This window comes from Variovorax flavidus, assembly GCF_030317145.1.
GTDB lineage: Bacteria > Pseudomonadota > Gammaproteobacteria > Burkholderiales > Burkholderiaceae_C > Variovorax > Variovorax flavidus.
The window spans coordinates 55,786-111,311 of sequence record NZ_JASZYE010000007.1; the positions used below are offsets into that span (position 1 = coordinate 55,786).

The 55,526-nt window shown below is 65.9% G+C and carries 57 protein-coding genes (1 of these 57 running past the window's edge); 35 read left to right on the forward strand and 22 right to left on the reverse strand.

Annotated features, from left to right (window positions below):
- Positions 1 to 98: 98 nt before the first annotated feature.
- Genes trmD through rpsP form a run of 3 tightly spaced genes read right to left on the reverse strand, consistent with a single transcriptional unit; the run spans position 99 to position 1,701 of the window.
- Positions 99 to 845, reverse strand: coding sequence for a tRNA (guanosine(37)-N1)-methyltransferase TrmD (gene trmD / locus QTH90_RS25235; protein WP_286667307.1), 747 nt, complete (start codon positions 843 to 845; stop codon positions 99 to 101).
- Between the two features lie 22 nt (positions 846 to 867).
- On the reverse strand, positions 868 to 1,422 hold the full coding sequence (gene rimM / locus QTH90_RS25240) for a ribosome maturation factor RimM (protein ID WP_286667308.1): 555 nt from the start codon (positions 1,420 to 1,422) through the stop codon (positions 868 to 870).
- Between the two features lie 15 nt (positions 1,423 to 1,437).
- Complete coding sequence (gene rpsP, locus QTH90_RS25245; protein ID WP_028248676.1) at positions 1,438 to 1,701, reverse strand: 30S ribosomal protein S16; 264 nt, start codon at positions 1,699 to 1,701, stop codon at positions 1,438 to 1,440.
- A gap of 165 nt (positions 1,702 to 1,866) precedes the next feature.
- Here rpsP and QTH90_RS25250 point away from each other — a divergent pair, with 165 nt between their 5' ends.
- Both QTH90_RS25250 and QTH90_RS25255 read left to right on the forward strand, forming a co-directional pair.
- Positions 1,867 to 2,388, forward strand: a complete 522-nt coding sequence (locus QTH90_RS25250; protein ID WP_286667309.1) for a GNAT family N-acetyltransferase — start codon at positions 1,867 to 1,869, stop codon at positions 2,386 to 2,388.
- A complete protein-coding gene (locus QTH90_RS25255; RefSeq protein WP_286667310.1) occupies positions 2,385 to 2,837 on the forward strand; it encodes a TM2 domain-containing protein in 453 nt (150 codons plus the stop codon). Before QTH90_RS25250 ends, QTH90_RS25255 begins: the two co-directional genes overlap by 4 nt.
- 4 nt (positions 2,838 to 2,841) lie before the next feature.
- On the opposite strand, the gene QTH90_RS25260 is transcribed toward QTH90_RS25255, so the two are convergent.
- The 5 genes from QTH90_RS25260 to hda form a co-directional block, all read right to left on the reverse strand.
- Positions 2,842 to 3,852, reverse strand: a complete 1,011-nt coding sequence (locus QTH90_RS25260; RefSeq protein ID WP_286667311.1) for an inorganic phosphate transporter — start codon at positions 3,850 to 3,852, stop codon at positions 2,842 to 2,844.
- Positions 3,853 to 3,867: 15 nt separating this feature from the next.
- A complete protein-coding gene (locus QTH90_RS25265) occupies positions 3,868 to 4,512 on the reverse strand; it encodes a DUF47 domain-containing protein (protein ID WP_028248672.1) in 645 nt (214 codons plus the stop codon).
- 93 nt (positions 4,513 to 4,605) lie between these two features.
- The gene (gene folK / locus QTH90_RS25270) at positions 4,606 to 5,064 is read right to left on the reverse strand and encodes a 2-amino-4-hydroxy-6-hydroxymethyldihydropteridine diphosphokinase (RefSeq protein WP_286667312.1); all 459 of its coding nucleotides are present in this window, start codon (positions 5,062 to 5,064) and stop codon (positions 4,606 to 4,608) included.
- Positions 5,061 to 6,644 carry a polynucleotide adenylyltransferase PcnB gene (gene pcnB / locus QTH90_RS25275; RefSeq protein WP_286667313.1) on the reverse strand — a complete coding sequence of 528 codons (1,584 nt, stop codon included), beginning with the start codon at positions 6,642 to 6,644 and terminating at the stop codon, positions 5,061 to 5,063. Before pcnB ends, folK begins: the two co-directional genes overlap by 4 nt.
- Before the next feature lie 30 nt (positions 6,645 to 6,674).
- Positions 6,675 to 7,361, reverse strand: a complete 687-nt coding sequence (gene hda, locus QTH90_RS25280; protein WP_286667314.1) for a DnaA regulatory inactivator Hda — start codon at positions 7,359 to 7,361, stop codon at positions 6,675 to 6,677.
- 198 nt (positions 7,362 to 7,559) lie between these two features.
- On the opposite strand from hda, the gene purM reads away from it, so the two are divergent.
- The 5 genes from purM (at position 7,560) to QTH90_RS25305 (ending at position 11,980) form a co-directional block, all read left to right on the forward strand.
- Complete coding sequence (gene purM / locus QTH90_RS25285) at positions 7,560 to 8,600, forward strand: phosphoribosylformylglycinamidine cyclo-ligase (RefSeq protein WP_286667315.1); 1,041 nt, start codon at positions 7,560 to 7,562, stop codon at positions 8,598 to 8,600.
- A gap of 14 nt (positions 8,601 to 8,614) precedes the next feature.
- Positions 8,615 to 9,673 carry an AI-2E family transporter gene (locus tag QTH90_RS25290; RefSeq protein ID WP_286667316.1) on the forward strand — a complete coding sequence of 353 codons (1,059 nt, stop codon included), beginning with the start codon at positions 8,615 to 8,617 and terminating at the stop codon, positions 9,671 to 9,673.
- Between the two features lie 113 nt (positions 9,674 to 9,786).
- Positions 9,787 to 10,365, forward strand: coding sequence for an isochorismatase family protein (locus tag QTH90_RS25295; protein WP_286667317.1), 579 nt, complete (start codon positions 9,787 to 9,789; stop codon positions 10,363 to 10,365).
- The gene (locus QTH90_RS25300) at positions 10,356 to 10,976 is read left to right on the forward strand and encodes a DJ-1/PfpI family protein (protein WP_286667452.1); all 621 of its coding nucleotides are present in this window, start codon (positions 10,356 to 10,358) and stop codon (positions 10,974 to 10,976) included. The genes QTH90_RS25295 and QTH90_RS25300 overlap by 10 nt, the downstream gene beginning before the upstream one ends.
- On the forward strand, positions 10,958 to 11,980 hold the full coding sequence (locus tag QTH90_RS25305) for a GlxA family transcriptional regulator (RefSeq protein ID WP_286667319.1): 1,023 nt from the start codon (positions 10,958 to 10,960) through the stop codon (positions 11,978 to 11,980). The genes QTH90_RS25300 and QTH90_RS25305 overlap by 19 nt, the downstream gene beginning before the upstream one ends.
- 14 nt (positions 11,981 to 11,994) lie before the next feature.
- Here the strand turns inward: QTH90_RS25305 and QTH90_RS25310 are convergent, their stop codons facing one another.
- The 3 genes from QTH90_RS25310 to murJ are packed head-to-tail and all read right to left on the reverse strand — an operon-like array spanning position 11,995 to position 14,886.
- On the reverse strand, positions 11,995 to 12,414 hold the full coding sequence (locus tag QTH90_RS25310) for a bleomycin resistance protein (protein ID WP_286667320.1): 420 nt from the start codon (positions 12,412 to 12,414) through the stop codon (positions 11,995 to 11,997).
- Positions 12,414 to 13,265, reverse strand: coding sequence for a SirB1 family protein (locus tag QTH90_RS25315; protein WP_286667321.1), 852 nt, complete (start codon positions 13,263 to 13,265; stop codon positions 12,414 to 12,416). Before QTH90_RS25315 ends, QTH90_RS25310 begins: the two co-directional genes overlap by 1 nt.
- A gap of 55 nt (positions 13,266 to 13,320) precedes the next feature.
- Positions 13,321 to 14,886, reverse strand: a complete 1,566-nt coding sequence (gene murJ, locus QTH90_RS25320) for a murein biosynthesis integral membrane protein MurJ (RefSeq protein ID WP_286667322.1) — start codon at positions 14,884 to 14,886, stop codon at positions 13,321 to 13,323.
- A 118-nt stretch (positions 14,887 to 15,004) separates the two neighbouring features.
- On the opposite strand from murJ, the gene rpsT reads away from it, so the two are divergent.
- Entirely contained in the window at positions 15,005 to 15,319 is a 315-nt protein-coding gene (gene rpsT / locus QTH90_RS25325; protein WP_286567397.1) for a 30S ribosomal protein S20, read from the forward strand.
- Positions 15,320 to 15,444: 125 nt separating this feature from the next.
- Here the strand turns inward: rpsT and QTH90_RS25330 are convergent, their stop codons facing one another.
- Complete coding sequence (locus QTH90_RS25330; protein WP_286667453.1) at positions 15,445 to 15,780, reverse strand: DUF3579 domain-containing protein; 336 nt, start codon at positions 15,778 to 15,780, stop codon at positions 15,445 to 15,447.
- Positions 15,781 to 15,942: 162 nt separating this feature from the next.
- Here QTH90_RS25330 and QTH90_RS25335 point away from each other — a divergent pair, with 162 nt between their 5' ends.
- From QTH90_RS25335 to QTH90_RS25360, 6 genes are all read left to right on the forward strand, one after another.
- The gene (locus QTH90_RS25335) at positions 15,943 to 17,148 is read left to right on the forward strand and encodes an aspartate aminotransferase family protein (RefSeq protein WP_286667323.1); all 1,206 of its coding nucleotides are present in this window, start codon (positions 15,943 to 15,945) and stop codon (positions 17,146 to 17,148) included.
- Entirely contained in the window at positions 17,145 to 18,074 is a 930-nt protein-coding gene (gene argF / locus QTH90_RS25340; RefSeq protein WP_286667324.1) for an ornithine carbamoyltransferase, read from the forward strand. The genes QTH90_RS25335 and argF overlap by 4 nt, the downstream gene beginning before the upstream one ends.
- 80 nt (positions 18,075 to 18,154) lie before the next feature.
- A complete protein-coding gene (gene kynB, locus QTH90_RS25345) occupies positions 18,155 to 18,799 on the forward strand; it encodes an arylformamidase (protein ID WP_286667325.1) in 645 nt (214 codons plus the stop codon).
- Positions 18,796 to 20,091, forward strand: a complete 1,296-nt coding sequence (gene kynU, locus QTH90_RS25350; protein ID WP_286667326.1) for a kynureninase — start codon at positions 18,796 to 18,798, stop codon at positions 20,089 to 20,091. Before kynB ends, kynU begins: the two co-directional genes overlap by 4 nt.
- A 9-nt stretch (positions 20,092 to 20,100) precedes the next feature.
- The gene (gene kynA, locus QTH90_RS25355; RefSeq protein WP_286667327.1) at positions 20,101 to 20,943 is read left to right on the forward strand and encodes a tryptophan 2,3-dioxygenase; all 843 of its coding nucleotides are present in this window, start codon (positions 20,101 to 20,103) and stop codon (positions 20,941 to 20,943) included.
- Between the two features lie 47 nt (positions 20,944 to 20,990).
- Positions 20,991 to 22,241 (forward strand): SMI1/KNR4 family protein, encoded by a 1,251-nt coding sequence (locus QTH90_RS25360; RefSeq protein WP_286667328.1) that lies wholly within the window; start codon positions 20,991 to 20,993, stop codon positions 22,239 to 22,241.
- 2 nt (positions 22,242 to 22,243) lie between these two features.
- Here QTH90_RS25360 and QTH90_RS25365 read toward each other — a convergent pair whose 3' ends face one another.
- The 5 genes from QTH90_RS25365 to QTH90_RS25385 all read right to left on the reverse strand — a co-directional run bounded on the left by QTH90_RS25365 (position 22,244) and on the right by QTH90_RS25385 (position 28,974).
- Positions 22,244 to 23,422, reverse strand: a complete 1,179-nt coding sequence (locus QTH90_RS25365) for an FAD-dependent monooxygenase (RefSeq protein ID WP_286667329.1) — start codon at positions 23,420 to 23,422, stop codon at positions 22,244 to 22,246.
- Positions 23,423 to 23,433: 11 nt separating this feature from the next.
- On the reverse strand, positions 23,434 to 23,712 hold the full coding sequence (locus QTH90_RS25370; RefSeq protein WP_286667330.1) for a DUF6587 family protein: 279 nt from the start codon (positions 23,710 to 23,712) through the stop codon (positions 23,434 to 23,436).
- Between the two features lies 1 nt (position 23,713).
- On the reverse strand, positions 23,714 to 25,612 hold the full coding sequence (gene feoB, locus QTH90_RS25375; RefSeq protein WP_286667331.1) for a ferrous iron transporter B: 1,899 nt from the start codon (positions 25,610 to 25,612) through the stop codon (positions 23,714 to 23,716).
- A complete protein-coding gene (locus QTH90_RS25380; protein WP_286667454.1) occupies positions 25,605 to 25,886 on the reverse strand; it encodes a FeoA family protein in 282 nt (93 codons plus the stop codon). The genes feoB and QTH90_RS25380 overlap by 8 nt, the downstream gene beginning before the upstream one ends.
- 220 nt (positions 25,887 to 26,106) lie before the next feature.
- Complete coding sequence (locus QTH90_RS25385) at positions 26,107 to 28,974, reverse strand: aconitate hydratase (RefSeq protein ID WP_286667332.1); 2,868 nt, start codon at positions 28,972 to 28,974, stop codon at positions 26,107 to 26,109.
- A gap of 124 nt (positions 28,975 to 29,098) precedes the next feature.
- On the opposite strand from QTH90_RS25385, the gene QTH90_RS25390 reads away from it, so the two are divergent.
- Both QTH90_RS25390 and QTH90_RS25395 read left to right on the forward strand, forming a co-directional pair.
- Positions 29,099 to 29,926 (forward strand): helix-turn-helix domain-containing protein, encoded by an 828-nt coding sequence (locus tag QTH90_RS25390; protein ID WP_286667333.1) that lies wholly within the window; start codon positions 29,099 to 29,101, stop codon positions 29,924 to 29,926.
- A gap of 114 nt (positions 29,927 to 30,040) precedes the next feature.
- The gene (locus QTH90_RS25395) at positions 30,041 to 30,541 is read left to right on the forward strand and encodes a pyridoxamine 5'-phosphate oxidase family protein (RefSeq protein WP_286667334.1); all 501 of its coding nucleotides are present in this window, start codon (positions 30,041 to 30,043) and stop codon (positions 30,539 to 30,541) included.
- A gap of 71 nt (positions 30,542 to 30,612) precedes the next feature.
- Here the strand turns inward: QTH90_RS25395 and QTH90_RS25400 are convergent, their stop codons facing one another.
- From QTH90_RS25400 to QTH90_RS25420, 5 genes are all read right to left on the reverse strand, one after another.
- The gene (locus QTH90_RS25400) at positions 30,613 to 33,198 is read right to left on the reverse strand and encodes a bifunctional aconitate hydratase 2/2-methylisocitrate dehydratase (protein WP_286667335.1); all 2,586 of its coding nucleotides are present in this window, start codon (positions 33,196 to 33,198) and stop codon (positions 30,613 to 30,615) included.
- 71 nt (positions 33,199 to 33,269) lie between these two features.
- Positions 33,270 to 33,833, reverse strand: coding sequence for a hypothetical protein (locus QTH90_RS25405; protein ID WP_286667336.1), 564 nt, complete (start codon positions 33,831 to 33,833; stop codon positions 33,270 to 33,272).
- Between the two features lie 27 nt (positions 33,834 to 33,860).
- On the reverse strand, positions 33,861 to 34,880 hold the full coding sequence (locus QTH90_RS25410; RefSeq protein ID WP_286667337.1) for an HpcH/HpaI aldolase/citrate lyase family protein: 1,020 nt from the start codon (positions 34,878 to 34,880) through the stop codon (positions 33,861 to 33,863).
- Positions 34,881 to 34,888: 8 nt separating this feature from the next.
- On the reverse strand, positions 34,889 to 35,665 hold the full coding sequence (gene tam, locus QTH90_RS25415) for a trans-aconitate 2-methyltransferase (RefSeq protein ID WP_286667455.1): 777 nt from the start codon (positions 35,663 to 35,665) through the stop codon (positions 34,889 to 34,891).
- A gap of 139 nt (positions 35,666 to 35,804) precedes the next feature.
- Entirely contained in the window at positions 35,805 to 36,791 is a 987-nt protein-coding gene (locus tag QTH90_RS25420) for a malate dehydrogenase (RefSeq protein ID WP_286667338.1), read from the reverse strand.
- A gap of 193 nt (positions 36,792 to 36,984) precedes the next feature.
- Between QTH90_RS25420 and QTH90_RS25425 the strand changes: the two genes are divergently transcribed.
- From QTH90_RS25425 to accD, 19 genes are all read left to right on the forward strand, one after another.
- Positions 36,985 to 37,746, forward strand: coding sequence for a GntR family transcriptional regulator (locus QTH90_RS25425; protein WP_286667339.1), 762 nt, complete (start codon positions 36,985 to 36,987; stop codon positions 37,744 to 37,746).
- A 135-nt stretch (positions 37,747 to 37,881) separates the two neighbouring features.
- A complete protein-coding gene (gene sdhC, locus QTH90_RS25430; protein ID WP_286667340.1) occupies positions 37,882 to 38,328 on the forward strand; it encodes a succinate dehydrogenase, cytochrome b556 subunit in 447 nt (148 codons plus the stop codon).
- A 13-nt stretch (positions 38,329 to 38,341) separates the two neighbouring features.
- Complete coding sequence (gene sdhD / locus QTH90_RS25435) at positions 38,342 to 38,707, forward strand: succinate dehydrogenase, hydrophobic membrane anchor protein (protein WP_286567421.1); 366 nt, start codon at positions 38,342 to 38,344, stop codon at positions 38,705 to 38,707.
- A 4-nt stretch (positions 38,708 to 38,711) separates the two neighbouring features.
- Positions 38,712 to 40,520 (forward strand): succinate dehydrogenase flavoprotein subunit, encoded by a 1,809-nt coding sequence (sdhA, locus tag QTH90_RS25440; protein WP_286667341.1) that lies wholly within the window; start codon positions 38,712 to 38,714, stop codon positions 40,518 to 40,520.
- 31 nt (positions 40,521 to 40,551) lie between these two features.
- Positions 40,552 to 41,253: a succinate dehydrogenase iron-sulfur subunit gene (locus tag QTH90_RS25445; RefSeq protein WP_286667342.1), complete on the forward strand. Its 702-nt coding sequence runs from the start codon at positions 40,552 to 40,554 to the stop codon at positions 41,251 to 41,253.
- A gap of 13 nt (positions 41,254 to 41,266) precedes the next feature.
- Entirely contained in the window at positions 41,267 to 41,569 is a 303-nt protein-coding gene (locus tag QTH90_RS25450) for an FAD assembly factor SdhE (protein WP_286667343.1), read from the forward strand.
- A gap of 24 nt (positions 41,570 to 41,593) precedes the next feature.
- Positions 41,594 to 42,904 (forward strand): citrate synthase, encoded by a 1,311-nt coding sequence (gltA, locus tag QTH90_RS25455; protein ID WP_286667344.1) that lies wholly within the window; start codon positions 41,594 to 41,596, stop codon positions 42,902 to 42,904.
- 149 nt (positions 42,905 to 43,053) lie between these two features.
- Positions 43,054 to 43,194, forward strand: a complete 141-nt coding sequence (locus tag QTH90_RS25460) for an entericidin A/B family lipoprotein (RefSeq protein ID WP_286667345.1) — start codon at positions 43,054 to 43,056, stop codon at positions 43,192 to 43,194.
- A gap of 118 nt (positions 43,195 to 43,312) precedes the next feature.
- Complete coding sequence (locus QTH90_RS25465) at positions 43,313 to 44,257, forward strand: LysR family transcriptional regulator (RefSeq protein WP_286667346.1); 945 nt, start codon at positions 43,313 to 43,315, stop codon at positions 44,255 to 44,257.
- Between the two features lie 28 nt (positions 44,258 to 44,285).
- Positions 44,286 to 45,707: a 3-isopropylmalate dehydratase large subunit gene (gene leuC, locus QTH90_RS25470; protein WP_286667347.1), complete on the forward strand. Its 1,422-nt coding sequence runs from the start codon at positions 44,286 to 44,288 to the stop codon at positions 45,705 to 45,707.
- A gap of 17 nt (positions 45,708 to 45,724) precedes the next feature.
- Complete coding sequence (gene leuD / locus QTH90_RS25475; RefSeq protein ID WP_286667348.1) at positions 45,725 to 46,375, forward strand: 3-isopropylmalate dehydratase small subunit; 651 nt, start codon at positions 45,725 to 45,727, stop codon at positions 46,373 to 46,375.
- A gap of 28 nt (positions 46,376 to 46,403) precedes the next feature.
- Positions 46,404 to 47,492 (forward strand): 3-isopropylmalate dehydrogenase, encoded by a 1,089-nt coding sequence (gene leuB / locus QTH90_RS25480; RefSeq protein WP_286567430.1) that lies wholly within the window; start codon positions 46,404 to 46,406, stop codon positions 47,490 to 47,492.
- An 89-nt stretch (positions 47,493 to 47,581) separates the two neighbouring features.
- Positions 47,582 to 48,724, forward strand: a complete 1,143-nt coding sequence (asd, locus tag QTH90_RS25485) for an aspartate-semialdehyde dehydrogenase (protein WP_286667349.1) — start codon at positions 47,582 to 47,584, stop codon at positions 48,722 to 48,724.
- Between the two features lie 305 nt (positions 48,725 to 49,029).
- Positions 49,030 to 51,666 carry a motility hub landmark protein FimV gene (locus QTH90_RS25490; protein WP_353506632.1) on the forward strand — a complete coding sequence of 879 codons (2,637 nt, stop codon included), beginning with the start codon at positions 49,030 to 49,032 and terminating at the stop codon, positions 51,664 to 51,666.
- 26 nt (positions 51,667 to 51,692) lie between these two features.
- The gene (gene truA / locus QTH90_RS25495) at positions 51,693 to 52,505 is read left to right on the forward strand and encodes a tRNA pseudouridine(38-40) synthase TruA (RefSeq protein ID WP_286667351.1); all 813 of its coding nucleotides are present in this window, start codon (positions 51,693 to 51,695) and stop codon (positions 52,503 to 52,505) included.
- On the forward strand, positions 52,502 to 53,188 hold the full coding sequence (locus QTH90_RS25500) for a phosphoribosylanthranilate isomerase (protein ID WP_286667352.1): 687 nt from the start codon (positions 52,502 to 52,504) through the stop codon (positions 53,186 to 53,188). Before truA ends, QTH90_RS25500 begins: the two co-directional genes overlap by 4 nt.
- A 57-nt stretch (positions 53,189 to 53,245) precedes the next feature.
- Positions 53,246 to 54,523 (forward strand): tryptophan synthase subunit beta, encoded by a 1,278-nt coding sequence (trpB, locus tag QTH90_RS25505; protein ID WP_286667353.1) that lies wholly within the window; start codon positions 53,246 to 53,248, stop codon positions 54,521 to 54,523.
- Positions 54,520 to 55,365, forward strand: coding sequence for a tryptophan synthase subunit alpha (trpA, locus tag QTH90_RS25510; RefSeq protein WP_286667354.1), 846 nt, complete (start codon positions 54,520 to 54,522; stop codon positions 55,363 to 55,365). The genes trpB and trpA overlap by 4 nt, the downstream gene beginning before the upstream one ends.
- 24 nt (positions 55,366 to 55,389) lie before the next feature.
- Positions 55,390 to 55,526, forward strand: the 5' end (the start) of a protein-coding gene (gene accD / locus QTH90_RS25515) for an acetyl-CoA carboxylase, carboxyltransferase subunit beta (RefSeq protein WP_286667355.1). It continues 736 nt past the right edge of the window; only the first 137 of its 873 coding nucleotides appear in the window; it begins with the start codon at positions 55,390 to 55,392; the stop codon falls past the right edge of the window.

The following is a 55,526-nucleotide window of genomic DNA, read 5'->3' on the forward strand; positions in this document are numbered from 1 at the left end:
TTTCCTGGATTTCGATCGTGTCCACGCTACACAAAAGGCGCCTTGTTCGAGAGTGTCGATTGCCGGCGCGGCTGGGCAGAGGATCGGGGAACCGAGGATTATAGCTTTTTTTGAAGCGTCTTCTCGTCCGCCGCACTGAGCCTGCCCGCGCTTCGGGCCGCATCGATGAGATCGGGGCGCCTGGCGCGGGTGATGAGCAGCCGCTGGTCGCGGCGCCAGCGCTCGATCTGGACGTGGTGGCCGGACATCAATGCAGCGGGCACGCCCTCGCCGCGCCATTGCTCGGGGCGCGTGTAATGGGGACAGTCGAGCAGGCCGTCCAGCGCTGGGTTGAAGCTGTCCTGAACATGGCTGGCTTCATCGCCCAGCACGCCGGGCTGCAGTCGCGCGACCGCGTCCAACAAGGCTATGGCTGCAATCTCGCCGCCCGAAAGCACGAAATCGCCGAGGCTGATCTGGTGCGTGACCCTCGCATCGATGAAGCGCTGGTCGATGCCCTCGTAGCGGCCGCACACCAATACGGCCCCCTCGCCGGCCGACCAGCTTTCGACCGCCTCATGACGCAAGGTCTCGCCGATCGGGGAGAACAGCACGACAGGCGCGGGAGCGCCTCGTGCGGCCAGCGCCGCATCGAGGCACGCCGACAGCGGCTCGGCCATCATGACCATGCCGGGACCGCCGCCAAAGGGCCGATCGTCCACTCGCCGGTAGTTGCCCCCGGCGAAGTCGCGCGGATTCCACAGCACGACCTCGACCTGCTTCGATTCGTACGCGCGGCGCGTCACGCCGCTCGCGCAGAACGGCGCGAACAGTTCGGGAAACAGTGTGAGAACGTCGAAGCGCATGAAGGCGCCGAACCGGCCCAGGTCAGTAGTCGGGTTGCCAGTCGACAGTGATCAGCCGACCTGCCAGATCGACCTTGTCGACGAAAGCCGAGACGAAGGGAACCATGCGTTCGACCGGCTTTCCGCCCTCTTCGGCGTCAAGCACCAGCGTCGTCTGCGGGCCGCTGGCGAGCAACTCGCGCACGGTGCCCAGCGCTACACCCTCGCGATTCACGACCGCGAGGCCGATCAGGTCGACCCAGTAGTACTCGTCGTCGCCTGCGGTCGGAAAGCTCGACCGGGGCACGAAGACGCGCGCACCGCGAAGTGCTTCGGCCGCGTTGCGGTCCGGCACGTCCTCGGACGAGGCGACGATGCAATCGGAATGTTCCTTGGCTTCGCGGATGGCGAGCCTGAACGCACGGCCCGTTGCTGCGCCCGGAGGCTGCAGGAACCAGCGCTTGGAAGAAAAAAGCGCCTCGGGCTGGGCGCTGTGGGGCAGGACCTTGAACCAGCCCTTGATGCCCCAGGCGTCGGCGATGCGCGCCACTTCGATCGCATCCGCCGGCAATTCGGCGGTTTCGAGGGTGGGCAGCATCGCCGGGCCGGCGGCTTAGGCAGCCGCCTTGGGGGCGGCAGCCGCGGCCTGCTTGATCAGGCGGGTCACCGTCGGGGAAGCTTGAGCGCCAACGCTCTTCCAGTAGGTCAGGCGATCCTGCGCAATGCGGATGCTTTCTTCATTTTCCTTGGCGGTCGGGTTGTAGAAACCCAGGCGCTCGATGAAACGGCCATCGCGGCGAACGCGCTTGTCCGACACGACGATGTTGAAAAACGGACGGCCTTTGGAACCGCCGCGGGAGAGTCGAATGACGACCATGATTTATCCTTCGGGTGGTGCAGCAAACCCGAAAAGGTTCGCCCACAGTGTTCTTCCAGCGTCGAGACACGCGACATGGCCACCCGGCCAGCGACACGCTGAAAAGCCCACGATTATAGCCCGCACTCCATTTTTCCCATCCTTGGCCTCGCCAAGCGTTCCTGAATGACCCTGATCCGACCCAGCCGCGACGAAGATGTCGCCGCCATCACCGCCATCTATTCCCACCATGTGCTGCACGGCACAGGCACCTTCGAAACCGAACCGCCGACCGCCAGCGACATGGCGGCCCGCCGGACCGACGTCCTCTCCAAGAACCTCCCCTACCTCGTTGCAGAACGCGACGGCGAGCTCCTCGGCTTCGCCTACTGCAACTGGTTCAAGCCGCGTCCCGCCTACCGCTTCTCGGCCGAAGATTCGATCTACCTCGCCGACGGCGCGCGCGGGCAAGGCCTCGGCGCCATCCTGCTGGCCGCACTCGCCCAAGCCGCCGAATCCGTCGGCGTGCGCAAGCTGATCGCAGTGATCGGCGATTCCGCCAACGCAGGTTCCATCGGCGTGCACCGCGCGCAAGGCTTCAGCCACGTGGGCGTGCTGAAGGACTGCGGCTGGAAGTTCGGCGAGTGGCGCGACGTCGTGCTGATGGAAAAGGTATTGGGCGAAGGCAGCTCGACCCGACCCGAATGAAAAACAAGACCGTGGCTGCGTGGCTGGCCTTCCTGGGCGGCCCGCTGGGGCTGCACTGCTTTTATCTTCGCGGCTTTTCGAGCCTGCCCGGATGGCTGCTCCCGATTCCGACTGCTCTCGGGCTGTACGGCATCGAGCGCATCCGCCTTCATGGCCTCGACGACGGCTTGAGTTGGGCACTGGTCCCGCTGCTCGGCTTCACCATCTCCGGCTGCGCGCTCACCGCCATCGTGTATGGATTGATGTCGCCGGAAAAATGGAACGCCCGCTACAACCCGGGGCGTGCCGACAGCGCGGACACCACGGCGGGCAATACGAACTGGCTCACCATCGGCGCGGTCGTCCTGGCACTGTTCTTCGGCAGCACCATCCTGATGGCCAGCCTGGCATTCAGCTTCCAGCGCTACTTCGAGCACGAGATCGAAGCGGGCCGGAAGATCTCGCAATAGCCGATCAGAAGACCTGGATACCGATCCAGTAGGCGATCGCGGCGACGAAGGCCGAGGCCGGGATCGTGAAGATCCAGGCCCACACGATGTTGCCGGCCACGCCCCAGCGTACCGCGCTTGCGCGCTGTGCCGAGCCCACGCCGACGATGGCGCCGGTGATGGTGTGCGTCGTCGACACCGGAATGCCCAACGCCGTCGCGAAGAACAGCGTCAATGCCCCGCCGGTTTCAGCGCAGAAACCGCCCACGGGCTTGAGCTTGGTGATCTTCTGCCCCATGGTCTTGACGATGCGCCAGCCCCCGAACATGGTGCCGAGCGCGATGGCGGTGTAGCAACTCACGATCGTCCAGGTCGGCGGCGCAGCCGCGTCGGCGGCGGCGTAGCCGGTGGCGATCAGCAGCATCCAGATGATGCCGATGGTCTTCTGCGCGTCGTTACCGCCATGGCCCAGGCTGTAGGCGCCTGCGGAGACCAATTGCAGCCGCCGGAACCACCGGTCCACGCGCGACGGCGTGGAGCGCCTGAAGGTCCAGGCCACCACGACCATCATCATCGAGCCCAGCAGGAAGCCCAGAAGCGGCGAAACGAAGATGAACGCCACCGTCTTCCAGATGCCCGAGGCGATCAACGCGCCCGAGCCCGCCTTGGCGATCACCGCGCCCACGATGCCGCCGATCAGCGCATGCGACGAACTGCTGGGAATGCCGTAGTACCACGTGACGAGGTTCCAGCTGATCGCGCCGACGAGCGAGCCGAAGACGACGTGCACGTCGACGATTCCCGGCTGCACGATGCCCTTACCGATCGTCGCAGCCACGCTCAGGTGGAACACGAAGATCGCGACCAGGTTGAAGAAGGCCGCAAAAACGACCGCCTGGCCGGGCTTGAGAACACCGGTCGACACGACGGTGGCGATCGAATTCGCCGCGTCGTGAAATCCGTTCATGAAGTCGAAGGCGATGGCCAGCGCGACCAGCACCACTACCACCCAGAGGGCGACCTGCACCGTTTCCATTCGAAGCCCGCGGTATCAGGAGTTCTCGAGGACGATGCCCTCGATCACGTTGGCGACGTCTTCGCACTTGTCGGTGATCGTTTCGAGCAGCTCGTAGATGGCCTTGAGCTTGATGACCTCGCGCACGTCCGGCTCTTCGCGGAACAGCTTGCTCATCGCGCTGCGCATCACGCGGTCGGCGTCCGACTCGAGCCGGTCGATTTCTTCGCAGGTCTTGAGCGTCGCCTCGGCCGTTGCCGGATCGGTGATCTTGCCGAGGAACTTGACCGCGTCCTTCACCCTTTCGCAGCACTTCACGCTGAGCATGGTGAGGCGTGTGATTTCCTCGGTCATGTGACGCACGTCGTAGAGCGCCATGGTTTCAGCCGAATCCTGGATCAGGTCGGCCACGTCGTCCATCGTGTTGATCAGCTTGTGGATCTGCTCACGATCGATCGGCGTGATGAAGGTCTTGTGGATCAGGCGGTTGACGTCATGCGTCACGCGATCCGCCGCACGCTCTGCGTTGTCGACATCGCGGTTGTACTGCTCGCGCAGGTGCAGATCGTTGTAATTGGCCACCAGATGTTCGAAGGCGCGCGCGGCTTCGACGATACGGTCGGCGTGCTGATTGAACATCTCGAAAAAATTCCCCTCGCGGGGCAGCAGCTTGCCGAACATGGCGCTCTCCTGGGTTCGCGGTGGTCACAGCGCAGATGTGTGACACCTTCGTGAAAAACCGCGCAAGTGTAATGGGCGGGCCTGAACGCGCTCTCAGAGCCGCTCGATCCGTTGGTCGGCCACGTGGGCGATCTGCTCGCTCGTGACTTGATCCGGCGCGATTTCGGCGAGCGGCAAGAGCACGAATGCGCGTTCGTTCATGCGCGGATGCGGAAGCGTGAGCGTTTCGGTTTCCATCGCGACGTCGCCGTGGCGCAGCAGGTCGAGATCGAGGGTGCGCGGCGCATTCCGGTAGGGGCGCTGGCGGCCTGCAACGGCCTCCAGGCGGTGGAGTTCGGCCAGCAGCGCGTGCGGGTCGAGGGCCGTCTCCAGCGCCACGACGGCGTTGATGAAATCCGGGCCCGTCGCATCGACCGGAGCTGTCCTGTAAAGCGACGAACGCTCAGTCACGCGTGTTTCCGGCAAGGCTGCGAGCTCGGCCATGGCTCGCTCCACGGTCTCGCGCGCGTCGCCGAGGTTGGCGCCGATCGCGACGTACGCCCGTGCGGTCATTCCGCGGAGGCGCCGCTGCCGGCCTCCCCGCCGCCGGTGCGCGGCTTGCGGCGACGGCGGCGCTTGCGCGGTGCGGAGGCGATCTCGCCGTCCGGCGGCAGCGCCGGTTCGGCCTCCGCCTTGGGCGCAGCCGCCCGATGGCCGGGCGACGAATCCGCCTGCGCGCGCGCCGGCACGCGTTGGCGCGTCTTCTTCTGCTGTTCGTCGCGCACCTGGTCCATCAGGTCCTGGCGGCGAACGTCATCGGCGGTGCTGAATTCCTGCCACCACTCCGCAATCGCCTCGCCGACTTCGCCGACGTCCGCACGCAGCCGCATGAAGTCGAAGGCCGCACGGAAACGGGCCTGATCGACCAGGCTGTACGGCGTGGCACCGCTGCGCTTGTCGAAGCGCGGCTGCATCATCCAGATCTCGCGCATGTCGGCCGCCAGCTTGCCGCGGCCCGAGACGTCGCCGATGCGGGCGTTGAACACATCGTCGATGGCATCCTGCAGCGCCGGGAAAGGGGCTTGCGGGCGCTGGCCGTGCCGCGAATCCATGCGTTGCGCCCAGCCGTCGCGCACGTCCGCCCACAGCACGCAGGCCAGCAGGAAGCTCGGCGCCACGGGCTTGCCTTCGCCGACGCGGCGGTCGGTGTCGACCAAGGCTGCGTTGACGAAGGGTTGCTCGGCGCGCTCCACCACGACATCGAGCAATGGATAGATGCCTGTCGCGAGGCCCAGCTTGCGCAGTTGCGCCACGGTCGCGACGGCATGCCCGGTCTGCAGCAACTTGAGCATCTCGTCGAACAGGCGGCTTTGCGGCACGTCGGCCAGTAGCCGGCTCGACTCGACCAGCGGCGCCGCCGTCTTGGGTTCGAGCTTGAAGCCCAGCGCAGCCAGCTTGGCCGAAAAACGGATCGCGCGAATGATGCGCACCGGGTCTTCGCGATAGCGCGTGATCGGGTCGCCGATCATGCGCAGCGTGAGCTTCTTCGCGTCCTTGATGCCGTTGTGATAGTCGACCACGATCTGGCTGGCCGGGTCGTAGTACATCGCGTTGACGGTGAAGTCGCGTCGCGCCGCGTCTTCTTCCTGCGGGCCCCACACGTTGTCGCGCAACACGCGGCCGCTGGCGTCCACGGCATGCTTCATGCCGGCGAGCTCGCCCTTGCTGGTGCGTTCGTTGCCGGCCACCTGTTCGGCGCCTGCGCTGTCCATGTAGGCGCGGAAGGTCGAGACCTCGATCACCTCGTGGTCGCGCCCGCGCCCGTACACCACGTGCACGATGCGAAAGCGCCGGCCGATGATGAAGGCCCGACGGAACAGGCTCTTGACCTGCTCGGGCGTGGCGTTGGTCGCAACGTCGAAGTCCTTGGGGCGCAGGCCCAGCAACAGATCTCGCACCGCGCCACCGACCACGTAGGCTTCGAAACCGGCACCCTGCAAGGTGGTGACCACGTTCTTCGCGCGCTCATCGACCAGTGCCGGGTCGATGCCGTGCACCGAGGCGTCGACCTCCTGGCGTTTGCCTAAACGGGCCTTGCCGAGCGGCGCATCGCCGGATTTGCCGAGGAGTTTGTCGATGAATTTCTTGATCATTGGGAGGGTGGGTTCGGCGCGCAGGGCGTCCTATTCATTTTCGAGCATCGACCGGATCAGCGGGATGGTGATCGCCCGCTGGGTCTGCAAGGCGTAGCCGTCGAGCTGCGTGAGCAGCTCCATCAGGCTTCCGAGGTCGCGGCTGAATCGATGCAGCATGTAGTCGAGCACGTCGTCCGACAGCATCACGCCGCGGCTGTCCGCAGCGTGGCGCAGGACCGCGCGACGCTCGGTTTCGCTCAGCACCTGCAAGTGGAACACATGGCCCCAGCCGAGCCGCGTGCGCAAGTCCTCGCGCAGCGGCAGATCGGCCGGCGGCACGGCGCCCGCCGCGACGACGCCGCGCTGAAGGCTCTGGGCGTTGACGAACCAGTTGAAGGCCGCGTGCTGCTGGACCGCGGTGAAGAGATGCACATCGTCGAGCAGCACGGCACCCCATCGTTCGTCGAATTCAGGCGGATTCGACATCGCAGGAGTCAGCCAGCCGACGCCGGCACCCTGCTCGCGCAATGCGCCGCCGACGGCTTCGAGCAGATGGGACTTGCCGCAACCGCTGTCGCCCCAGAGATAGGTCGGCACCGGCGAATGGAGCGTGGGCGCGCGGGCATCGCCGACCCACAATGTCAGGTGCCGCAGCGCCGGCTCGTTCGGACCGGCGAAGAAGTCCGCGAGCGTCGGACCGGTCGCCAGGCCGATATCGAGCGCAAGTTGCTTCATGCCAGGACCGCCGCGAGCGGCTGAGGGGGCGCGGATGACGCGAAAGAAGGGTTCATGGGGCAGGACTGACAAGCCTGAGGGAGGGGGAGCCGACGAGCGCCCTTAAAATCGTGGCGAATTCTATCGGCCCGACTGCATCGGTTGCCGGCGTCATTGTCCTCCTCCTTCCGCCCATCCCCTCCTCCAGTCCGGCCTGCCATGAACTCCAACTCCACCACTCCGCTCAGCTACAAGGATGCGGGCGTCGACATCGACGCCGGCGACGCGCTGGTCGACCGGATCAAGCCTCTCGCCAAGAAGACGATGCGCGAGGGCGTGCTGGCCGGCATCGGCGGCTTCGGCGCCCTGTTCGAAGTGCCCAAGCGCTACAAGGAACCGGTCCTGGTGAGCGGCACGGACGGCGTGGGCACCAAGCTCAAGCTCGCTTTCGAATGGAACATGCACGACACCGTGGGCATCGACCTAGTGGCTATGAGCGTGAACGACGTGCTGGTGCAGGGCGCCGAGCCGCTGTTCTTCCTTGACTATTTCGCCTGCGGCAAGCTGGACGTGGACACGGCCGCGGCCGTGGTCGGCGGCATCGCCCGGGGCTGCGAGCTCAGCGGCTGCGCGCTGATCGGCGGCGAAACGGCCGAAATGCCGGGCATGTACCCGGCCGGCGAGTACGACCTGGCCGGCTTCGCGGTCGGCGCGGTCGAGAAGTCGCTGATCCTGACCGGGCAAAACGTCAAGCCCGGGGACGTGGTGCTGGGCCTGGCTTCGGCCGGTGTGCATTCCAACGGATTCAGCCTGGTACGCAAGGTGATCGAGCGCGCGGGCGACGCCCTGCCCGCGACGCTGGACGGCAAGCCGTTCCGCGAAGCCGTGATGGCACCGACCCGACTCTATGTGAAGCCGGTGCTCGCCGCGCTCGCCAAGCACCCGATCAAGGCGCTGGCACACATCACCGGCGGCGGCCTGCTCGAAAACATTCCGCGCGTGCTGCCCGAAGGAACTGCGGCCCATCTGCGCAAGGGCAGCTGGCCGCAGACCGAACTCTTCGCCTGGTTGCAGAAGGTCGCCGGCATCGACGACATCGAGATGAACCGCACCTTCAACAACGGCATCGGCATGGTGGTGGTGATCGACGCGGCCGAAGCCGCCGCCTGCGCTGCCACGCTGCGCGCTGCGGGCGAGACGGTGCACGAGATCGGCGTCATTGCCGAACGCGGGGCCGACGCGCCAGTCGTCGTCGCCTGAACAGCTTGCGCCGCGTGAGCGAGCTGACCCGCACCCCTTCGCGTTCCCTGGTCACGGCGAGCTATCTGCTCATTGCCGGGACTCTGCTCTTGATCATGTGGCAGGGCTTGCTGCCGGGACTGCTGTGCGTGTGCATCGGCTTTCTCGGCACGCGCTGGATCGCCCGGCTGCTGCATTCGGGCCTTCGCCGGTCGCCAAAGATCAGCGCGAACGACCCGGGATGGGCCATGACGCCGCCGTTCCCGCGCGTCACCGCGGCGACCTTCGTGATGCTGGCGCCGATCGGGCTTCTCATCCTCGGCTTTTCGGAGGCGCGCGAATTCGTCCTGAACGCCCCGGAGCAGTACCAGGAACTGCTCGACTTCGTCGCCCGGACGGTGCTGGAACTGCGCCTCAAGCTGCCCCCGGACATCGCCGCCTATCTGCCGGAAGGTGCCGCGGAGGTGCAGCGGACGATTGCCGGCTTCCTGCGTGCGCAGGCCGGCTCGCTCGCGCTGACCGGCCGGGCCTGGCTCGGCGGGCTGCTGTTCGCCTATGTGGGCCTGATCATCGGATCGCTGGCTGCCATCGCCACGCAGGTCCCGTCACGCCGTCCGCTGGCCCAGCAACTCAAGGAACGCATCGTCCTGTTCGGCGAGGCCTTCGGGCAGATCGTGGCGGCGCAGTTCTGGATCGCAGCCTTCAACACGTTCCTGACGGCCATCTTCCTGCTGTTCCTGCTGCCCGCGTGGAAGATGGAACTGCCCTACACACCGGCGCTGATCACCCTGACCTTCGTCGCCGGACTGGTGCCGATCGTCGGCAACCTGATCTGCAACACGGTCATCACGCTGGTGGGGCTGTCGGTGTCGCCCATCGTCGCGCTGGCCTGCCTCGCGTTCCTGATCCTGATCCACAAGGCCGAATACCTGATCAATGCCAAGGTGGTCGGCAGCCGCACGCAGATGGCGGTCTGGGAGCTTCTGGCGGTGATGTTCGTGGCCGAAGCCGTGTTCGGACCGGCCGGCCTGGTCGCGGCACCGCTGTTCTATGCGTACCTCAAGAAAGAACTGAAGGCGGCAGGACTGGTCTAGGCGAAAGCCATGTCCTGAATTGATCGATTCACGTCCGCACCAGCACGGACGGATGGGCTTCCATCCCTGAAAATTCGGCGCATCATCCAACACTCGCCAGGAGTCGCCGCGCCATGAAAAGCTGTCTGATTGTGATCGATGTGCAGGAGTCGTTCCGCCACCGTCCCTACTTCGACGAACGCGGCCTGCCCGCTTTTCTCGGCGCCCAGAACGCGCTGATTTCCGGCTTTGCGGCCGCAGGCGCGCCTATCGTGCGGGTCTTCCACACCGACGGACCGGCCGTGGCGAGCAATTCCTTCGCCGTCGAATCGGGTCATGTTCGACCGCTCGAAGGACTGGCCGGCTTCGAAGCCGCGGCCACTTTCAACAAGCGCCGCCACAGCGCGCTGGTGGGCACCGGGCTGGACGTCTGGCTCACACAGAACCGCATCGGCCGCCTCGTCATCAGCGGCATCCGCACCGAGCAATGCTGCGAGACGACCGCGCGCCACGCCTCCGACCTCGGATGGCAGGTCGACTACGTGCCCGACGCCACGCTGACCTTCGACATGGTCCAGCCCGACGGCAGGCCGCTGACTGCGGCCGACATCATGGCGCGGACGGCCACCGTGCTCGATGGCCGATTCGCGAAGATCTGCGGCGTGGACGAAGCACTCACGCGCCTCGACGCCAGCACGAAGGAATCTGCGTGAACCCCACCTTGCGCGTCGCGATCCTCGCGTTCGACGATGTCGAAGCGCTGGATCTCGCCGGCCCGTACGAGGTCTTCACCACGGCCAGCCGCATGGGCCAGCGAGCAGCCCCCGACGCGCCGCCGTGCTTCGAGGTGACTTGCGTCGCGCGCAGCATGGCACCGGTGCGCATGCGGGCCGGGCTCGCCGTTCTGCCGGGGCATTCGTTTGCCGATGCGCCCCGTGCGGATGTCCTGATCGTGCCGGGCGGCGTGGTCGATACCGCGATGGAATGCAGCGCCACGCTGGAGTGGATCGCACGCGCCAGCCGCGATGCCCGCATCACCGCGTCGGTTTGTACCGGCGCCTTCCTGCTGGCGGCCAGCGGCGTGCTGCGCAGCGAGCACATCATCACGACCCACTGGGAAGACATCGCGGACTTGCGCACCCGGTTTCCGTCGCTCAACGTGCAGGAAGGGCCGCGCTGGATCGATCAGGGCAGCATCGTCACGTCCGCCGGCATCACCGCGGGCATCGACATGAGCCTGCACCTGGTGGCCCGGCTGGCCGGCGACGCGCTGGCCCAGCGCACCGCACGACAGATGGATTTCGCATGGACGAGGCCCGATTAGCCGGCGACCCGCCCATCCGGGTCGTCTTCGCGCTGCTGCCTCATAGCCTGATCCTCGATTGGGCGGGCCCGGCGGAAGCGCTGCGCATCGCCAACCAATTGCTGGTCGCAAGCGGCAGGCCGGCCCGCTTCGAACTCGTCTTCGCGAGCCCCGAACCGACGTCGACGAGTTCCGTCGGCGTCGCACTCGCGGGGCTGCAGCCGCTGCCACTCCAATGGGATGCTCCGTCGTGGGTGGTGCTGGTCGGGCTACCGGGGGACACGGTGGCTGTCGACAACGAGCCAGCGCAGACGCTGCTGCGCTGGTTGCGCGGTCTGCGGCTCGAAAGCGGCCGGCTCGAACTCGTCACGATCTGCGCAGGCACCCTTCTCGCGGCCCATGCGGGCTTGCTGAACGGACGTCGCGCGACGACGCATCATCATCATCTGGACGAACTGCGACGCGTCGACCCACGCTGCGAGGTGGTCGCCAACCGCGTCTTCGTCCTGGATGCGCCGCTCTACAGCAGTGCGGGCGTCACGACGGGCATCGACCTCGTGCTTCACCGCATCGCCGAAACCTGCGGCGAATCGCTCGCGGCACGCGTGGCGCAGACCATGGTCGTCGCCATGCGGCGCGGCCCCCACGACCCGGAGTTGTCGCCCTTCCTGGCCTATCGCAACCACCTGCATGCCGCCCTGCACCGCGTCCAGGACGCGGTGAGCGAACGCCCGCAAGACGAGTGGTCCGTCCCCCGCATGGCCGACGTAGCCCACACATCGCCGCGACACCTGACACGTCTTTTCGTCGAGCACGCCGGCGTAGCGCCATTGACCTACCTGCGTCGCTTGCGTCTCGCGACGGCGCAACTCGCCCTGCGATCAGGCGCCAACGTCACCCGGGCCGCAGACATCTCGGGCTTCGGCTCCGACACCCAACTGCGCCGAGCATGGCGCCAGTTCGGCCTCCCCGGCTCCCCTTCAACCCAGGACAGCAGCCCGCAAGAGGTGCACGCCAACGCGTGAAACACCGCGGGAATCTAGAGGTACCCGCAAAAGCGAAGGACGTGCCCATCGGGTTCGCGGATCGCGAACTCGCGCAGCCCCCAGGGCTGGGAGGTCGGCGGTTCGATCACCGTCACGCCGCGCTTAACGTAGGCCGCGTGCAATCCGTCGACATCGCGCCCCACGTGAATCACGATCTCGCCACGCCAGGGGCTGGCCTCGCGCCGGCCGCACTGCCAGAGGCGCAGGTAGACGGGGTCCCCGTAGCTGCGATCACCCTTCTTCACCCGCGCATAGCTCGGAGGCTCGCCAGCGATGAAGTCGAGTTCGAAGCCGAGCACGTCGCGGAAATAGCGCGCCGCGCGCGTGACATCGGCCACCGGCAGCACAGGTTGAATGCCATGGAATTCATGCAGCGTCCCGAGGTCCACCGCCGAAGCCTTGACAGGCTCCATCAGTTTTCCGCCCGGCGGAGCGCCGCCACGCGCTCGGCGATGGCATCGATGTCGAGCGCGTCTTCGGCGTGCGCCAGATAGGTTTCCAGGTCGCGCACCGCGGGCGCGCAATTGCCCTGTTCCGCATGCGCCAGGCCGCGGTCGCGATGCTCGCCCCACGCTTCGGGCAGCAGGGCGATCAGGCGGTCCTGCACCGCAATCGCGCGCTGCCAGTCTTCCTGCGCGTGGTGAATTTCCTTCAGGTTGCGCAACATGCGCCCGATGATTTCGCGCGGCGTCGCAGGCTGCAGGTAGAGGCCGAGCGGCACGTCGAAATCACCCACCAGGCCATTGCTGCGCTTGTAGGGCTCCAGCCGTTCGCTGAGTTCCTCGCGCGAAAGCGACTTGCCGGTGAAAGGATCGATCACCACCTGCCCCTTCGGCAGCGTGACCTTCAACATGAAATGGCCCGGAAAACCCACGCCGCGTGCTTGCAGGCCAAGGCCCTGTGCGAGTTCCATCCACAGCACGGCGAGCGAGATCGGAATGCCGCGCCGGGTGCGCAGCACCGCGTTGAGGTAGCTGTTGTCGGGATCGTAGTAATCGTTGACGTTGCCGCCGAAACTCAGGTCATGAAAGAAGAACTGGTTGAGCGCCCGCAAACGCTGCAGAGGAGCCGCATCGGCCGGCAGGCGCCGCTTGAGACGGGCGAGCAACTGGTCGACGTCGCCAAGCACCTGCTGCACGTCGAGTTCGGGATATTCGTCCTGTGCAAGGCTGGCCGCCGCTTCGAGCAACGGAAACTGCTCGTCGCTCTTCACGAGTGAATTGAAGTACTCGAGAGCAGTGGGCGTCGAGAAGCTGAACGTCATGTGGCTTTGTAGAGGAGCAATCGGAGAGCGTCAAGGCGGTAACGCCGAAGTGCAATCAGCGCCGCACGAAGGTGCGAAGCTTCAGGCCGGTCATCGCCAGGACGGCGAAATAGAGCAGCGCACCGCCGACGACCAGCGCGGCCAGCAGGCCGATGCGCTGCAGCCGATGTGCCTGCAAGGCGATCCAGTCGAAATGGCGGTCGCCCCAGACGAGCAACACGCCGAGCGCCGCGGTCGCCAGCAGCACCTGGAGGACGAACTTTCCCCAGCCCGGCATGGGCTGATAGCTGCCGCGGCGGATCAGCCCGACCAGCAGCCACAGCGCGTTGACCAGCGCACCGATGCCGATCGTGAGAGTGAGCGCCGCGTGCTGCAGCAGCGGCACCAGGAAGATATTGAGCACCTGGGTCAGCACCAGCACCCCGACCGCGATCAGCATCGGCGTGCGCGTGTCCTGCTTGGCGTAGTAGCCGGGCGCCAGTACCTTGATCGCCACGATGCCGACCAGGCCGACGCCGTAGCCCATCAGCGCCAAACTGGTGCGCTGCACGTGCAGCGCGCTGAACTCGCCGTTGTGGAACAGCACCGCGACCAGCGGCCGCGCAAAGACCAGCAGCGCCAGCGCGCATGGCACTGCCAGCAGCACCACCAGCCGCAAGCCCCAATCCAGCATCGATGAATAGCGGGCGTGATCCTTGGCCGCGCGTGCACCTGCCAGCTGCGGCATCAGCACCACGCCGAGCGCCACGCCGAGCATGGCGGTCGGGAACTCCATCAGGCGATCGGCGTTGGTGATCCAGCTGACGCTGCCGGTTGCCAGGTGGGAGGCGATCTGGGTGTTGATCAGGAGCGAGATCTGCGCGACGCTGACGCCGATCAGCGCCGGCAGCATCAGGCGCATCACGCGGCGCGTCGTCGGGTCGGTCCATGCGGCCCGCAACGCGCCGAAGCTGGCGCCGATGCGCGGCATCATCCCCAGGCCGCGCAGGGCCGGGATCTGGATTGCCAGTTGCAGCAGGCCGCCCACCATCACCCCGACGCACTGGGCATAGATCGGTTCGAACCCGAAACGCCTGAACAATGGCGCCCCGAGCACGATCGCAGCGATCAGCGCCAGGTTCAGCAGCACCGGCGAGGCCGCCGGCACCGCGAATTTGCGCCAGGTGTTGAGGATGCCGCCGGCCAGCGCCACCAGGGACATGAAGCCGATGTACGGGAACATCCAGCGCGTCATGACGACCGCCGCGTCGAAGCCCCGGGGATTCTGCTGGAGGCCGCTGGCCATGGCCCAGACCATCAGCGGCGCCCCGATGACGCCGAGCGCGCAAACCACCACCAGCGTCCAGGTCAGCAGGGTCGCCACGTGATCGACCAGTGCCTTGGCGCCGGCGTCGCCGTGCTCGGTCCTGGAGGCCGCCAGCACCGGTACGAAAGCCTGGCTGAAGGCGCCTTCGCCGAAAACGCGCCGGAACAGGTTCGGGATGCGGAAGGCGACGTAGAAGGCGTCGGTCATCGCGCTGACGCCGAACACCGAGGTCATGAGGACGTCGCGAACGAGGCCGGTCACCCGGGAGGCGAGGGTCAGCAGCGAGACGGTGGAGGCGGATTTGAGCAGGGACACAGGCGGGAAGTGTATGTGGCTGCGCGCCCTCTTCCGGCCGGCAGTGACTGCTCCGCGCCCTTCGCCTATAATGGAGGGCTTTGCTGCATCATCCCCAGACACCTTAGGAAATCAATCCATGGCATCCACCAAGCCCAAGAAGAAGAACCCGCGCCTCGCGTCGGGCCGTAAACGCGTCCGCCAGGACGTCAAGCTCAACGCCGCGAACACCTCGCTGCGCTCCAAATACCGCACCGCCGTGAAGAACGTCGAGAAGGCCGTCCTGGCCGGCGACAAGACCAAGGCGGCAGAACTCTTCGCGAAGGCCCAGAGCATCGTCGACACCGTCGCCGACAAGGGCATCTTCCACAAGAACAAGGCTGCTCGCGACAAGAGCCGCCTGTCGGCCAAGGTCAAGAACCTGGCCCTCGCCCCTGAAAAGGCCGCCGCCTGACGCTTTCAGGCAAACAGCCCGGACCGGTTCGCCAGTCCGCCGTTTGATCGGGGTGCGCTGCAGCAAAAAGTAAAAAACCGCCTTCGGGCGGTTTTTTCATGGGCGCCTCCTTTGCAGGGGGTGCTCTACTTCCTGCGGGCTTCCAGGACCAGTGGCGCATCCGGCACGAGGCAAGCCTCCGCCACCTGGAGCGCGTTGTCCTTCGCGAAATTGAGGCAGAAATCCCAGGCCATGGGCTCGGCATCGCGCAAGGCGCGGTTCACCACGACGCACTTGACCCCGTTGATGACGGTCGGCACGCACCATGGCGAATAGTTGAGGTGGCTTCCGGGCTGCGGCCCGCCCGGGCGGAACGAGCACATGACGCCCGCCAATCGTTCTGCCCAATCGCTGGGGCGAAATGTCCTGCCATCCAGGGTGATGCCCTGGATGAAAACTTCTTTTGCGTCGGGAGAAACCATCAGTCGGGAGAGGAAGGCGCAGGCTCGTGCTGCGCCGCACAACGATTCTATCCGGGGGGTCCCCCGAGTGACATTTGCAGGGGCATTGCTGTGATGCGCAATCCTCACGGAAGCGGTCAAATCACACGCCTAGAATCCGCGTTCCCTTTTCCGGAGAACCGCATGAGCGCCACTGCCGCCCCCTCGTCGCCCCACGTCATGAACACCTACGGACGCCTGCCGATCGCGCTGTCGCACGGCCAGGGCTGCCGAGTGTGGGACACCGAGGGGCGAGCGTACCTGGACGGCCTCGGCGGCATCGCCGTCAACACGCTGGGCCACAACCACCCCGAGCTGGTGCCCGCGCTGCAGGACCAGATCTCCAAGCTGATCCACAGCTCGAACTACTACCACGTACCCGGCCAGGAGCAGCTTGCAACCAAGCTGACGGAGCTTTCCGGGCTCACCAACGCCTTCTTCTGCTGTACGGGCCTGGAAGCCAACGAGGCCGCGATCAAGCTCGCGCGCAAGTTCGGCCATGACAAGGGCATCGAGCGGCCCGAAATCGTGGTCTACGAAGCCGCTTTCCACGGCCGCAGCATCGCCACGCTGTCAGCCACCGGCAACCCCAAGGTCCAGCAAGGCTTCGGCCCGCTGGTCGAGGGCTTCATCCGCGTTCCGCTCAACGACTTCGATGCGCTCAAGAAGGCGACCGAAGGCAACCCGAACGTGGTGGCCGTGTTCTTCGAGACCATCCAGGGTGAAGGCGGCATCAACCCCATGCGCTGGGAATACCTGCGCCAGGTGCGCCAGCTCTGCGACGAGCGCGACTGGCTCATGATGATCGACGAGGTGCAGTGCGGCATGGGCCGCACGGGCAAGTGGTTCGCGCACCAGTGGGCCGGCATCAAGCCGGACGTGATGCCGCTCGCCAAGGGACTGGGCTCGGGCGTGCCGATCGGCGCCGTCGTCGCCGGACCGCGCGCCGCCCACATCTTCGGCCCGGGCAATCACGGTACGACCTTCGGCGGCAATCCGCTCGCCATGCGCGCCGGCATCGAGACGATCCGCATCATGGAAGAGCAGAAGCTGCTCGACAACGCGGCCACCGTCGGCTCGCATCTCAAGGCTGCGCTGGAGCGCGAGTTCGCCGGCCTGTCGGGCGTGAAGGAAGTCCGCGGCCAGGGCCTGATGCTCGGCATCGAGCTCGACCGGCCCTGCGGCGTGATCCTGAACCGCGCGTGCGACGCCGGCCTGCTGCTGAGCGTGACGGCCGACAGCGTGATCCGCCTGGTGCCGCCGCTGATCCTCAGCATTGCCGAAGCCGACGAGATCGTCGCGATCCTGGCGCCGCTGGTGAAGGCCTTTCTCGCGGAGCCGCGGCCATGAGCGACACCCCCGTCATCCGGCACTACCTGCAGTTCTCAGACTTCACGGCCGACGAGTACGCGCACGTCCTCGCGCGCGCTGCGCTGATCAAGAAGAAGTTCAAGGCGTACGAGAAACACCAGCCCCTGGTGGATCGCACGCTGGCGATGATCTTCGAGAAGGCGTCGACCCGCACGCGCGTGAGCTTCGAAGCGGGCATGTACCAGCTCGGCGGCAGCGTGGTGCACCTCACGACCGGCGACAGCCAGCTCGGCCGCGCCGAACCCATCGAGGACAGCGCCAAGGTCATCAGCCGCATGGTCGACCTCGTGATGATCCGCACCTTCGAGCAGACCAAGATCGAAGCCTTCGCGGCGCACTCGCGCGTGCCAGTGATCAACGGCCTGACCAACGAGTTCCATCCCTGCCAGATCCTCGCGGACATCTTCACCTTCATCGAGCATCGGGGCTCGATCGCGGGCAAGACCGTGGCCTGGGTGGGCGACGGCAACAACATGGCCAACACCTGGCTGCAGGCCAGCGAGATCCTCGGCTTCAAGGTGCATGTGAGCACGCCGAGCGGCTACGAGGTCGACCAGTCGATCGCCGGCATCCGCTCGGCCGACAGCTACAAGGTCTTCAAGGACCCGATGGAAGCCTGTCGCGGCGCCGACCTGGTAACCACCGACGTCTGGACCAGCATGGGCTACGAGGCCGAGAACGAGACCCGTCGCGCGGCCTTTGCCGACTGGTGTGTCGACACCGAAATGATGCGCGTGGCCCAGCCTGATGCCCTCTTCATGCACTGCCTGCCCGCGCACCGCGGCGAGGAAGTCGAGGCCGATGTGATCGATGGCCCTCAATCGGTCGTGTGGGACGAGGCCGAGAACCGCATGCATGTGCAGAAAGCGCTGATGGAGTTCCTGCTGCTGGGGCGCCAGACCTGAGCTTCTCGCGTGCGTTGGTGTTTCCATTCTGTTGGAAATAACCGACACCACGAGTCCTGTCGCGGCGCTAACTTTGCGCCATGGACTCAAGACTCTGGGACATCTCCCCGCCGGTGCATGAAGGTGCACCGGTTTTCCCCGGCGACACGCCTTACCACCAGCGCTGGGCGGCGACCATCGCGCCGGGCTGCCCGGTCAACGTCAGCGAAATCACGCTGTCGCCGCACGTCGGTGCGCATGCGGACGCGCCACTGCACTACGACCCGGCCGGCGCAACCATCGGCGACGTCGACCTCACCCCCTACCTCGGCCCCTGCCGCGTGATCCATGCGATCGCGCGCGGGCCGCTGATCGAATGGGCGCACATCGCCCACGCCATCGACGGCCTTCCGCCGCGCGTGCTGGTGCGCACGTACGAGCGCGCACCGGTGGATCGCTGGGACGGCCGGCTCGCCGCCTTTGCCCCCGCCACCATCGAACGCCTGGCGTCGCTGGGCGTGAAGCTCGTCGGCATTGACACGGCGAGCATCGATCCCGCCGACAGCAAGACGCTCGACAGCCACCAGGTCATCCGCCGCCTCGACCTGCGCGTGCTGGAGAACCTGGTGCTCGACGAAGTGCCCGAGGGCGACTATGAGCTGATCGCCCTTCCCCTCAAGCTGGTGAGCGCCGACGCCTCGCCGGTGCGCGCGATCCTGCGTGAACTCACTCCTTCCCGGTCATGACGCTCGACGACTGCAAACGCCTCGACGAGCAGGACTCCCTGGCCGGATTGCGCGACCAGTTCTTCCTGCCCGAAGGAGTCATCTACCTGGACGGCAACTCGCTCGGCGTGCTGCCCAAGGCGGCTCCCGCGCGCATCGCCGAGGTCGTCGCCAAGGAATGGGGTCAAGGCCTCATCCGCTCGTGGAACACTGCGGGCTGGTTCGACTTGCCGCAGCGGCTTGGCGACAAGGTGGCGCGCCTGATCGGCGCAGCGCCCGGAGAAGTCGTTTGTACCGACAGCACATCGGTGAATCTCTACAAGGTGCTGTTCGCGGCACTGAGCCAGGTCCGGCAGGCCGGGGAAGCAGGCAGCCGGCGCCGCGTCGTGCTCAGCGAACGCAGCAACTTTCCCACCGATCTCTACATCGCCGAGTCGCTGTGCCGCGAACGCGGCTTCACGCTCAAGCTGATCGACGCGAGCGAGCTGGCTGCCTCGCTCACCGACGAAGTGGCCGTGCTGATGCTGACCCACGTGAACTACCGCACCGGCGCGATGCACGACATGAAGTCCATCACGGCCGCCGCGCACGCAGCCGGCGCGCTGGCGGTGTGGGACCTTGCGCACAGCGCGGGTGCGGTGCCGGTTGCACTCAACGACAGCAACGCAGACTTCGCGATCGGCTGCGGCTACAAGTACCTGAACGGCGGACCCGGCGCGCCGGCATTCGTCTGGGTCCACACGCGGCACGCCGGCCAGTTCGAACAGCCGCTGTCAGGCTGGTGGGGGCATGCCGCGCCCTTCGAGTTCACGCCGCACTACCGGCCGGCTCCAGGCGTCGCGCGCTATCTTTGCGGCACGCAGCCCGTCGTTGCGCTGGCCAGCCTCGAATGCGGCCTCGACACCGTGCTCGCCGCCGAAGCCTTCTCGGGCGGGCAAGGCAGCATGGCGGCGCTGCGTACCAAATCGCTGGCGCTGACCGATGCGTTCATCGCGCTCGTGGAGTCACGTTGCGCCGGCCGCTTTGCACTGGTGACGCCGCGCGAACATGCCCAACGCGGATCGCAGGTCTGTCTGGCGTTGAGCGATCGCAGCCCGGGCGCTTACGCCATCGTGCAGGCGCTCATCGCGCGCGGCGTGATCGGCGATTTTCGTGCCGGCGACTCGCAAATGCCCGACATCCTCCGCTTCGGCTTCACGCCCTTGTACCTCCGCTTCGAGGACGTGTGGCACTCGGTCGAACACCTCGTGCAAGTCCTGGACGGCGAGGAATGGAAGTGGCCCGAATTCAACCAGAAGCAGGCCGTGACCTGAGCATTCCCAATGAGTACAAGTACCGAACAGATCGTCCATGACGAAAAGGCGCAGCTCGATTTCAGCGCCTCGATGAGCTACACGGACTATCTGAGTCTCGACACCATCCTGAATGCGCAGCACCCGCGGTCGCCTGCACACGACGAGTTGCTCTTCATCGTGCAGCACCAGACCAGCGAGCTCTGGATGAAGCTCATGCTGCACGAGTTGCGCGCCGCGATCCGCTGCATTGCGGAAGACGACCTGTCCAGCGCCTTCAAGATGCTGGCCCGCGTGTCGCGCATCATGGAGCAGTTGGTGCACGCCTGGGACGTGCTCGCCACCATGACGCCGCCCGAATACAGCGCGATGCGGCCCTACCTCGGCGCCTCCAGTGGCTTTCAGAGCTGGCAGTACCGCTGCATCGAATTCGCGCTGGGCAACAAGAACGCCGCCATGCTCAAGCCGCATTCACACCGGCCCGAGTTGCTGGCCGAGGTGGAGGCGGCCTGGCGCGCGCCCTCGCTCTATGACGAAGCGCTGCGCCTCCTGGCGCGCCGCGGCCTCGTCGTGCCGGCCGACCATCTGGAACGCGACTGGTCGAAACCCTACGAGTCGAGCGACGGCGTCGAACAGGCCTGGCTGGTGGCCTACCGTGATCCGAAGAAGTACTGGGAGCTCTACCAGCTCGGCGAGGAACTGACCGATCTCGAAGATGCCTTCCGCCTCTGGCGCTTCCGCCACGTGACCACGGTCGAGCGAGTGATCGGCTTCAAGCGTGGCACGGGCGGCACCGGCGGCGTAAGCTACCTGCGCAAGATGCTCGACGTCGTGTTGTTCCCGGAGATCTGGAAGCTCAGAACAGATCTCTAGGCTGCCCGGCGCGAACCCGCATCCCATCACGACAAAGAGGAGACGAGATGGACAACGATTTCTTCGGCGATGAGGAACTTGCGCTGCTGCGCTCCCATGGCATTGCGCTCTTCGCGCGGCGCGTGATCTTCGACGCGCAGCCGCCCATGACGCAGGAGCAGATCGCGGCGGTGCAGGCCGTCTGCGCCGGGCCGCTTCCGCCCGAACTGCTGGCGCTGTGGCGCCTGACGGCGGGCGGCCGCGTCGACTACGACCTCCACCTGCGCATGAACGGCAACGAGGAATCGGTCGGCTGGAGCGAACTGTTCTGGAACGGCAGCGACTCGTTTCACGACCTGCAGGGCTGGATCGGGCACGAGCTTGAAGGCGCGAAGGAAGCTGCCGCCGAAAGCGACGAGGCCTGGGACGGCAAGCTGACCCTGTTGCCGATCGGTGGACTCGAGGACTGCGATCGCATCTATGCGGTGGTCGAATCGGGCGCGGACTATGGCCACATCCTCGCCTGGAAGCACGGCCTGCCAACGGCCTGGGCGCACGAGATGCACGAGGACGGCATGACCACCGTTGCGCACGACCTCTGCGCCGCGTTCGAGGCTTTGCATCTCGACGAGGACCCGCTCGACCCCGCGGGCGAATACTTCACCGGGCAGGCGCTGCTCGAGTATCTGGACCAACGACACCAGGAGCACGGCCTGACCATCGAGCTGATGGACAAGCTGATCGCGTTCTATCGCCGCGCGATGATCGACTGGCAAACACCGCTGGCCGACGGAACGCTGGGGCAGAACGGCCCGCTCTCGCGCATCGCACTGCGCCATGCGGTCGCGACCGACGACGCGGAACTGGTCGACCGACTGGTTGCCGCCGACGTGGCGGTGGACGGCCCTCTGCACGGCAGCGCGATCGCCACCGACCTGGCGCTGAGCCACGGCGCGCACGCCGCGGCGGCTGCGCTGGTGCGCGCCGGCGCGCCCGTGGCGCCCGATGCGCTGGACTACATCGACAACGCCGTCTCGCCTGAACTCGTGAGCCTGTTGCTGGCGCACGGCGCCCAGCCAAGCCCCACGGCCATCGCCGAGTGCGTGGCCTGCGGCGCACCTGCGGCCGCGCGGCTGATTGCCAGCGCCTATGCGCAAACCCATGACGACCTGCCGACCGCCTATGCATCCGTCCGCGATGGATTGCTGGCCGAACTCGAATCGTCGCTGATCGAAGTGCGCGAGGGCCGGCTGACACACTATCTCGGCCTGGCGGGGCTGACCAAGCGCGTCGATCACCTGCAGAGTTTCAGCCTCTGAGTTCAGGCGTCGTAGAGCCAGGGCACGTCGAGCAGACGCGCGCCCAGCAGGCGCAGCGCGGCATCGCGCCCCACGCGCACGAGACCCGTGGCATGGAAGATCTCCCCGTTGCGCCGCGCCCGCGCCTGCACCTGCGCGTTGCGCTCCCAGCGTGCGGCGGCATAGCGCGCCAGCGCGGCCGGGACTTCCGGTGCGGCCCCGCCGTCGAGTGCCTCTGCCAACGCAACCGCATCCTCGATCGCCATGCCGGCGCCCTGGGCCAGGTAGGGAAGCATCGGGTGCGCCGCATCGCCGGCCAGGGCCACACGCTCGCCGGCCATCTCGTGCGGGCCCGTCAGCGGCGGACGATCGCTCAGCGTCCACGCCCGCCATGACGGCACCGCTTCGAGCAAGGCCTGCAGACCGCCGCACGTGCGGCCGGTCGCGGCTTGCAGTGCGCCAAGGCTCGTCGCCTGGTCCCAGTCGCGTGCGTCACCGACCGGCGCTGCTTCAGCGAGGACGACCACGTTGAGCGCCTCGCCGCGGCGCACGGGATAGGCCACCGCATGCAGGCGCGGGCCCAGCCAGACACAGATCTGCGTACTCCGGAGCGATGCAGGCAACGCCGCCTGGTCAACCAGTGCGCGCCATGCCGTGTGGCCGGTCGCGCGGGGCGGCGAGGCGTCCTCCACCACGCGCGGACGCACGGTGCTCCAGAGGCCATCGGCGCCGATCAACGCATCGCCTTCCCAGGCGCGCGTCTCGGTGCTCGATGCGCAGACCAGGTCTCCCCTTGCGACCACCTGCGTCACGCGCGCTCCGGTGGTGAGGGTGACGGCGCCGGTTCCGCGCACCGCGGCCAGCATCAGCGCATGGAGGTCGGCGCGATGGACGCAGAGATAGGGAGCGGCATAGCTGTGCAGCATCGCGTTGCCGAGCGGCATGCGGGCGATTTCGCTTCCACTGGTCGCGCTGCGAATGACCAGCGCATCAGGCCGCGCTGCGACACGAATCAGGGCTTCCGAGACGCCGAGCGCCTGCAGGCGCCGCGTGACGTTGGGTCCGAGCTGGATGCCCGCGCCGATTTCGCTGAACGCCACCGACTGTTCGAGCAGGTCGATGCGGTGGCGCCGCCGGGCCAGCGCGAGCGCCGTCGCCAGGCCCGCAATGCCCCCGCCTGCAATCAGGATATGAGCCGACATCGCGAGCGCTCTCAGTGCGAGCGCGTCAGGGGCGGTTGGCCGTCTGCACCTGTCTTCGGGCCTGCGCCGGTGGAGCAACTGCCGCAGCTGTCGCACGACCCGCAACCCGAGGTCTTGCCGAGCGAAGCCGCGAGTTGTTTCGCACGCTCCTCATCGACCAGCCCCGCGCGATGCGAACCGGCCGCAAGCCTGGTGGCCGCCGCGCGGCGCCAGCTGCCCGGCATCCAGCGCCAGACGGCATAGATCGCAGCCAACGCGACGATCAGCGCTACGACGATCTGTTGTGTCATCTCATCCTCCTGTGAGTGCCAGCGTCACCCGATAGGTGATCCAGCACGCAATGTAGGCGAGTCCGAACAAATAGCCAGCCATGATCCACACGTAGCGCCAGGAACCGGTCTCCCGCTTGACGGCAGCCAGCGTCGAGATGCATTGCGGCGCAAACACGTACCAGACCAGGAGCGACAGCGCCGTGGCCAGCGACCAGGAGCCCGCGATCAATGGTTCGAGCTGTCCCGCCACGTCGTCGCCGGTGGCAGAGAGCGCGTACACCGTGCCCAGGGCGCCGACAGCCACTTCGCGCGCCGCCATGCCGGGCACCAACGCGATCGAGATCTGCCAATTGAAACCGATGGGCGCAAAGATGTGCTCGAGGCCGCGGCCGATCATGCCCGCCAGGCTGTACTGGATGGCGGGGCCGGTTGCGCCTTCGGGCGGTGACGGGAAGGTCGAGAGAAACCACAGCAAGATCGTCAGCGTGAGGATGATCGTGCCGACGCGCTGGATGAAGATCCATGCCCGCTCGTAGAGTCCCAGCCCGAGGTTGCGCAGATTGGGCCAGCGATAGGCCGGCAGTTCCATCATCAGCGGCGAATGCTGCTTGTTGTCGCGGAAACGCTTCATGACCCAGGCCACGGCCATTGCCGAGACGATGCCGAAGACGTACAGCGCGAACAGCACCACGCCCTGCAGGTTGAACACGCCGCCGACCGTGCGCGCCGGAATGAAGGCGGCGATCAGCAGCGCATACACCGGCAGCCGCGCCGAACAGGTCATGAGCGGCGCGATCATGATCGTCGTGATCCGGTCGCGCCAGTTGCTGATGGTGCGCGTGGCCATCACGCCCGGAATCGCGCAGGCAAAGCTCGACAGCAGTGGAATGAAGGAGCGGCCCGACAGGCCCACGGTTCCCATCACCCGGTCGAGCAGGAAGGCCGCGCGCGGCAGGTAGCCCGAGTCTTCGAGCGCCAGGATGAACAGGAACAGGATCAGGATCTGCGGCAGGAAGACGATCACCCCGCCGACGCCGGCGATGATGCCGTCGACCAGCAGGCTCTGCAGCATGCCCTCGGGCACGAAGCGCTTGATGAGTTCGCCGAACGCGGTGGTTGCGTCCTTGATGGCGTCCATCGGCACCTCGGCCCAGCTGAACACGGCCTGGAACATCAGGAACATCGTGACCGCGAGCACCACCATGCCCCACAGCGGGTGCATCACGACGCGATCGATGCGGTCGCTGGTGGCCAGGCTGCCGACCGGCTCTTTCACCGCAAGGCCGAGGATGCGGCGCACCTCGCGCTGCGTGTCGAGCACGTCGTCGAGTCCGGGTGCGCGCCAGGGTTTCGGCGCTGCGGCGGCAACCGGTGCATCGAACGCTTCGAGCAGCCCTTGCGCGCCGCCGCTGTGCACGCCGACCGTCTCGATCACCGGCACGCCGAGTTCGCGGGAGAGCACGGCGACGTCGATCGTGATGCCCTGCTTTTTCGCCATGTCGGTCATGTTCAGCGCCACGACCATCGGCAGGCCCAGGCGCTTGGCTTCGAGCACCAGCCGCAGATTGAGCCGCAGATTGGTGGCATCGGTTACACACACGAGCAACTCGGGCGGCGCCTCCTTGCTCTTGCCGGTGACCACGTCGCGCGTGACGGCCTCGTCGGCCGACAGCGCATTGAGGCTGTAGGCGCCCGGCAGGTCGAGCACGAAAACGCGCCGGCCCGCTGCCGTGCGCAGGATGCCCTCCTTGCGCTCGACCGTTACGCCCGCGTAGTTGGCGACCTTCTGCCGGCTGCCCGTGAGCAGGTTGAACAACGCCGTCTTGCCGCAGTTGGGATTGCCCAGCAGCGCGATGCGATCCGGCGGGCTCGTCGATACGGCGGCCCCGGGCTGGAAGGTCAATGTCGCTTCAACCATGGCCGAGCGCTCCCGGCGTGACGCGAATCAGCGCTGCTTCGTGGCGGCGCAATGCGAACGTGGTGTGGCCGAGGCGAACAGCCAGGGGCTCTCGTCCCGGCACGCCGTTCGCGACGATGCACACCGCCTCGCCCGGCACGAAGCCGATTTCGGTCAGCCGGAGCACCAGTTCGCGATCCTCCGGCGCATCGGGCCGTACCACGTCAAGCACGGTGGCCCATTGATGATTGGGAAGCTGATGGAGGCTGATGGCGGCCAGGGCCGCGCCGGTCATTGTGGTCACCCGCGGAATCCAGATCTGCAAAATGAGAATTATTCTCGAAAAACGCAGGCGTTTGGGTGAGGAAGGTCAAATGGACCGAAACAGGCGCGCCGAAACGGCACGTCCGGGCGTGACTTCCGTGTGAAACACCGCGGAGCCGACTCGCCGGTCCGTCAGTGTTGTCCCCCGGCCGGGCCCCCCAAGGAGTGAGAGAGCCGGCGGGCGAGCCAGGTCAGGCCGCCAGGAGCTGCCGCAGCACGAACGGCAGGATCCCGCCGTGCTTGTAATAGTCGACCTCGATCGGCGTATCGATCCGCAGGCGCACCGTCACCTCCTGGTGCGTGCCGTCCGGCCGGTGAACGACGATCTTCACGTCCATCTGCGGCTTGAGTTCGCCGCCGATGACCACGTCGATCTTCTCGTCGCCCGTGAGTCCGAGGCTCTCCCACGAATCCGCGCCGCGGAACTGCAGCGGCAGCACGCCCATGCCGACCAGGTTGGCGCGGTGGATGCGCTCGAAGCTGCGCGCCACCACTGCCTTGATGCCCAGCAGCTGCGTGCCCTTGGCAGCCCAGTCGCGCGAGGAGCCGGTGCCGTATTCCTCGCCGCCAAAGATCACGGTCGGTACGCCCTGCCCGATGTACTTCATCGCCGCGTCGTAGATGAACATCTTCTCGTTGCCAGGCTGGAACAGCGTCACGCCGCCCTCCTCGCGCGAGCCGTCCGGCCCCGCGGGAATCATCAGGTTCTTGATGCGCACGTTGGCGAAGGTGCCGCGCATCATCACGTCGTGGTTGCCCCGGCGCGAGCCGTAGCTGTTGAAGTCGGCCTTCGAGACGCCATGCGCCTTGAGCCAGATGCCGGCCGGCGAGCTTTCCTTGATGGAGCCTGCCGGCGAGATATGGTCGGTGGTAATCGAGTCGCCGAACAGCGCCATGATGCGCGCGCCCGTGAAGCCGGCGTCCGCGGCGTGCGGCTTCATCTTGAAGCCCTCGAAAAATGGCGGCTCCGCGATGTAGGTGGACTTGGGCCAGTCGTAGACCTGCCCGGTCGTGCCCTTGATGCTGCTCCAGAGCTTGCCCGGGTTGTCCTTGATCTGCTCGTAGTTCTTGCGGAAGGCCTTGGCGTTCATCGCGAAGCGCAGGTTGTCGTCGATCTCCTTCATGCTCGGCCAGATGTCGCCGAGATAGACGTCCTGCCCCTTCTTGCCCTTGCCGACCGGCTGGGTCATCAGGTCGACCATCACATTGCCCGCAATCGCGTAGGCCACGACCAACGGCGGCGAAGCCAGGAAGTTCGCCTTGAGGTTGGGATGGATGCGGGCCTCGAAATTGCGGTTGCCCGACAGCACCGCGGCGCCGATCAGGTTCTTCTTGGTGATGACCTCGTTGATCTCGGGCGTGAGATCGCCCGCGTTGCCGATGCAGGTGGTGCAGCCATAGCCAGCCAGATAGAAGCCCAGCTTTTCGAGATAAGGCAGCAGGCCAGCCTTCTCCAGATACTCGGTCACGATGCGCGATCCCGGGGCCAGCGAGGTCTTGACGTGCGGCTTGACCGTCAGGCCGGCTTCCACCGCCTTCTTCGCCAGCAGGCCGGCAGCGAGCATCACGCTCGGATTCGACGTGTTGGTGCAAGAGGTGATGGCGGCGATCAGCACGTCGCCGTTGCCGATCGAAACCTGCCCCTTGGGCGCGGGCGGCGCGGTTGCGCCCATGTGCGCCGCAGCCTTGGTCGAGCGGTTGGCCACCATCTCGACCACCTGGCGTGGTGCGCCGGGCGGCGGCGGTGCAGCCTCCTCCTCCGCGGCGCTGCCGCCGTGCGCCAGCGGATAGCGCACCTTCAACGTATCGGCTGGCTGGTTGAAGCCGTTGGCCTCGATCGGCTTGCTGTAGAGCTCGGAGAACTTGGTTGCCAGGTGGCCCAGGTCGATGCGGTCCTGCGGCCGCTTCGGGCCGGCCAGGCTGGGCGAGACGGTGCCGAGGTCGAGCTTGACGACCTTGGTGTACTCGAGTTCGCCCGGCGCCGGCATGCCGAATAGACCCTGCGCCTTGTAGTAGGCCTCGAAGCGCTCGATTTCGGCCTCGGTGCGGCCCGTGCCCTTGAAATAGGCCACCGTCATCTCGTCGACCGGGAAGAAGCCCATGGTCGCGCCGTACTCGGGCGCCATGTTGCCGATGGTGGCGCGGTCCGGAACCGCGATCGAGGCAGCGCCAGGACCGAAGAACTCGACGAACTTGCCCACCACCTTTTCACCGCGCAGGATGGCCGTCACGTAAAGCACCAGGTCGGTGGCGGTCACGCCCTCGCGCAGCTTGCCGGTGAGTTCGAAGCCGACCACGTCCGGAGTCAGCATGTAGACCGGCTGGCCCAGCATGGCAGCCTCGGCCTCGATGCCGCCCACGCCCCAGCCGACAACGCCGATGCCGTTGATCATGGTCGTGTGGCTGTCGGTGCCAACGAGCGAGTCGGGGTAGTACACCGGCGGTTCGCCCTTGTCGTACGGGCTCTTGTAGACGCCGCGCGCGAAGTATTCGAGATTGACCTGGTGGACGATGCCGAAGCCGGGAGGGACGACGCCAAAGGTGTCGAAGGCCTGCATGCCCCACTTCATGAACTGATAGCGCTCGTTGTTGCGCTGGAACTCGAGCTTCATGTTGAGGTCGAGCGCCTTGGGGGTGCCGTAGTAATCGACCATCACCGAGTGGTCGACGACGAGGTCTACCGGCACCAGCGGCTCAATGGTCTTGGGCGACTTGCCGAGCGACTGCGCCACGCTGCGCATGGCCGCCAGGTCCGCCAGCAACGGCACGCCGGTGAAATCCTGCAGCACCACACGGGTCACGACGAAGGGGACTTCGTCGGTGCGCTCGGCATTGGGCGCCCAGTTCGCCAGCTGCTCGACGTGCTCTGCCGTGACCTTCTGGCCGTCGCAGTTGCGCAGCACGGATTCGAGCACGATGCGGATCGAGACCGGGAGCTTCTCGACGTTGGGATACTGCTTGGCGAGTTCCTTGAGTGACCAGTACTTGCCGGACTTGCCCGATGCGGTCTTGAAGGTCTTCAGCGTAGGGGCAAAGGCGTGCGCCGGTTCTTTGGCCATGTGGAAACTCCTGTGATTCGTGGAAGCTTCTGAAAGATAGCAGGGTTCGATGACATCGGCTGTAGGCCGGGCGATGACCTGGGAGGTCATGGCATTCGCGCAGCGCTTCACTAGGATGGCGGCCATGAGCATGCAAAGCACCCCGCCGACCGCGGCCGATCCCTTCGGGACCCACCTTCGCCATTGGCGCCAGCATCGGCGCCTGAGCCAGCTCGATCTGGCGAACGAGGCCCAGGTCTCGACGCGGCACCTCAGCTACGTCGAAACCGGCCGCGCCGAGCCCAGCCGGGAGATGGTCCTGCGCCTTGCCGAGCGGCTCGAGGTGCCGCTTCGCGAGCGCAACGCACTGCTGGTCGCGGCCGGTTACGCGCCCATGTATCGGCAGCGCTCGCTCGACGATCCCGCGCTGGCATCGGCGCGGCGGGCGGTCGAACTCGTGCTCAAGGGTCACGAGCCCTTCCCTGCGCTCGCCGTGGACCGCCACTGGAACCTCGTGGCGCACAACGCACTGGTGCCCCTTTTGATGGCCGGCGCAGCGCCCGAACTGGTCAAGCCGCCGATCAACGTCCTTCGCCTCAGCCTGCATCCGGATGGCCTGGCGCCGCGGATCGCCAACCTGCCGCAATGGCGTGGGCACCTGCTCGAACGGTTGCAGCAGCAGATCGCTGCCACCGGCGATGCCGCGCTGGTGGCCTTGCACGACGAACTGGCCGCGTATCCGGCGCCCAGCGTCAGCCACGATGCACCGGCAGCCGGGGGCGAACTCGCCAACGTGGTCGTGCCCTTTCAGCTCGTCACGCCCAACGGCGTGCTGAGCTTCATCAGCACCACCACCATCTTCGGCACGCCGGTCGACGTCACGCTGCAGGAACTGGCCGTCGAGTCGTTCTTTCCGGCCGATGCGCAGACAGCGAAGGCCCTGGCCGCCCTGGCGGAGCCCACACCGGCCTGACGACTGCGCTCCGTCGGTCCAGGACGACACGCAAAAGCGTCATGCCTGCGCGCGGGCACCGGGACGATGGCCCTAGGTTGAAGCTTTCAACCCATCCATCCCCGGAGAACGCACATGAGCACCACCGACGCGCAAGCCAAGCTGTGGGACCTGATCAAGGACACCCGCTACGGCATGCTGACCCACCGCCACGACGACGGGCAACTGCACAGCCATCCGTTGACCACGCAGAACAAGAAGGTCGACGAAGGCGCGACCCTTTACTTTTTCGTGCCGAAGAACGGCGACATTGCCCACCATGTCGTGGATGACCCGAGTGTCAACGTCGCCTATGCCAACACCGATGCGGACAGCTACGTCTCGATCTCCGGCCAGGCAGCCCTGATCGACGATCAGGCCAGGAAGGAGGAGCTGTTCACGACGATGGCAAAGGCCTGGTTCCCTCAGGGCGCAGGCGACCCGAACCTGGGCCTCCTGGCTGTCCGCATCGTCGATGCCGAATATTGGGACGTGGACGACAGCAAGATGGTCCAGCTTTTCAAGATGGCGAAGGCCGCCATCACAGGCAAGCCGCCGACGCAGCTGGCCGAGCACAGGAAGCTCGACGTAGCCTGAACCCGGCCCCTGCGTGAGCACCAAGAAAAAACCCCGCCGAGGCGGGGTTTTTTGAATGGGCGTCAGCGATGTCAGGCTGCAACGGTCGCGGCGACGTCCTTGTACTCGTCGATCTTGTCGAAGTTCAGGTACTGGTAGATCTGCTCGCTGGAAGCATCGATCACGCCGACATTGGTCATGTACTCCTCCCGGGTCGGAATGCGACCGAGGCGCGAGCAGATGGCGGCCAGTTCGGCGCTGCCGAGGTACACGTTCGTGTTCTTGCCCAGACGGTTCGGGAAGTTGCGGGTACTGGTCGACATCACCGTCGCGCCTTCGCGCACCTGTGCCTGGTTGCCCATGCACAGCGAGCAGCCGGGCATTTCGGTGCGCGCGCCGGCATTGCCGAACACGCCGTAGTGGCCTTCTTCGGTGAGCTGCTGCGCATCCATCTTGGTCGGCGGCGCGATCCACAGCTTGACCGGGATGTCGCGCTTGCCTTCGAGCAGCTTCGACGCGGCGCGGAAGTGGCCGATGTTCGTCATGCACGAGCCGATGAACACTTCGTCGATGGCGGCGCCGGCCACGTCCGACAGCGTCTTCACGTCGTCAGGATCGTTCGGGCAGGCCACGATCGGCTCGTGGATGTCGGCCAGGTCGATCTCGATCACGGCGGCGTAGTCGGCGTCGTCGTCGCCCTTGAGCAGTTGCGGGTCCTTCAGCCAGGCTTCCTGCGCGGCGATGCGGCGGGCCAGCGTGCGGCCGTCGGCGTAGCCTTCGGCAATCATCCAGCGCATCAGCGTGATGTTGCTGTTGATGTACTCGATGATCGGTTCCTTGTTCAGGTGCACCGTGCAGCCGGCAGCCGAGCGCTCGGCCGAGGCATCGCTCAGCTCAAAGGCTTGTTCCACCTTCAGATCCGGCAGGCCTTCGATTTCGAGGATGCGGCCCGAGAAGATGTTCTTCTTACCCTTCTTCTCGACGGTCAGCAGGCCCTGCTTGATCGCGTACAGCGGAATCGCGTTGACCAGGTCACGCAGGGTCACGCCGGGCTGCATCTTGCCCTTGAAGCGCACCAGCACCGATTCGGGCATGTCGAGCGGCATCACGCCCGTGGCGGCCGCGAACGCCACCAGGCCCGAACCCGCCGGGAAGCTGATGCCGATCGGGAAGCGCGTGTGGCTGTCGCCGCCCGTGCCGACCGTGTCGGGCGTCAGCAGGCGGTTGAGCCAGCTGTGGATCACGCCGTCGCCGGGACGCAGCGAGACGCCCCCGCGCGTAGCCATGAAGTCGGGCAGCTCGTGGTGCATCTTCACGTCGACCTTCTTCGGGTACGCCGCGGTGTGGCAGAACGATTGCATCACCAGGTCGGCGCTGAAGCCGAGGCAGGCGAGGTCCTTCAGCTCGTCGCGGGTCATCGGGCCGGTGGTGTCCTGGCTGCCGACCGAGGTCATCTTCGGCTCGCAGTAGGTGCCGGGGCGCACGCCCTGGCCTTCCGGCAGGCCGCAGGCGCGGCCGACCATCTTCTGCGCAAGCGAGAAGCCCTTCTTGGTGTCGACCGGGCTGACCGGCAGGCGGAACAGCGTCGAGGGCGCCAGGCCCAGCGCTTCACGCGCCTTGGCCGTGAGGCCGCGGCCGATGATCAGCGGAATGCGGCCGCCGGCGCGCACTTCGTCGAACAGCACATCGCTCTTGACGGAGAACTCGGCGATCACCTTGCCGTCCTTGAGCGCCTTGCCCTCGTAGGGACGCAGTTCGACCACGTCGCCCATGTTCATCTGGCTGACGTCGAGTTCGATCGGCAGCGCGCCGGAGTCTTCCATCGTGTTGTAGAAGATCGGAGCGATCTTGCCGCCGAGGCAGACGCCGCCGAAGCGCTTGTTCGGCACGAAGGGAATGTCCTCGCCGGTGAACCACAGCACCGAGTTGGTCGCGCTCTTGCGCGACGAGCCCGTGCCGACCACGTCGCCGGCATAGGCCACCAGATGGCCGCGGGCGCGCAGGTCCTCGATGAACTTCACCGGGCCGCGCTTGCCGTCTTCCTCGGGGACGATGCCGGGGCGCGCATTCTTGTGCATCGCGAGGGCGTGCATCGGGATGTCCGGACGCGTGGTCGCGTCAGGTGCGGGCGACAGGTCGTCGGTGTTGATTTCGCCGGCCACCTTGAAGATGCTGACGGTGATGCTTTGCGGCACTTCGGGACGGCTGGTGAACCATTCGGCATCAGCCCAGCTTTGCAGCACGGCCTTGGCGTTGGCATTGCCCTTGTCGGCCTTTTCCTTGACGTCGTGGAACTGGTCGAACATCAGCAGCGTCTTCTTCAGGCCATCGGCCGCGACGGCGCCGACTTCGGCATCGTCCAGCAGATCCACCAGGGGTCCGATGTTGTAGCCACCGAGCATGGTGCCGAGCAGTTCGGTTGCACGGGCACGCGTCAACAACAGGCTCTTTTCGGTGCCATGTGCCACGGCAGCAAGGTAGCTGGCCTTGACCTTGGCTGCGTCGTCCACGCCCGCGGGCACGCGGTGCGTCAGCAGGTTGAGCAGGAACTCGGCGTCGGCAACAGCCGGCGACTTCATGAGCTCGATCAGCTCGGCGGTCTGCTTGGCGGTGAGCGGCAGTGGCGGGATGCCGAGCGCGGCGCGCTCGGCGACATGGTCAACGTAGGCTTGCAACATCTTCTTTTCTCCGGAAACACAAATGGGCGGGCGGCTCCCGCGTCAAGCAAGAGCCGCGCCTTGCTTACTCTTTACTGCTTGGTGGGCTGCGCGTCGCCTTCGAACAGGCTCTTGGGTGGGTTCTTCTTCATGTCCTCGGCGAATTCCACCTGCTTGGCGGCCTGGCATTCGTCAGCCAGGCGCAGACCCAGCTTCTGGCTCATCAGCATCGACTTGTTGCCCAGTTGAAGCCACATGGCCTCGCGCACCGGGTCTTCGAGCCGGACCGCGCCGGTGCGGCTGGCGACCGGATGCAGGCGGTACTTGACGCCGGCATGCGTCAGGACGAAGAAGCCGGGCTTCTTGGGGTCGGCCTCGATGTTCACGCTGGCGCCGAGTTCGCACTTGATCGTGCCGGTGAGTATGGTTTCAGCGACCTTCAGGTCCTGCTCCGACAGGGTGACGTCGGTTTCTTCGCTGATCGGCTTGGCCTCTTCGACCTTCTTGATGACGCGCTTGGGCACCACCTTCTGCACGATCTTCTTGCCAGTCGTATTGGCGGCCGGCTTCGCTGCGGAACCCGTAGCGTTGTTCTGGGCCATTGCGGCCATCGGCATGACGAAGGCGGCAGCGGCAATCAGCGCAATAGTCTTCATGGATGTAGTTCTTTCGCGGGTTGGATTTCAGGATGATGAGGATGCAAACCACGCCTGCGCCTCGGGGGGCAAGGAGCGGCCTGTGGCGTGCGCCCGTTCGAGTACCTGCCAGAAATGGCGGTAGCTGGCACGGTCATGCAATGTGCCATCGATGCTGACCGGCGCCCACGCGGCACCGGCTGCAGCAGCAGTGATTTTTGTAGCGATTTGAATCTGCCGATCGTCGGGCGCGAAGGCCTCGAGGATGGGACGGATCTGGTTCGGGTGGATGCTCCACATGCGCGTGTAGCCGAATTCGCTGGCGGCCTTCTTCGCTGCCGCGCGCATCGCATCGATGTTGTTGAACTCTGTCACGACGCAGTGCGAAGGCACCTTGCCGTACGCGTGCGCGGCGGAGGCGATATCGAGCTTGGCGCGCACCACCAGCGGGTGCGAGAACTGCCCTGCCGCGCCCATGCCTTCGGCCGGAATCGCGCCGCCATGGGAGGACACGAAATCCATGAGCCCGAAGCTCAGCGACTGCACGCGCGGGTGCGCGGCGATCTCGAAGGCGCGATGTACGGCGAGTGGGGACTCGATCAGCACATGCAGCGGAAGCGCTTCGGCGCCGGCGGCATCGAGCGCTTCAACCGCATCGCGCACGTCGTCGACGGACTCCACCTTGGGCACCATCAAATGGCTCAGGCGGTGGCCGGCGCGTCCGGCGATCGTGATCACGTCGCCGGCAAAGCTCGGATGGTCGACCGGATGCACCCGTGCACCGACGCGCATGCCGGGCGCCGCGGACAGAGCGAGTTCGGTGACCAGCGCGGCATGCTCGGCCTCGCCGCCCACCGGGGCGCCGTCCTCGCAGTCGAGCGTCACATCGAACACGCAGGCGCCGAATTCCGCGGCCATCTCTGCCTGCAGCGCGAGACTCTTGCGCATGCGGCCTTCGACGCCGCTGTAGTGGTCGCAAACGGGCAGGACGACGGCACCGGCCTGCGCGCCGAGGAGCACCTCACGCGGATGAAGGCTGGTCGAAGAAGATGCAGAAGATGCATTCATTCGGGGGGTCATGCCTTTCGCTGCGCCACGATGAACATGCGAGGGAACGCCAGCAGCAGCCGGCCGTCGCTGCGCGGCGGATAGGCTGTCGCGATGCGCCGTTCGTATTCGGCCAGGTAACTGCCGCGCAGTTCGGGCGTCAGGCGATCGACGAAGGGCTTGAGCCCGGTGCCGCTCACCCATTCGACGATCGCAGCTGCCGAGGCCATCGGATGCTGGTACGCGGTGCGCCAGACATCGGCCTTCGCCGCATCGGCGGCGAGCAGGTCGTAGTAGCCGTCGATCGACAGCAGTTTCGTGCGCAGCTTGTCGGCGTTGCCGATGGCCTGCGCCCAGGGCGCCTCGGCCGCGACCTCGCGCATCATCCGATGCGTGGGTTCCTCGCGGTTGTCGGGCATCTGGATGGCCAGGACGCCGCCCGGCGCCAGCGCAGCAAAGAGCCGGGGAATCAGCGCTTCGTGGTCAGGCACCCATTGGAGGGCGGCATTCGCATAGATGAGATCGGGTGGCAGCTCAGGCTGCCACGTGGCGATGTCGCCAGATTCGAAGCGGGCTTGCGGCAGGCGTTCCCGCGCGCTCGCCAGCATGGCCTCGGAGTTGTCGATGCCGACAACGGCAGCGCCGGCGAAGCGCTGCACGAGAAGCTCGGTGGAATTGCCCGGCCCGCAGCCGAGATCGACCACCTGGGCCGCCTCGGTCAGCGGGACGCGCGCCAGCAGTTCTGCTGCCGGGCGCGTACGCTCGTCTTCGTAACGACGATAGAGCGCGGGGTTCCAGTCGAGCATGGTCAGGATGAGCAATGTTTGCAGGCTGCGCAGCAGGGCCACTTCGTGAAACACCGCGGAACCGGCTCAGCCGGGCCGCATGTGTTGCCCCCTGCAAGGGGGTTGGCGAAGCGACACGCAGTGCGCGAAGCCTGGGGGTTTACAACAAGTGGGCGACGCCGGCTTGCTCGTCTTGCAGTTCCTTCAGGGTCTTGTTGATGCGCTCCTGGCTGAACTCGTCGATCGAGAGGCCTTCGACCAGCTTGTATTCGCCGTTTTCGGTGGTGACGGGGAAGCCGAAGATCACGTCCTTCGGAATGCCGTACTGGCCGTCCGACGGGATGCCCATCGTGACCCACTTGCCGTTGGAGCCCAGGGCCCAGTCGCGCATGTGGTCGATGGCGGCGTTGGCAGCCGAAGCAGCCGACGACAGGCCGCGCGCCTCGATGATGGCTGCGCCGCGCTTGCCGACGGTCGGCAGGAACACGTCCGCGTTCCAGACCTGGTCGTTGATGAGGTCCTTGACGCTCTTGCCTCCGACCGTGGCGAAGCGGTAGTCGGCGTACATCGTGGGCGAATGGTTGCCCCAGACGGTGAGCTTCTCGATGTCGCCCACTGCCGTGCCGGTCTTGGCGGCGATCTGGCTGGCAGCGCGGTTGTGGTCCAGGCGCAGCATGGCGGTGAAGTTCTTGCGCGGCAGGCTGGGTGCGCTCTTCATCGCGATGTAGGCGTTGGTGTTGGCGGGGTTGCCGACCACCAGCACCTTGACGTTGCGGCTCGCGACCTGGTCGAGGGCCTTGCCTTGTGCCGTGAAGATCTGGGCGTTGGCTGCCAGCAGGTCGGCGCGCTCCATGCCGGGGCCGCGCGGACGGGCACCGACCAGCAGTGCGTAGTCGGCGTCCTTGAAGGCGACCAGCGGGTCACCCGTGGGGATCACGCCGGCGAGCAGCGGGAACGCGCAGTCTTCGAGTTCCATGATCACGCCCTTGAGGGCCTTCTGGGCCTTCTCGTCGGGGATCTCGAGCAGTTGCAGGATGACCGGCTGGTCCTTGCCGAGCATTTCGCCGGAGGCGATACGGAACAGCAGGGCGTAACCGATTTGGCCAGCGGCACCGGTGACGGCAACGCGAACAGGCTTTTTGCTCATGGGAAAACTCCAGGAAATGATGAAAACGGTGCACGGCCGCGGAGCGCGGCCACGAGGTCGGCCCGGACGATGACGCCTCAGGCTTCAGGCCGTCTTCGATTTTATGCCGATTTGCGGTTTCGATGGCGCGTGTCTTATGTCTTATATAAGATGTCGACCCTGGAGGCACCTTCGCGGTGCACCGCTGCACCCCATGACCACCTCTCCCACCGCCATCGCGGAGCTCTCGACGCCGTCGTTCAGTCCGCTCTACCAGCAGATCAAGTCATTGATCCTGCAGAGCCTGCACACCGGCGAATGGAAGCCGGGAGAACCGATCCCCAGCGAAATGGACCTGGCCGCGCGCTTTCGCGTGAGCCAGGGCACCGTGCGCAAGGCGATCGACGAACTCGCAGCCGAAAACCTGGTGGTGCGCCGCCAGGGCAAAGGCACATTCGTCGCGACACATGCCGAGCAGCATGTCCAGTACCGTTTCCTGAAGCTTGTGCCCGACAGCGGCGACGTTGACAGCGAAGGCCCCGCCGAGCGCGAGATCGTGGACTGCCGTCGGCAGCGCGCCACCGCCGATGTGGCGCGTGCGCTGGCATTGCGCACGGGCGACCCGGTATTGCAGGTCCGTCGCGTGCTGGCCTACCGCGGCACGCCGACCATTCTCGAAGACCTCTGGCTGCCCGGCACCCCCTTCAAGGGACTCACCGCAGAACGCCTGACCGCATGGCATGGGCCGATGTACGCGCTGTTCGAAACCGAATTCGGCGTGCGCATGGTGCGTGCCGAGGAAAAGATCCGAGCCGTGCTGCCCGATGCGGCGCAAGCAGGGCTGCTCGCCGTCACCACGGCGACACCCTTGCTGAGCGTCGAAAGAGTCGCCCACACCTATCACGACACCCCGATGGAACTGCGCCGCGGCCTCTATCGCACGGACACGCACCACTACCGCAATGAGTTGGGATGAGCGCGGAGCATCCGACCACGCTAGTGCGATGACCGGGCAACTTGAGCAGCGTCATGGTGCGTTGCAATAGAATTTTGAGTTGTTTGCATTTTTGCTACAGATCAAGCCGCCCCTCGAAAAATACCGAAAGCCCCCATGACAGAGCTGGCCACACCACCCCGACCGCCGCGGCGCGAGTTCCGCAACATCAACGCCATCACCGACCTGACCACCTACCGGCTTCCTCCGGCCGGTCTCGTGTCGATCCTGCACCGCGTGAGCGGCGCACTGATGTTCCTGCTGCTGCCCTTCATCATCTGGATGTTCGACACTTCCGTGTCATCCGAGATCTCGTTCGCCCGCTTCAAGGCCGCCTTCAACAGCGGCCTTGGTTTCGTTCCGGGCTGGTTCATCAAGCTGGTTGCACTCGCGCTGATCTGGGCCTACCTGCATCACATCATCGCGGGCCTGCGCCATCTGTGGATGGACGTGAGCCACGCTGCGGTGAGCAAGGAATTCGGCCGCAGCTCGGCCATCGCCACGCTGGCCATCAGCATCGTGCTGACCATCGTCCTCGGCGCCAAGCTGTTCGGCCTGTACTGAGAAGGAGCACGAAATGTCTGTGAACTATGGCTCCAAGCGCACCGTCGTCGGCGCGCATTACGGCTTGCGCGACTGGCTCAGCCAGCGCATCACTGGCGCCCTGATGGCGCTCTTCACCGTCATCCTGCTCGCGCAGGTGATCTTCACGCGCGGTCCGGTCGGCTACGACGCATGGGCCGGCATCTTCGCCTCGCAATGGATGAAGGTTCTCACCTTCGTGGTGATCGCCTCGCTGCTGTATCACGTATGGGTCGGCATGCGCGACATCTGGATGGACTACGTCCAGCCGGTAGGCATCCGCCTCGTTTGCCAAGTTTTCACGATCGTCTGGCTTGTAGCGTGCGCGGGTTGGGCCATTCAAGTGCTCTGGAGAATCTGACCCCATGACCTACACCAAAGAACAAATCACCAAGCGGAAGTTCGACGTCGTCATCATCGGCGCCGGCGGTTCCGGCATGCGGGCCTCGCTGCAACTTGCACGCGCCGGCCTCAATGTCGCCGTGCTGTCCAAAGTGTTCCCGACCCGCTCGCACACGGTCGCTGCCCAGGGCGGCGTCGGCGCGTCGCTCGGCAACATGAGCGAAGACAACTGGCACTATCACTTCTACGACACGATCAAGGGCTCCGACTGGCTCGGCGACCAGGACGCGATCGAGTTCATGTGCCGCGAGGCACCGAAGGTCGTGTACGAGCTCGAGCACTTCGGCATGCCCTTCGACCGCAATCCGGACGGCACCATCTACCAGCGCCCCTTCGGCGGCCACACGGCCAACTACGGTGAAAAGCCCGTCCAGCGCGCCTGCGCGGCGGCCGACCGTACGGGCCACGCGATGCTGCACACGCTCTATCAGAAGAACGTCGAGGCACGCACCCAGTTCTTCGTCGAATGGATGGCCCTCGACCTGATCCGCGACGCCGAGGGCGACGTGGTCGGCGTGACCGCGCTCGAAATGGAAACCGGCGACCTGCACATCCTGCAGGCCAAGACCGTGCTGCTCGCCACCGGCGGCGCGGGCCGCATCTTCGCGGCGTCGACCAACGCCTTCATCAACACCGGCGACGGCCTCGGCATGGCCGCACGTGCGGGCATTCCGCTGCAGGACATGGAGTTCTGGCAGTTCCATCCGACCGGCGTGGCCGGTGCCGGCGTGCTGCTGACCGAAGGCTGCCGCGGCGAAGGCGCGATCCTGCTGAACAGCAATGGCGAGCGCTTCATGGAACGCTATGCGCCCACGCTGAAGGACCTCGCACCGCGCGACTTCGTCTCGCGTTCGATGGACCAGGAAATCAAGGAAGGCCGTGGCTGCGGCCCGAACAAGGACTACGTGCTGCTCAAGCTGGACCATCTCGGTGCCGAGACGATCCACAAGCGCCTGCCTTCGGTGTACGAGATCGGCGTCAACTTCGCCAACGTCGACATCACGAAGGAACCGATCCCGGTCGTGCCCACCATCCACTATCAGATGGGCGGCATCCCCACCAACATCAACGGCCAGGTCGTCATCCAGAAGGGCGAGGACAACAGCTCCGTGGTCAATGGCCTCTACGCCGTCGGCGAATGCTCCTGCGTGAGCGTGCACGGCGCCAACCGCCTGGGCACGAACTCGCTGCTCGACCTGCTGGTGTTCGGCCGCGCGGCCGGCAATCACATCGTCGAGTTCAACGACAAGCTGAAGGAACACAAGGACCTGCCGGCCGATGCGGCCGACCGCACGCTGGAGCGCCTCAACCAGCTCGAACGCTCCACCAGCGGCGAGTACGCCCAGGACGTGGCCAACGAGATCCGCTCGGTCATGCAGCAGCACGCCGCCGTGTTCCGCAAGCAGGCATCGATGGACGAAGGTGTCCAGAAGATCGCCGCCGTGCGCGAGCGCGTTGCAGCGGTCACGCTCAAGGACAAGTCGCGCGTGTTCAACACCGCCCGCATCGAAGCGCTGGAAGTCGACAACCTGATCGAAGTGGCTCAAGCCACGATGGTCTCGGCCGCCGCACGCAAGGAATGCCGCGGTGCCCACACGGTCGAAGACTACGAACGCCCCGCCGACGATCCGGTCGCACCGCTGGGCCGCGACGACGCCAACTGGATGAAGCACACGCTCTGGTACAGCCAGGACAACCGCCTCTCGTACAAGCCCGTCAAGCTGCAGCCGCTGACCGTCGCGTCCGTGCCGCCCAAGGTCCGCACGTTCTAAGCCCACGAGAAAGCATCACAAGGTCATCACGATGAAGCGCACATTTCAAATCTACCGCTACGACCCGGACAAGGACGCCAAGCCCTACATGCAGACCATCGAGATCGAACTCGACGGCCACGAACGCATGCTGCTCGACGCCCTGATGAAGCTCAAGGCGCAGGACCCGACGCTGTCGTTCCGCCGCTCGTGCCGCGAAGGCGTCTGCGGCTCAGACGCCATGAACATCAACGGCAAGAACGGTCTGGCCTGCCTGACCAACATGCTGACGCTCAAGGGCACGATCGTGCTGAAGCCCCTGCCCGGCCTGCCGGTGATCCGCGACCTGATCGTGGACATGACGCAGTTCTTCAAGCAGTACAACTCGATCAAGCCCTACCTGCAGAACGACACGGTGCCGCCCGAGAAGGAGCGCCTGCAGTCGCCTGAAGAGCGCGACGAGCTCAACGGCCTCTACGAGTGCATCCTGTGCGCGAGCTGCTCGACGAGCTGCCCGAGCTTCTGGTGGAACCCCGACAAGTTCGTCGGCCCGGCAGGCCTGCTGCAGGCCTACCGTTTCATCGCCGACAGCCGCGACGAAGCGACCGGCGAGCGCCTGGACAACCTTGAAGACCCCTATCGCCTGTTCCGTTGCCACACGATCATGAATTGCGTGGACGTGTGCCCCAAGGGCCTGAACCCGACCAAGGCGATCGGCAAGATCAAGGAACTCATGGTGCGTCGCGCCATCTAGTGAGTTGAACCCCATGCAAGCCACCGACGACTTCGACCAGCCGATCAGCGAACGCGCGCTGAGCAAGCTGAAATGGCGTTGCCGGCGCGGCCTGCTCGAAAACGACCTGTTCATTGCGCGTTTCTTCGAACGGCATGAGGCAAGCCTGACCCGCGGGCAGGCACAGGCACTGGAGACATTGATGGACCTGTCGGACAACGATCTGCTCGACCTTCTGCTTCGGCGAAAGGAGCCTGAGCCCGAATGGGCCGGGGCCGGGGTGGTCGAACTGTTGCAGCTGATGCGCACCGACGGCGCGCAATCCTTATCTTCCTGAACAATTCTTTGAAAGACACTCGAAATGAAAGCATCCGAGACCAAGGCCACTCTGTCGTTCAGTAACGGCGGACAGAACGTCGAGCTACCGATCTACAAGGGCACGATGGGCCCCGACGTGATCGACATCCGCAAGCTCTACGCCCAGACGGGCATGTTCACCTACGACCCGGGCTTCATGTCGACGGCCTCTTGCGAGTCGGCCATCACCTATATCGATGGCGACAAGGGCGAACTGCTGTATCGCGGCTACCCCATCGAGCAACTCGCGACCAACTGCGACTTCCTCGAAACCTGCCACCTGCTGCTGTACGGCGAACTGCCCAACGCAGACCAGAAAGTCGGCTTCACCAAACTCGTGACCAACCACACGATGGTCAACGAGCAGATGCAGTTCTTCCTGCGCGGCTTCCGTCGTGACGCGCACCCGATGGCCATCATGACCGGCTTGGTCGGCGCGCTCTCGGCCTTCTATCACGACAGCACGGACATCAACAATCCGAAGCACCGCGAGATCGCCGCGATCCGCCTGATTGCGAAGATGCCGACGCTGGTTGCCATGGCCTACAAGTACACCGTGGGCCAGCCCTACATGTACCCGAAGAACGAACTCAGCTACGCGGGCAACTTCCTGCACATGATGTTCGCGACGCCGTGCGAAGAGTACAAGGTGAGCCCGGTGCTCGAGCGCGCGCTCGACCGCATCTTCATCCTGCACGCAGACCACGAGCAGAACGCATCGACCTCCACCGTGCGCCTGTGCGGCTCGTCGGGCACCAACCCCTTCGCGGCGATCGCGGCCGGCGTGGCCTGCCTCTGGGGCCCTGCCCACGGCGGCGCCAACGAAGCGGCGCTCAACATGCTCTACGACATCCAGAAGGCCGGCGGCGTCGAGAAGATCGGCGAGTTCATCAAGCAGGTCAAGGACAAGAGCTCGAACGTCAAGCTCATGGGCTTCGGGCATCGCGTCTACAAGAACTACGACCCGCGCGCCAAGCTGATGCAGGAAACCTGCAAGGAAGTGCTCGGCGAACTGGGCCTCGAAAACGACCCGCTGTTCAAGCTGGCCATGGCTCTCGAGAAGATCGCTCTCGAAGACGAATACTTCGTGTCGCGCAAGCTCTACCCGAACGTCGACTTCTACTCGGGCATCGTGCAGCGCGCGATCGGCATCCCCGTGCCCCTGTTCACCGCCGTCTTCGCACTGGCCCGCACGGTGGGCTGGATCGCCCAGCTCAACGAAATGATCGGCGACCCCGAATACAAGATCGGCCGCCCGCGCCAACTGTTCGAAGGCTCGGCCAAGCGCGACGTGAAGCCCGTCGCTCAACGCTGATCTTCCGTTCGGCGCTCAACCAGGAAAGCTGCCTTCGGGCAGCTTTTTTGCGTTTTGGCTGACACGGACAGGGTAGCCGCGGCGATAAGTTTCATCGGGGGGAATGAATCCATTCACCTTTTCGCCAATTTGAACGAAGGAGTTCCATCATGAAGAAGCTTGCCGCGTTGATCACTGTCGCCTTTGCCTTTGCCGTGCCACTAGCCGGTTGCAACACCATGAAGGGTGCTGGACAGGACATCCAGAAGGGTGGTGAAAAGGTGGAGGATGCGGCGAAGAAGAAGCAATAACGACGCTGGGGCACTCATCGCCCCACGGCAACGAAGTCATCGCGCATCGCGATGACTCTCACCCCAAAACGGAGGGAAAATACGGGCTTCCATCTCAGAACGAGATGCCAAAGCCCGTATGACCTCCTCCGAACGCAGCTTCGCCCGGCGCATCGACCTCACGTCCTTGCAGTTGTTCGTGGCCGTCTGCGAACTGGGCAGCATCGGCCGCGCCGCGGAACGTGAGTTCATTGCGGCTTCGGCGATCAGCAAGCGCCTCTCGGATCTCGAGGCGACGCTCGGCACCCCTCTTCTTTATCGCCATGCGCGCGGCGTCGACCTGACGCCGGCCGGCGAAAGCCTGCTTCACCATGCCCGTTCGGTGCTCTACAGCCTCGAAAAGATGCAGGGCGAACTCAGCGAGTACGCCGACGGTGTGCGCGGCCATGTGCGAGTGCACGCCAATATCTCGGCGATCGTGCAGTTCCTGCCCGAAGACCTCGGTGCCTTCACGCGCGAGCACGATGCGATCAAGATCGACCTCGAAGAACACCTGAGCAGTGAAGTCGTGCGCGCAGTGCACGAAGGCGCGGCGGACCTGGGCGTCTGCCACTTGCCGGAAGGCACGAGCGACCTGCAAAGCCTGCCCTACCGCGAAGACGCGCTGGTCCTGATCGTGCCCACGGGGCATCCGCTGGCAGCTCGACGGACGATCGATTTCTCCGACTCCCTCGACTTCGACCATGTCGGTCTTCACACCAACAGCTCGATCTATGTCGCCATGCACCAGGCGGCGCTGGCCGTGAATCGAACGATCCGGCTTCGCATCCACGTGACGGGCCTCGACGCCATGTGCCGCATGATCGAAAACGGTCTCGGCGTCGGCGTCATGCCGCGCCGTGCCTTCGAGCTGATGCGCGGCGGCATCGGCCGCACTCTCCAGAGCCTCGCACTGAACGATCCCTGGGCCGCGCGCGAGATCCGATTGATTGCGCGCGACTTCTCGACGCTGCCGGTCGCGGCCCGCATGCTCGTCAAACACCTGCACACACCGGCAGGGGCGCCCGCCCAACTCGCCGCCTAAGACAATTTCCCCCACGAAAGAGACCACCATGGCACGCACCCTCTACGACAAACTCTGGGACGAACACGTCGTCCATACCGAGGAAGACGGCACCGCGATCCTCTACATCGACCGTCACCTGGTCCATGAAGTGACCAGCCCGCAGGCCTTCGAAGGGCTGCGCGAAGCCGGCCGCAAGCTGTGGCGCATCAGCTCAGTCGTCGCCACGGCCGACCACAACACGCCGACCACTCACTGGGAACGGGGCTACGACGGCATCGCCGACCCGATCAGCAAGGAACAGATCACCACGCTCGACAGCAACATCAAGGAATTCGGCGCCGCCGCGTTCTTTCCGTTCCTGAGCAAGCGCCAGGGCATCGTTCACGTGATCGGGCCCGAATCGGGCGCCACGCTGCCCGGCATGACCGTGGTGTGCGGCGACTCGCACACGTCAACGCACGGCGCCTTCGGTGCGCTCGCGCACGGCATCGGCACCAGCGAAGTCGAGCACGTCATGGCCACGCAGACCTTGCTCGCCAAGAAGGCGAAGAACATGCTCGTGAAAGTCGACGGCAAGCTGCCGCTGGGCTGCACGGCCAAGGACATCGTGCTCGCCGTCATCGGCAAGATCGGCACCGCCGGGGGCACGGGCTACACGATCGAGTTCGCCGGCTCCGCGATCCGCGACCTTACGATGGAAGGCCGCATGACCGTGTGCAACATGGCGATCGAAGCCGGTGCACGGGCGGGCCTCGTCGCCGTCGACGAAAAGACCATCGCCTACGTCAAGGGCCGTCCGCTCTCGCCCACCGGCGTCGAGTGGGACCAGGCTGTCGAATACTGGAAGACGCTCCATTCGGACCCGAATGCGCACTTCGATACCGTGGTCGAGCTCGACGCAGCTCAGATCAAGCCGCAAGTGACGTGGGGCACATCGCCCGAGATGGTCGTGCCGGTGGATGGCCGCGTGCCGGATCCGGACAAGGAAAAGGACGCCAACAAGCGCGGCGCCATCGAACGCGCCCTCACCTACATGGGCCTCGAACCGAACAAGCCGATGAACGACATCCTCATCGACAAGGTGTTCATCGGCTCCTGCACCAACAGCCGCATCGAGGACATGCGCGAAGCCGCCGCAATGGTGAAGAAGCTGGGCCAGAAGGTCGCCAAGAACGTCAAACTGGCGATGGTCGTCCCCGGCTCGGGCCTCGTGAAGGAACAGGCCGAGCGCGAAGGCCTGGACCAGATCTTCAAGGCTGCAGGCTTCGAATGGCGCGAGCCCGGCTGCTCGATGTGCCTCGCGATGAACGCTGACCGCCTCGAACCCGGTGAGCGCTGCGCATCGACCAGCAACCGCAACTTCGAAGGGCGCCAGGGCGCCGGTGGCCGTACCCACCTGGTCAGCCCGGCCATGGCTGCAGCCGCTGCGGTGCACGGCCATTTCGTCGACGTCCGCCAATTCGCCTGAACCAGGAGCCAGACACCATGCAGAAATTCACCGTGCACAAGGGCCTCGTGGCGCCGATGGACCGCGAGAACGTCGATACCGACGCGATCATCCCGAAGCAGTTCCTGAAGTCGATCCGCAAGACCGGCTTCGGCCCGAACCTGTTCGACGCCTGGCGCTACCTGGATCCGGGCGAGCCGGGCCAGGACCCGAAGTCGCGCAAGCCCAATCCGGACTTCGTCCTGAACCAGCCGCGCTACGCGGGCGCTTCCGTGCTGCTCGCGCGCAAGAACTTCGGCTGCGGCTCGTCGCGCGAACACGCGCCCTGGGCGCTCGACCAGTACGGCTTCCGAGCCATCATCGCGCCAAGCTACGCGGACATCTTCTTCAACAACAGCTTCAAGAACGGCCTGCTGCCGATCGTCCTGAGCGAATCCCAGGTCGCGCAACTTTTCGATGAAGCTTTTGCCTTCCCGGGCTACAGCCTGACAATCGACCTCGAGCGCCAGGTCGTGATCAAGCCGGACGGTGTCGAGCTTCCGTTCGAAGTACAGGCTTTCCGCAAGTTCTGCCTGATCAACGGGCTGGACGATATCGGCCTGACGCTTCGCCACAAGGACAAGATCAAGGCTTTCGAGGCCGAGCGCCTGGCCCGGAAGCCGTGGCTGACGCACCAGTTGATCGCCTGACCCCATTCCATCTCCAGAACAGACTCTCATGAAAATCGCAGTTCTCCCCGGTGACGGCATCGGCACTGAAATCGTCGCCGAGGCGCTTCGCGTCCTCGAAGTGCTGGACCTCTCGTTCGAGACCGAATCGGCGCTGGTGGGCGGCGCGGCCTACGAGGCGCACGGCCACCCGCTCCCCGAATCCACGCTCAAGCTCGCCAAGGAAGCCGACGCCGTGCTGTTCGGCGCGGTCGGCGACTGGAAGTACGACAAGCTGGAGCGCTCGCTGCGGCCCGAGCAGGCCATCCTGGGCCTGCGCAAGAACCTCGGCCTGTTCGCCAACTTCCGTCCGGCCATCTGCTACGAGCAACTCGTCGATGCGTCGAGCCTCAAGCCCGAGCTGATCGCGGGCCTGGACATCCTCATCATTCGCGAACTGACGGGCGACATCTACTTCGGCCAGCCGCGCGGCCGCCGTACCGCGGTCGACGGCCACTTCCCGGGCGCCGAAGAAGCCTTCGACACCATGCGCTACTCGCGCCCCGAGGTCGAGCGCATCGCCCACGTCGCGTTCCAGGCGGCGCGCAAGCGCAGCAAGCGGGTCACCAGCGTCGACAAGGCCAACGTGCTGGAGACCTTCCAGTTCTGGAAGGACATCGTGACCGAGGTCGGCAAGGAATACCCCGACGTCGAACTCGACCACATGTACGTCGACAACGCGGCGATGCAACTGGTCAAGGCACCGAAGAAGTTCGATGTGGTGGTCACCGGCAACATGTTCGGCGACATCCTTTCCGACGAGGCCGCGATGCTCACGGGTTCGATCGGCATGCTGCCCTCCGCATCGCTCAATTCGAGCAACCAGGGCCTCTACGAGCCCAGCCACGGCAGCGCGCCAGACATCGCAGGCAAAGGGGTTGCCAACCCATTGGCTACAATCCTGTCCGCTGCCATGATGCTCCGCTTCTCCCTGAACCAGCCCGAGGCTGCCGACCGAATCGAGTCGGCGGTCAAGCACGTGCTGGCCCAGGGACTGCGCACGGCAGACATCTGGTCCGCAGGGACCACCAAGGTCGGCACCCGCGAAATGGGCGATGCTGTGGTGGCTGCCATCACCAAAAAGACGATTACCGGCTAACCGCAGCCCGATTCGTCACGCCCTCCCCCGGCTCTGACGAGCCGGGCGCAAAGAGAAGACAACTTTCTTTCTTACAAGGGCAAACTGAAATGGCGAACGCAAATCAACCTCTGGTCGGCCTGGTGGGCTGGCGCGGCATGGTCGGCTCGGTCCTCATGGACCGCATGCAGGCCGAAGGCGACTTCGGACTGATCGAGCCGGTCTTCTTCTCGACCTCCAACGCCGGCGGCAAGGCTCCGGCGATGGCGAAGAACGAGGCCACGCTCAAGGACGCACACGACATCGACGCACTGAAGAAGTGCGACATCATCGTGACGGCGCAGGGCGGCGACTACACGACCGAGGTGTTTCCCAAGCTGCGCGCAGCCGGCTGGAAGGGCCACTGGATCGACGCAGCCTCCACGCTGCGCATGAACGATGACGCGATCATCGTGCTCGACCCGGTCAACCTCCCCGTCATCCAGAATGCGCTGGCGAAGGGCGGCAAGAACTGGATCGGCGGCAACTGCACCGTCAGCTGCATGCTGATGGGTGTCGGCGCCCTCTACAAGGCGGGCCTGGTCGAGTGGATGACCAGCATGACGTACCAGGCAGCTTCCGGCGGCGGCGCCCAGCACATGCGCGAACTGCTGACCCAGTTCGGAACGATCAACGCCGAGGTGCGTGCCCTGCTGGACGACCCGAAGTCGGCCATCCTCGAAATCGACCGCAAGGTCCTCGCCAAGCAGCAATCCTTGACCGCCGTCGAAACGGCCAACTTCGGCGCGCCGCTGGGCGGCAGCCTGATCCCGTGGATCGACAAGGACCTCGGCGACGGCATGAGCAAGGAAGAATGGAAGGGCGGCGCCGAAACCAACAAGATCCTCGGCCAGGGCGCCGGCTTCGGAACGGCCGCGACGCCGGTCGACGGGTTCTGCGTGCGCATCGGCGCCATGCGCTGCCACAGCCAGGCGCTGACCTTCAAGCTCAAGAAGGACGTCCCGGTGGCTGACATCGAGGCGCTCATCGCCGCCGACAACGAATGGGTCAAGGTCGTGCCGAACACCCGCGAGGCCACGGTCAAGGATCTGACCCCCGTCGCCGTCACCGGCACGATGACGATCCCGGTCGGCCGCGTGCGCAAGCTGGCGATGGGCCCCGAATACGTCGGCGCCTTCACCATCGGCGACCAACTTCTGTGGGGCGCGGCCGAACCGCTGCGCCGCATGCTTCGCATCCTGCTGGAGGCCTGAAAACCGGGCTGGTGCACCCCGGGTGCGCCAGCCCGTTGCTCCGCCGCAACGGCAGATGCATGACGAAGTTTGCACGCACTGGGTAGATAAGGCCTGTCGCCTTGTCAGTGCGGGGTGATGATGTTAACGTCCCCTTACACTTTTGGGCCGAGCTGCCCCCTAACAGCATGACACGACATCCGTTGCCTGCGGCCCGCCCTTCGGCCATCCGCCCGACTCCGACGATTTCTGGTCGGAACCAGCTTTCTCTTCTCAGTGCTGCTGTTGCCCTGGCCCTGGGCGCTTTTGGCGCCGATGCCAATGCCTTGGCGCTGGGCAGGCTGAACGTCCAATCCGCCCTCGGCGAGCCGCTTCGCGCGGAAATCGAAGTCACCGAGATCACTCCGGCGGAAGCGGACGGCCTGAAGATCAACATCGCGTCGTCCGACGCCTTCCGGGCTGCCGGCGTCCCCTACAACTCCGCGCTGTCGGATGTGAAGGTTGGAGTCCAGAAGCGTGCCGACGGGCGCTACGTGGTCCGCCTGTCCAGCGACCGCATGGTCAGCGAGCCGTTCATTGATCTGCTGCTCGAAGCCAACTGGAGTTCGGGCCGGATCGTGCGCGACTACACGGTTCTTCTCGATCCGCCGACCAGCCGCCAGGCCGCCAGGACGGCACCGATCGCCCCGACCGCACCTCAAATCAGCCCGACGCGGCCGCAAGCCGCTGTCCCGGCCGTGGTTCAAGCACCCGCAGCCCGCAGGCAGGGAGCTGCGCCCGCCGCCCCGGTCGCCCCTGCGGAAGCCAGCAACGTGCGCACCGGAAGCGGCGAGCAGGTCACCGTGCGTCCCGGCGACACCGCCAGCAAGATCGCCGGCGCGTACAAGCCCGCCGACGTGTCGCTCGACCAGATGCTCGTGGCCCTGTTGCGCGCCAATCCCAACGCCTTCATCGGCGGCAACGTCAACCGGATCAAGGCGGGCGCCGTGCTCGAAATGCCGGGCGCGCCCCAGGCTGAAGCCGTTCCCCCGGCCGAAGCTCGCCGCACCGTGACGGCGCAGAGCCAGGACTTCAGCGAGTACCGCCGTCGCCTCGCCGACAACGCACCAACCTCGCAGCAGGCCGATGCCGGACGCCAGGCGTCGGGCAAGGTGGAAGCCAATGTCGAGGACCGCAATGCGGCCAATGCGCCGTCGGACAAGCTCAAGATCTCGCAAGGCATCGCAGCCGGCCGTGCGACCGAAGAGCAACTCGTGCAGGCGCGCCAGGAGCAGGCCAACAAGGCGCGCGTCGCCGAACTGTCCAAGAACATCGAGGACATGAACAAGCTGAAGGCCGAGACGGGCAAGACGCCGTCGGCCGCAGCAAGCCCCGCACCGGCAACGCCTGCGGCCGCACCGGCTCCGACCGCCGCAGCTCCGGCGACTCCTGCCGCGGCCGCAACCGCGGCCCCGGCCGCCGCTGCCCCGACACCTGCGCCCACGCCCGCTGCTACGGCGTCACCGACCGTGGTCGCGCCCGCTGCGACGGCAGCAGCCACCCCCGGCAGTCCTGCGACGCCTGCGGCCGAGCCCGCCGCTGCCGCCGCAACTCCGGCTGCTGCAAGCCCGGCACCGGTACCTGCTCCTGCAGCCGAGCCCGTCGTCGCCAAGCCAGTGAAGGCGGCACCGCCTCCGCCACCTCCGCAACCCAGCTTCTTTGCCGAACTGCTCGAGAACCCGCTCATGGTCGGCGCTGCCGCCCTGATCGCCTTGCTGATCGGCTTCCTGCTCTACCGCGTGCTGGGCCGCAAGCGCCGTGACGCCGGCGACAGCGTGTTCATCGAAAGCCGCATTCCCAAGGATTCGTTCTTCGGTGCCAGCGGCGGCGAGTCGGTCGACACGAAGAACCGCGGCAACTCCGTGGTGTCGTCGCTGTCGTACTCGCCGAGCCAGCTGGATGCCGGCGACGTCGACCCGGTGGCCGAAGCCGACGTGTACCTCGCATATGGCCGCGACCTGCAAGCCGAGGAAATCCTTCGCGAAGCGCTGCGCGTCAATCCGGAACGCACTGCGATCCACCTCAAGCTGCTCGAAATCCACGCCAAGCGTCGTGACCTGCGCGCCTACGAGGCGCTCGCCGCCGACGTGCACAAGCTGACGGGCGGAACCGGTTCCGAATGGAACCGTGTCGTCGAACTGGGCAAGGACCTCGATCCGGGCAATCCGCTCTACGAAACGGGAAGCCGCGGTGTATCGGCCGCAGAAGCCGCCGCCTTCGCAGGAACGCTGGCCGCTGCAACGGCCACTGCCCCCGCAGCGCCAGCCGCACCCGCCGCCAGCCTTGTCGAGGACGATGAAGCCGCAGCACCGCCACCCGCCTTCGTGCCCTCGGTCGCACCGCTGGACTTCGACCTGGATCTGAGCAAGCCATCCGTGGCCCCCGCCACCGCACCGGCGCCCCTCAGTGCCAGCCTTCCGCCTGCTGCCCCGACCCCGGCGCCGGAGCCTTTCGTATCGACCTTGCGCGAAGCACCGCGTGCCATTCCGACCGCCATGGGCATGAATGGCGCCAACGGCCACGTGAACGGCAACGCCGCGGCCAGGCTCGACCTCGAAAACGACTTCGACACCGCGCCCGGCGCCCTCGAACCGATCACGCGCGCTCCGTCGCTTCCTGAGGAAGAACGCACGCAGCCGGCACCTTTGCGTGCGGGCCTGCCAGCGGATTCCGGCTTCATCGAATTCGACATGAGCTCGCTGGCCGGCCTGTCGAGCCGCGCCCCCGCCGACACCGAGCGCGGCCGCCTCGAAACGATCGAGGAAAGCGGCGAAAGCCCGCATGCGATCAAGCTGTCGCTGGCGCGCGAACTCAAGGCGCTGGGCGACGTCGAAGGCGCCCGTTCGCTGGTCGAGGAAGTGGCTGCCGAAAGCTCCGGCGACATCAAGGCCGAAGCCAAGCAACTGCTCGGCCAACTGCACTGAGTGGTCACCCGCCCGCTCGTCCCGTCGTGAGGCTGGCCCTCGGCGTCCGCTACAACGGCCAGGCGTACGAGGGCTGGCAAAGCCAGCTCTCGGGTCGCACAGTCCAGGACAAGCTGGAAGCGGCACTCACCCAATTTGCCGCGCAGCCCATCTCCACGCTCTGCGCGGGCCGGACCGATGCCGGCGTCCATGGGCTGATGCAGGTGGTGCATTTCGACACCTCGGTCGAGCGCACACCCTTCTCCTGGATGCGCGGCACCAACCGCTTCCTTCCCGGCGACATCGCAGTGCAATGGGCACAGCCGGTCCCGGACCAGTTCCACTGCCGTGCCAGCGCGCTGGCACGCCGCTACCTCTACGTGCTGTCGCAATCGCCGGTCAGGCCGAGTCTGGATGCAGGCCGGGTCGGCTGGTCGATGCATCCGCTCGATGGCGACGCGATGCGGGCCGCCGCCGAGATCCTGCTGGGCCAGCACGACTTCAGCTCTTTCCGCGCTTCGGCCTGCCAGGCGCGGTCGCCCGTCAAGGAGGTGCGTCGCATCGAGATCACCCGCCACGGCGAAACGGAGCGCTGCCGCTGGCACTTCGAGTTCGAAGCCGACGCATTCCTCCATCACATGATCCGCAACATCATGGGTTGCCTGGTGCGTATCGGCCGCGGCGACGAGCGCCCGGAGTGGATGCGCGAGGTGCTGGAAGCGCGCAGCCGCGTGGTCGCGGCGCCGACCTTCTCGCCGAACGGCCTCTATTTCGTGGGCCCGCTGTATGCGGACGGCTGGGGCTTGCCGCCCGAAGCAACGATGGGGGGCACAGGCGCTGCGTATGATGGCCCGCCATGACTTCCGCCGTCGCCACAGCCCCCACACGAATCAAGATCTGCGGGCTCACCCGTGAGCAGGATGTGGACGCCGCCGTCCACGCCGGGGCCGATGCTGTCGGCTTCGTCCTCTATCCGGCCAGCCCGCGCGCGGTGACGGTCGAACGCGCGGCCCAGTTGGCCGCGCGCCTGCCGCCGTTCGTGACGCCGGTACTCCTGTTCGTCAACGAATCCGCGGAAACGACCATCGAAGCGCTGTCCAGAGTGCCAGGCGCCCTGGCTCAATTCCATGGCGACGAAACGCCTGCCCAGTGCTGGAATGCCTGCGGCCAGGGCGCCTACCGTTTCATGCGCGCGGCCCGGATTCCGCTGGGAGCAGCCGGCGCCGGCTTCGACCTCGTAAAATACGCTTCCGATTACTCCCGCGCCCAGGCCATCCTGCTCGACGCTCATGTCGAAGCGTATGGCGGTGGCGGCAAGGCATTCGATTGGTCACTTCTTCCACCCGCCGTCGACGCTCACCTCGTCTTGAGTGGTGGGCTCACACCTGCAAACGTGGGCGATGGCATTCGTCAGCTGCGGACGCGCTGCAAATCGCTGTCCGTTGACGTGAGTTCCGGCGTCGAAGCCTCCAAGGGCATCAAGGACGCCGCAAGAATTCGCGAATTCGTGGCCGCCGTGCGTGCGGCCGATGCCTCTTCCTAATTTGCTGCTGGCCGCCGCCTCGATCGTCTGGCGCCGGCCAGCCCACCGATCGAGACCATGAACACTTACCAGCAACCCGACGCCAGCGGCCACTTCGGCATCTACGGCGGCACCTTTGCCAGCGAAACGCTGACCCACGCGATCAGCGAACTGCGAGATGCCTACGCGAAGTACAAGGACGACCCCCAGTTCCAGGCCGAATTCCACTACGAACTCGCGCATTTCGTGGGCCGGCCCTCGCCGATCTACCACGCAGCGCGCACCAGCCGCGAAATGGGTGGCGCGCAGATCTACCTGAAGCGCGAAGACCTGAACCACACTGGCGCGCACAAGGTGAACAACACCATCGGCCAGGCCATGCTCGCCAAGCGCATGGGCAAGCCACGGGTGATCGCCGAGACTGGCGCCGGCCAGCACGGCGTGGCCACCGCCACCATCTGCGCTCGGTACGGCCTCGAATGCGTGGTCTACATGGGCAGCCAGGACGTCCAGCGCCAGAGCCCCAACGTCTACCGCATGAACCTTCTGGGCGCGACGGTGGTGCCGGTCGAATCCGGCAGCAAGACCCTGAAGGACGCGCTCAACGAGGCGATGCGCGACTGGGTCACCAATGTCGAAAACACCTTCTACATCATCGGCACGGTGGCTGGCCCGCACCCCTACCCGACCATGGTGCGCGACTTCCAGAGCGTGATCGGCAACGAGTGCATCGAGCAGATGCCTGCCATGCTGGCGGCGCAAGGCATCACGGGCGAAGCCGAAGGCAAGCAGCCCGACGTGGTGGTCGCCTGCGTGGGCGGCGGCAGCAACGCGATGGGTATCTTCCACCCGTACATCCCGTTCGCCAGCACCCGCCTGATCGGTGTCGAGGCGGCGGGAGAAGGCCTGGACAGCGGCAAGCATTCGGCGTCGATCCTGCGCGGCAGCCCCGGCGTGCTGCACGGCAACCGCACCTACCTGCTGCAGAACGAAGACGGCCAGGTGACCGAGACCCACAGCATCAGCGCGGGACTCGACTATCCCGGCGTGGGCCCTGAACATGCCTACCTGGCCGACATCGGCCGCGCCGAATACGTCGGCGTCACCGACAGCGAAGCGCTCGAAGCCTTCCACTACCTGTGCCGCACCGAAGGCATCATCCCGGCGCTCGAATCGAGCCATGCCATGGCCTATGCGATGAAGCTTGCCAAGACCATGCGCCCGGATCAGTCGATCCTGGTCAACCTCTCGGGCCGCGGCGACAAGGACATCGGCACGGTCGCCGACCTGTCGGGCGTCGACTTCTACGATCGGCCGTCGATGCGCGGCCTCAGCGTGAAGGGAGGCAAGGCATGAGCCGCATTGCTGCAACCTTCGAAGCCCTCCAGAAGGACGGCCGCAAGGCGCTGATCCCGTACGTGACGGCTGGCTTCCCCTTCGCCGACGTCACGCCCGAGCTCATGCACGGCATGGTCGAGGCGGGTGCCGACGTGATCGAGCTCGGCGTTCCGTTCTCCGATCCGATGGCCGACGGCCCCGTGATCCAGCGCGCCGGCGAGGCCGCGCTGGCGCTGGGCATCGGCATGAAGCAGGTGCTGGCGATGGTCGCCAGCTTCCGGCAGCGGGACGACCGCACGCCGGTCGTTCTGATGGGCTATGCCAACCCGGTCGAGCGCTACGACCTCGTGCACGGCAAGGGGACCTTCATCCGCGACGCAGCCGCTGCAGGCGTCGACGGCCTGTTGGTGGTCGACTACCCGCCCGAAGAGTGCGAAGACTTCGCCGCCCAGCTCCAGGCGCACCACATCGACCTGATCTTCCTGCTTGCGCCGACGAGCACCAGCGAGCGCATGGCCCAGGTCGGCCGCATTGCGTCGGGCTACGTCTACTACGTCTCGCTCAAGGGCGTGACGGGCGCCGGTCACCTCGACACCGAGGCCGTCGGCCAGATGATTCCGCGCATTCGCCAGCACGTGAAGGTGCCGGTCGGCGTGGGCTTCGGCATCCGCGATGCCCGGACCGCGCAGGCGGTCGGCTCCACGGCAGACGCGGTCGTGATCGGCTCCCGCATCATCCAGCTGATCGAGGACCAGCCCCGCGACGCCGTAGTGCCGCGCGTGCGCGAATTCCTGACCGAGATCCGACAGGCGCTCGACGCCCTGCCCGCCGCCACGCCCAAGAACGCGGCTGGCCGATAATCCCCGCCAACACTAGGAGCCCCCATGAGCTGGCTTGAAAAACTGCTACCCGCCAAGATCGCGCCCACCGACCCGAGCGAGCGCCGCCAGATGCCGGAAGGCCTCTGGATCAAGTGCCCAAGTTGCGAGACCGTGCTCTACAAGACCGACCTCGAGCACAA

Bases quoted from the DNA above. Each gene is read 5' to 3' on its own strand.
- trmD (WP_286667307.1), bottom strand. From the start codon at position 845: ATGCGCTTCGACGTTCTCACACTGTTTCCCGAACTGTTCGCGCCGTTC.
- rimM (WP_286667308.1), bottom strand. From the start codon at position 1,422: ATGCTGCCCACCCTCGAAACCGCCGAATTGCCGGCGGATGCGATCGAA.
- rpsP (WP_028248676.1), bottom strand. From the start codon at position 1,701: ATGGTCGTCATTCGACTCTCCCGCGGCGGTTCCAAAGGCCGTCCGTTT.
- QTH90_RS25250 (WP_286667309.1), top strand. From the start codon at position 1,867: ATGACCCTGATCCGACCCAGCCGCGACGAAGATGTCGCCGCCATCACC.
- QTH90_RS25255 (WP_286667310.1), top strand. From the start codon at position 2,385: ATGAAAAACAAGACCGTGGCTGCGTGGCTGGCCTTCCTGGGCGGCCCG.
- QTH90_RS25260 (WP_286667311.1), bottom strand. From the start codon at position 3,852: ATGGAAACGGTGCAGGTCGCCCTCTGGGTGGTAGTGGTGCTGGTCGCG.
- QTH90_RS25265 (WP_028248672.1), bottom strand. From the start codon at position 4,512: ATGTTCGGCAAGCTGCTGCCCCGCGAGGGGAATTTTTTCGAGATGTTC.
- folK (WP_286667312.1), bottom strand. From the start codon at position 5,064: ATGACCGCACGGGCGTACGTCGCGATCGGCGCCAACCTCGGCGACGCG.
- pcnB (WP_286667313.1), bottom strand. From the start codon at position 6,644: ATGATCAAGAAATTCATCGACAAACTCCTCGGCAAATCCGGCGATGCG.
- hda (WP_286667314.1), bottom strand. From the start codon at position 7,361: ATGAAGCAACTTGCGCTCGATATCGGCCTGGCGACCGGTCCGACGCTC.
- purM (WP_286667315.1), top strand. From the start codon at position 7,560: ATGAACTCCAACTCCACCACTCCGCTCAGCTACAAGGATGCGGGCGTC.
- QTH90_RS25295 (WP_286667317.1), top strand. From the start codon at position 9,787: ATGAAAAGCTGTCTGATTGTGATCGATGTGCAGGAGTCGTTCCGCCAC.
- QTH90_RS25305 (WP_286667319.1), top strand. From the start codon at position 10,958: ATGGACGAGGCCCGATTAGCCGGCGACCCGCCCATCCGGGTCGTCTTC.
- QTH90_RS25310 (WP_286667320.1), bottom strand. From the start codon at position 12,414: ATGGAGCCTGTCAAGGCTTCGGCGGTGGACCTCGGGACGCTGCATGAA.
- QTH90_RS25315 (WP_286667321.1), bottom strand. From the start codon at position 13,265: ATGACGTTCAGCTTCTCGACGCCCACTGCTCTCGAGTACTTCAATTCA.
- rpsT (WP_286567397.1), top strand. From the start codon at position 15,005: ATGGCATCCACCAAGCCCAAGAAGAAGAACCCGCGCCTCGCGTCGGGC.
- QTH90_RS25330 (WP_286667453.1), bottom strand. From the start codon at position 15,780: ATGGTTTCTCCCGACGCAAAAGAAGTTTTCATCCAGGGCATCACCCTG.
- QTH90_RS25335 (WP_286667323.1), top strand. From the start codon at position 15,943: ATGAGCGCCACTGCCGCCCCCTCGTCGCCCCACGTCATGAACACCTAC.
- argF (WP_286667324.1), top strand. From the start codon at position 17,145: ATGAGCGACACCCCCGTCATCCGGCACTACCTGCAGTTCTCAGACTTC.
- kynB (WP_286667325.1), top strand. From the start codon at position 18,155: ATGGACTCAAGACTCTGGGACATCTCCCCGCCGGTGCATGAAGGTGCA.
- kynU (WP_286667326.1), top strand. From the start codon at position 18,796: ATGACGCTCGACGACTGCAAACGCCTCGACGAGCAGGACTCCCTGGCC.
- kynA (WP_286667327.1), top strand. From the start codon at position 20,101: ATGAGTACAAGTACCGAACAGATCGTCCATGACGAAAAGGCGCAGCTC.
- QTH90_RS25360 (WP_286667328.1), top strand. From the start codon at position 20,991: ATGGACAACGATTTCTTCGGCGATGAGGAACTTGCGCTGCTGCGCTCC.
- QTH90_RS25365 (WP_286667329.1), bottom strand. From the start codon at position 23,422: ATGTCGGCTCATATCCTGATTGCAGGCGGGGGCATTGCGGGCCTGGCG.
- QTH90_RS25370 (WP_286667330.1), bottom strand. From the start codon at position 23,712: ATGACACAACAGATCGTCGTAGCGCTGATCGTCGCGTTGGCTGCGATC.
- feoB (WP_286667331.1), bottom strand. From the start codon at position 25,612: ATGGTTGAAGCGACATTGACCTTCCAGCCCGGGGCCGCCGTATCGACG.
- QTH90_RS25380 (WP_286667454.1), bottom strand. From the start codon at position 25,886: ATGACCGGCGCGGCCCTGGCCGCCATCAGCCTCCATCAGCTTCCCAAT.
- QTH90_RS25385 (WP_286667332.1), bottom strand. From the start codon at position 28,974: ATGGCCAAAGAACCGGCGCACGCCTTTGCCCCTACGCTGAAGACCTTC.
- QTH90_RS25390 (WP_286667333.1), top strand. From the start codon at position 29,099: ATGAGCATGCAAAGCACCCCGCCGACCGCGGCCGATCCCTTCGGGACC.
- QTH90_RS25395 (WP_286667334.1), top strand. From the start codon at position 30,041: ATGAGCACCACCGACGCGCAAGCCAAGCTGTGGGACCTGATCAAGGAC.
- QTH90_RS25400 (WP_286667335.1), bottom strand. From the start codon at position 33,198: ATGTTGCAAGCCTACGTTGACCATGTCGCCGAGCGCGCCGCGCTCGGC.
- QTH90_RS25405 (WP_286667336.1), bottom strand. From the start codon at position 33,833: ATGAAGACTATTGCGCTGATTGCCGCTGCCGCCTTCGTCATGCCGATG.
- QTH90_RS25410 (WP_286667337.1), bottom strand. From the start codon at position 34,880: ATGAATGCATCTTCTGCATCTTCTTCGACCAGCCTTCATCCGCGTGAG.
- tam (WP_286667455.1), bottom strand. From the start codon at position 35,665: ATGCTCGACTGGAACCCCGCGCTCTATCGTCGTTACGAAGACGAGCGT.
- QTH90_RS25420 (WP_286667338.1), bottom strand. From the start codon at position 36,791: ATGAGCAAAAAGCCTGTTCGCGTTGCCGTCACCGGTGCCGCTGGCCAA.
- QTH90_RS25425 (WP_286667339.1), top strand. From the start codon at position 36,985: ATGACCACCTCTCCCACCGCCATCGCGGAGCTCTCGACGCCGTCGTTC.
- sdhC (WP_286667340.1), top strand. From the start codon at position 37,882: ATGACAGAGCTGGCCACACCACCCCGACCGCCGCGGCGCGAGTTCCGC.
- sdhD (WP_286567421.1), top strand. From the start codon at position 38,342: ATGTCTGTGAACTATGGCTCCAAGCGCACCGTCGTCGGCGCGCATTAC.
- sdhA (WP_286667341.1), top strand. From the start codon at position 38,712: ATGACCTACACCAAAGAACAAATCACCAAGCGGAAGTTCGACGTCGTC.
- QTH90_RS25445 (WP_286667342.1), top strand. From the start codon at position 40,552: ATGAAGCGCACATTTCAAATCTACCGCTACGACCCGGACAAGGACGCC.
- QTH90_RS25450 (WP_286667343.1), top strand. From the start codon at position 41,267: ATGCAAGCCACCGACGACTTCGACCAGCCGATCAGCGAACGCGCGCTG.
- gltA (WP_286667344.1), top strand. From the start codon at position 41,594: ATGAAAGCATCCGAGACCAAGGCCACTCTGTCGTTCAGTAACGGCGGA.
- QTH90_RS25460 (WP_286667345.1), top strand. From the start codon at position 43,054: ATGAAGAAGCTTGCCGCGTTGATCACTGTCGCCTTTGCCTTTGCCGTG.
- QTH90_RS25465 (WP_286667346.1), top strand. From the start codon at position 43,313: ATGACCTCCTCCGAACGCAGCTTCGCCCGGCGCATCGACCTCACGTCC.
- leuC (WP_286667347.1), top strand. From the start codon at position 44,286: ATGGCACGCACCCTCTACGACAAACTCTGGGACGAACACGTCGTCCAT.
- leuD (WP_286667348.1), top strand. From the start codon at position 45,725: ATGCAGAAATTCACCGTGCACAAGGGCCTCGTGGCGCCGATGGACCGC.
- leuB (WP_286567430.1), top strand. From the start codon at position 46,404: ATGAAAATCGCAGTTCTCCCCGGTGACGGCATCGGCACTGAAATCGTC.
- asd (WP_286667349.1), top strand. From the start codon at position 47,582: ATGGCGAACGCAAATCAACCTCTGGTCGGCCTGGTGGGCTGGCGCGGC.
- QTH90_RS25500 (WP_286667352.1), top strand. From the start codon at position 52,502: ATGACTTCCGCCGTCGCCACAGCCCCCACACGAATCAAGATCTGCGGG.
- trpB (WP_286667353.1), top strand. From the start codon at position 53,246: ATGAACACTTACCAGCAACCCGACGCCAGCGGCCACTTCGGCATCTAC.
- trpA (WP_286667354.1), top strand. From the start codon at position 54,520: ATGAGCCGCATTGCTGCAACCTTCGAAGCCCTCCAGAAGGACGGCCGC.